The sequence below is a fragment of the Rhizobium sp. ZK1 genome (assembly GCF_047782645.1).
GTDB lineage: Bacteria > Pseudomonadota > Alphaproteobacteria > Rhizobiales > Rhizobiaceae > Rhizobium.
Genome location: NZ_CP180586.1, coordinates 3,914,872 through 3,972,542 on the forward strand (window position 1 = coordinate 3,914,872; position 57,671 = coordinate 3,972,542).

Below are 57,671 nucleotides of genomic sequence, written 5' to 3' on the forward strand. Positions count from 1 at the left end.
GGTTGATCCACCGGCTGACTTATCGGCGAACCAACCATAAAAACCTGCACGTTCGGGGCTATAAGGAAGAGGGAACGACCACGACGCCGTTCGACATGGTCGTCCTGAACGAGCTCGATCGCTTTCATCTCGTCGAAGACGTCATCGATCGGCTGCCGCAACTTGGCGCGCGCGCGGCCTATTTCAAGCAGGCAATCCGCGGGAAACTGATCGAGCACCGCCAATATATCGAGGCGCATGGTGATGACATGCCCGAGATCAGCGGCTGGACGTGGGGGGTCAAGAGCACGGAAAAAATGAAGGCGGGGACTTCCACAGAGGGAGACAATGCCTAGCCGACGCGTTGCGCCTAAACGATCATGCCGGCAGGCGTCCGACCAAGGCCGCCTCCGGTTGTCCGACGAAACCATCTGATCTCCTCGGTTACCCTATCATGTCGGAATTACTGTCAACCGATCCCGAACTGAACCGAATGCCAACGGATGAGGACCTCGGTCGTCTTCAGTTCACGACATTGCTCTACTATCTGCAATGCACGAATCCGGACAATGGATTGGTTCGCGACAAGACACAGGCGGGCGCACCGGCGAGTATCGCCGCCATCGGCATGGCTCTTGCGACCATTCCTGTCATCGTAGAACGCGGCGTCGTCATTCGTGAGTTTGCCGCCAAGATCGCGCGACGTCGGCTGGAATTCCTGATGTCCTGCCACCAGGGGCCGGAACCTGACGCATCCGGCTACAAGGGTTTCTTCTACCATTTCCTCGACATTGAGACGGGGCGACGGGTCTGGCAGTGCGAATTGTCAACGATCGACTCGGCTTTCCTGTTCGCCGGTGCCTTGACCGTGGCAGCCTATTTCGATGCAGACACCGAGGACGAAGCGAAGGTTCGCGCACTTGCCAAATCGCTGTATGAGCGCGTGGACTGGAATTGGGCTCGCGACCACGGGGCTACGCTCACCCATGGCTGGCGACCGGAAAGCGGATTCATTCCGTATCGGTGGCGCGGCTATGACGAAGGCCTGCTTCTTTACATTCTCGGACTCGGCTCACCGAGCCACCCTCTGCCGCCTGAAAGCTTCACCGCCTATACGGAGAGTTACGAATGGCGGAATATCTTCGGACGTGAATTGCTCTATTCCGGTCCGCTCTTCACGCATCAGCTTTCACATATGTGGATCGATTTTCGTGAAATTCGCGATAAATTCATGCGCGAGCACGACAGCGACTATTTCCAGAACAGCCGGCACGCCACTTTCGTTCAGCAGGAATACGCCATTCGCAACCCGCTGGACTTAAAAGGCTACGGCGAACATTGCTGGGGGTTCACGGCAAGCGATGGGCCTGGCTGGATCAAGCGAAACATAGACGGCGTCGATAGGGAATTCTTCGACTACGTCGCCCGGGGCGCACCCTATGGGCCGGATGATGGAACGGTATCCCCCTGGGTTGTGGTTGCCTCGCTGCCGTTTGCGCCGGAAATCGTCATCCCGACCGTGCGAAACTTTGCCCGCATGAAACTGGGCATGACGCGACTTTACGGGTTTAGGCCGTCGTTCAACCAGACATATACGACTGGCGACAACAACGACGGATGGTGGGTCAGCCCCTACCATTTCGGGATCGACCAAGGTCCCGTCGTCCTGATGATCGAAAACTACCGGACCGGCTTACTGTGGAACATCATGCGTCGATGCGAGCCGGTTGTAGTCGGACTAAGACGAGCAGGGTTTTCAGGCGGCTGGTTATGATGGTCTTGCCGAATCCGCCCGAATTTCCTGAACCGGCTTGTGAACGAACGACGGACAGTGAACGCCGCAGACGACTTGGGTTTTCAAAGAACCAAGCTGCATAACAGTCAGGCTTTCTGTTTTTGATCGATCCACCTCCAGGAACCGTCCGAAGCATATTCCAGAACGGCATCATAGGATGAGCGCGGGGCACCCGGCTCGGCGAAGTTGACGCACGCGATCCTTCTTTCGGCTAAGAGCCCGAGGATCGCGGTCAGAAGTTCGTGACCGAAGATGGCGTCGGCTTTTTCCAGAATAATGTATGACGGAGTGGCTAAGATCGCGCTTGCAAGTGTGACGAGCTGTTGTTCGCGCGGCGACAGCAACGTAGACCAGTCTTGCTCGCTGTCCAGATCGTTGGGTGTCAAATCGCGTGCGAGGCCGAGATTCCTCAACAAAGCGAGAATTTGGTCATCCGTTTCCCCGATCGAGCGCTCCGGCGGCGCCAGAATCTGGCGCAGAGTTCCCGGACCCGAATAGGCCCGCTGACCGAGAAATCGCACATATTGGCGGGGTGGGATGACGATGCGCCCAGTGCCTGACGTATTAAGTTCTGCCGTGGCCCGGAACAAAGCGGTGGCCACGGCCTCACTTTCTCCGGCAACGATCACTCGCGTATCTGTCGGTATGAGAACCGACAAATCCTTCACCAACGCCTCTCCTGTCGGCGACGTCAGCGTCAGATGTTCATAGCCAAGACTCCCCTCAGCCTCGACGTGTTCGAGATTGATGTCTGCTGGGCTGCTGGGCTCCTCGATCGCTTCCAAAAGGGAACTGAGACGCGCCACGACGGTCGCGAAGTTCGAGATCGAGTTGAATTGTGCGACGATGAATGAGAACGCACCGACAAGCATGGCAAAGGCCGCCGCCGACTGCGTGATGACACCAAATTCCATGTCACCGCGCATGAACGCGGGCGCGATGATGACGACCGGAATGATCTGTATCATCCAATTGTAACCGGTGGTGAAGAAACCAACGTTGCGATTGATGCCAATTATCCGCCTGAAGTTTGCGGCGAGGCTATCAAACTGCTTGAGGAGCCGATCTGTGTGGCGTTGCTCGGAGCCCCCGATGATGATCGATTCTGTATTGTCGCGAACACGGATCAGTTCGGACCGGAAGGCCGCTTCGCGGTCGAGCTGGTTATAGTTCAGATTGATCAAAGGTCGTCCCAACATGATCGTCATAAACGACCCGAAGGCCGCGTAGATAACCGCAGTAAAGAAGAGAAGCGGACTGATCAGCCACAACACGCTCGAAAAGGTGAAGACCGTCAATACGCTGCTGAGCAGCATAAGCAGAAAGGAGAGTGTCGTCGTCGTGAACGCTTTGACATCCTCGGCGATCCGCTGATCAGGATAGGAAACTTTACCCTGAATGCCGAGCCGGTAGAACGTACCGTCGGTCATATAAACGCCGATTGCACGACGGGTGAGGTATTCTCGCCAAAGCAAAGCCAGTCGTTCTTCGGCGAAGCGGGCAATCACCGATACGACCGTCGAAGCAGCAAAAGCGCCAGCGTAGAGGATCGCCTGGCGAACAAATTCGGCAGTCTGCCTTTCAGCGATCGCAGTCATGAAGTGCCGGCCGACGAAGCTGTTGACGACATTCAGAGCGCTGATGCCGGCAAAAAGAGCGATCAGCGACACGAGAAGGAACCCGGCTCGTCCACCGACATCGGATGTCATGAACAATTTGATCGCGTGGATGAACCGCGTTGCCGTCAACTTGAGCGGAATTTGCTGCTGGCCCATAGTCGTCCCCCCAACTTGTGTTTGGACGAACTATAGCGCGAAAAACGTGCGACAGAGAATGGCGCGCGAGCGGATGAGCGAGCCTTCTCCTGGGGCTCCCAAACGGGATATGGCTCGTGGACAATCGATCCCGCGCAACACACGACGCGTTGCATCTATCTGCTATTTTCGTGGATCGAGCAGATCGCGCAGGCCGTCGCCGAGAACGTTGAAGCCGAGTACGGTGACCATGATCGCGAGGCCGGGAAAGAGTGACATGTAGATGTTGAGGCCGAGATAGTTGCGGCCGTCGCTCATCATCGCACCCCATTCGGGAAGCGGTGGCTGTGCGCCAAGGCCGAGGAAGGAGAGGCTTGCAGCCGACAGTATGACGGTGCCTGCCGTCAGCGTCGACTGTACGATGATCGGGCCAATCGCGTTGCGCAGGATGTAATGCGTCATGATTCGGTGGCGCGACACGCCGAGCGAAATGGCCGCCTCCACATAATCCATTGCCTTGAGGCCGAGCGTCAGATTGCGGCTCAACCGCGCATAGACGGGCACCGAGAAGATCGCGATGGCGATGAGCAAGTTGACGAGGCTGGTGCCGAGCACGCTGACGATGAGAATGGCCAGAACGATCCCCGGGAAAGCGAAGAGGATATCCATACACCACATGATCGCCTGGTCGACATAACGCCCGGTCATGCCCGACAGAATGCCCAGCGGAACGCCGACGACGACAGCGAGCCCGACGCTGAGCACGACTTCAAGAAGCGAGATTCGTGCGCCATAGAGCACGCGGGCGAAAATATCCCGGCCGTTGTCGTCGGTGCCGAAAGGGTGCTCCCAGGAAGGCTCGAGCATGGTCGAGAGCAGGTCCTGCGAGTAGGGATCGGCCGAGGTGAAGAGCGGAGCAAAGACCGCCATCAGCACGATGATGCCGATCAGCCCACCACCTATGGTGATGCCCTTGTGCGTCGCAAGCCAGCGCAAAGTGCGGCGCAGGCCGCCGCTGCCGGTCGCAACCTTTTCCGCTTTGCTCATCGCCATCAGTCGAACCTTATCTTCGGATTGAGCGCCGCAATCGCCATTTCCGCCAGGAAGTTCATGACGACGACGCCGGTGACGGCAACAAGCGTCACGCCCTGGATGACCGGATAGTCACGGTAGCGAACCGAATCGACCAGCAGGCGGCCGATGCCTGGCCAGTTGAAGACCGATTCGGTGACGACGGCACCGCCGATCAGGCTGCCGAAATTCAGCCCGACGATAGTGACGATCGGGATCAGCGCATTGCGCAGCGCATGGCTCCAATAAATCGAGCCAGGCGCGACACCCTTAGCCCGCGCCGTGCGGATATAATCCTGTGCCAATACCTCGATCATGCTGGAACGCGTCATCCGGGCGATCACAGCCATCGGCAGCAGCGCAAGCGTGATCGACGGCAGAATGAAGCTTTTCCATGAGGTGGCGCCGAGAAGCGGCAGCCAGCCGAGACTGACGGAGAATGTGTTCATCGCCATCAGCGCCAACCAGAAATTGGCAATTGACGCGCCGGCGATCGCCAGCAGCATGACGGCCTGGTCCGGCCAGCCGTACCGGTAGATCGCCCCGATCATACCGGCCGGCACGCCGATCGCGATCGCCAGTAGATAGGCCGTGATCGCAAGACCGAGCGTAAACGGCATTCGCTCCGCAATCTCGTCGACGACGGGCAGCTTCGATTTGATGGACATGCCGAGATCGCCCCTGATCGCGCCATAGGCGAACTGCCCATATTGTTCGGCGATGCTACGGTCGAGCCCCAGACGGGTGCGCATATTGTCAACCGCTTCCTGCGTGGCTTCAGGGCCGGCCATCATGCGAGCCGGATCACCCGGAAGCGCGCGGATGGCGACAAAGATCAGCATCGATACGCCGATCAGGATCAGCGGCAAGGCGATAAGCTTCTTGAGAATATAGGCTTTCATCGGAGCGTCATCGTCAGTGAACCGGGCGAACGGCGCAATGCGCGGTCCGCCCGTTACGCATCAGTCCTTCGTGGCTTCCTTGACCACGACGAGGCCGCCGGGCACGATCCAGGTGCCCTTCACACTGTTACGGGCGGCATAGAGGTCCTGCGTCGTATAGAGGAGGACGTGCGGCGCCTGCTCGTTGACCTCCTTCTGGGCGTCGACATAGATCGCGTTGCGTGCCGTCTCGTCCAACGTCGAAGCTGCCTTGTCAATCAACTCGTCCAGCTTCGGATCGTTGAAGAAGCCGAGATTGGCGCTCGCCGGCGAAGCGCTGGCCGAATGGTAGAGCGGACGGAATTGCAGGTCGGCGCCATTGACGCCAGAGGACCAGGAGGCAATCACCGAACCCGTATTGGCAGTCGCCTTACCAGCCGGATCGGCAAAGGCCGCCTTCGACCAGACGCCACTTTCCATGCGCTGCACGTCGAGCTTCACGCCGGCCTTCGCCCACATGGCCTGCAGCAGTTCGCCGATACGCGCCTCCGGCTCCTGCACGATCGTCGTCATCGAGAACCCGTCGGGATAACCGGCATCGGCGAGCAGCTTCTTCGCCTTATCGATATCATAAGTGTAGGGCGCAAGCGTCTTGTCATAGCCGGGTGTCACGGGCGCAAGCGGCGAATTCGCCGGCGTGGCATTGCCCTGCATGATCGCCTTGACGAGGCCATCGCGGTCGGTGGCATAGTTCAGTGCCTGGCGCACGCGCAAATCGTCGAGCGGTTTCAGCTTGGTGTTGAGCGACACCCAGAACACGGCCGAGCCGTCTGATTTGTAGACCTTCATGTCCTGGTTGGCTTCGAGTTGCTTGGCAAAGGCGGCCGGCAACGGATTGACGATATCGGCATCCCCCGTCTGCAGCGCCATGTTCATGACCGAGGGTTCTGCCGTCCAGGTCCACTTGATCTCATCGGCCCCCTTCGCGGCACCGCCCCACCAGTCCGCGTTCTTCGTTTCCAGCACATATTCGCCGGACTTGTATTCCTGCAGCTTGTAGGGTCCGGTGCCGACAGCCTTGCTGCCGATCGTACCGGCGGCATCCGCAACAGGGCTGACCATCAGGCAAGGGCCGGTCGTCAGAAGCGCGAGAAAGGCCGGATAGGGTTTTTTGAGCTTGAACTGCACGGTGGAAGGATCGACGGCGCTGACGCTTTCGATAAAGGTGCGAAGACGGCCACTGGCGGCAAGGCCGCGCTTTGTATCGAGATGGCGAGTAAAGTTCTTCACCACGGCATCAGCGTCGAACGCCGTGCCGTCATGGAATTTTACGCCCTGACGCAGCTTGAAGGTCCAGACGATACCGGCATCGTCGCTCGACCATTGCGTAGCAAGCGCCGGCTGGAGAGTAAGGTCCTTTGCGCGGGCGAGAAGCCCCTCATACATCGGATCCAGAACGGCGGCCGTAAACGTCGCGGTCTGATCGCCCGGATCCATCGAGCGCGGCGCTTCGGTCTGCATGACCGTCAGCGTAGAAGCGAAGGCCGAAAGCGGCGCAAACAGCGCTCCGGTAACGGTACAACCGAGTGCGAATTGGCGAGCGCTAATAAATTTCTTGCGAATGATATCCATTGGTTCACCTTCTTGTTGATTCTTGAACCGCCCTTTCGGTCGGCCTTGATCAATTTTTGTAATTTATTTTGATTGATTGGTTCATTTTGTGAACTTATTGTCAAGGCGAAATCACAAGCAGCAGGATCAGGGATTTTAATGTTCAACTCATCGCAGCGCGAGCTTCTGCGGGTCATAAGCGAGTCCGGCCCCCTCAGCCGGACCGATCTTGCGGCCGCTATCGGGCTGAGCAAAGCAGCGATGAGCGGCATTGCCCGCGAGTTGATCGATCGCGGCGTTCTACATGAAACGGAAATGGTCTACGGCCAGGGCCGCCCCTCCGTCCTGCTCGACCTGAAGCCGGAATGCGCCTTCTTCATCGGCATCTCTCTTCTGGAAGATCCCGCGCCAATGATCCTCAGCGATCTCAACGGCAATATCGTCGCTCGTCAGCAGCTGCCCTATTCCCGCGATCCCAAGGTCATCGCCAATGCCATCGCCTATGGCCTGCCGGAAATCCTGAAGGGCCACCCGCAGGCAAGCTCGAAGCTTGCCGGCATCGGCGTGGCGCTGTCGGGCTTCGTCGATGAAAAGCAGGCGACCTGCGTACAATCCACCCTCCTTGGCTGGCAGGACGTGCCGCTCGCCGAAATCATCCGCCAGGCAAGCGGCGTCGATACTTTCATCGAAAACGATGCCAAGGCCGTGGCCGTCAGCGAGAAGCTCTTCGGCATTGCCCGCGACACGCCGAATTTCTCGGTCGTTTCACTGGGAGACGGTATCGGCTGCGCCCATTTCATCGACGGCAAACTCTATCGCGGCAATCACGGCGGCGCCGGTGAAATCGCCCATGCGACGATCGAGCCCGGCGGCGCGCCCTGCCGCTGCGGCAAGCGCGGCTGTCTCGATACGATCGCCTCCATGAAAGCGATCAAGGAGATGACGCGGGCCGCCGGGCTAAAATGCACCTCGCTGTCGGAACTGGAAGAAGAAGCCTCGCACGGCACCGCCGAAGCGATCGCCATCATCCACAAGGCGGGCGCCGCTCTCGGGCTGGCGATCTCGCATCTGATCCAGATGAACGATCCCGGCATGATCCTCATCACCCACATCGAGGGCTCCTTCGACGGCCTGTTCGGCACGGTCGTGCAACAGGCGATCGAAGCCAATGTTCTTCCACGTTACGCTGGCGCAACACCGATCCGCACCCGCCGCGTCGACAGCGACGTCTGGGCACGGGGCGCTGCCAGCATCGCTGCCCATAATTTTCTGATTGGTCCCAATATAAGCTGAGGTTTCCCATGCGTATCGCCGTTGGTGGCATTCACATCGAATGCAGCACGTACAATCCCGTCCTGAACGAGGAGAAGGATTTCCGGGTGGTACGCGGCGAAGGGCTGCTGACCGCTCCCTATTTTTCGTTTTTGAAGGACTACGACGCCGAATTCCTGCCGACGATCCATGCCCGCGCCATAGCCGGCGGCCCTGTCGCGCGCCACACCTACGAGGCCTTCAAGGCCGAGTTCCTGGAGCGCCTGAAGCCGCTTCTGCCGCTCGACGGCCTCTATCTCGCCATGCACGGCGCCATGTATGTCGAAGGCATGGAAGATGCGGAAGGCGACTGGATCACCGCTGCCCGCGCGCTCGTCGGCGACGATTGTACAGTTTCGGCAAGTTACGACCTGCACGGCAACGTCACCCAGCGCATTCTCGATGCGCTCGACATGTACTCCACCTACCGCACCGCGCCGCATATCGATGTCGAGGAAACGATGCGTCGTTCGGTTTCGATGCTGGTGAAGAGCCTGAAGAGTGGTGTGAAACCCACCTTGCTCTGGGCACCGATCCCTGTCGTCCTGCCGGGTGAACGCACCAGCACCGTGGATGAACCGGCAAAGAGCCTCTATGCCGAACTGCCCGGCATCGATGCACTCGATGGCGTCTGGGATGCCTCGCTGATGGTCGGTTATGTCTGGGCCGACGAGCCCCGCGCCACCGCCGCCGCCATCATGACCGGCACGGACCGTGCCGTGCTGGAGCGTGAGGCAAAGCGTATAGCAAAGGCGTATTGGGACGTACGCGAGGAATTCGTCTTCGGCTGCGAGACCGGCTCGATCAAGGAATGCGTCGCCCAGGCGATCGTTAGCCCGACCGGCCCCGTCGTGCTTGCCGAATCCGGCGACAACCCGACCGGCGGCGGTGTGGGCGATCGTGCCGACGTCCTTGCCGAACTGATCGCTAAGGGCGCCACCGGCGTTGTCTTCGCCGGCATTGCTGACAAGGCGGCAACGGAAGCCTGCTATGCGGCCAACGTCGGCGCTACGCTGGAACTGACCGTCGGCGCCTCGCTCGATACCAAGGGCAGCAAGCCGGTGACGGGACGCTTCGTGGTGAAGTTCCTGCACGAAACCGACGACGCAGCCGACCGGCAGGCCGTTGTTTCCATCGGCGGCATCGATCTGGTGCTCTCCGCCAAGCGCCGCCCCTATCACAACATCGTCGATTTTACTCGCCTCGGTCTTGATCCGCGCACGGCAAAGATCGTCGTCGTCAAGTCGGGTTATCTCTCGCCGGAACTCGCACCCATCGCCAATCCCAATCTCATGGCGCTCTCAGTCGGTGTCGTCGACCAGTTCGTCGAGCGCCTGCCGCGCCTGCGAAAACAGCACCCGACCTATCCTTTCGACAAGGATTTCGGCTTCGAGCCGCAAGCTTTCCTATCGGCACGCTCCGCGAACCGCTGAGGTTTGATAGGCGAACCAATTGACTTTTGGTACCGCACGATTGTCTAGCGTGCAGTTCTCATCAAAACGTGTGCGTACTTTTGGATCTGTCGCAAATCTAGGCCATACGATCAATAAACAGGCAGATATTTATTTGCACAAAAAAGTGCTTGACGATCCGTTGGATTTGGTTTGCATTGAACCAATATTAAATTGGTTCAGCCAATCATGGACGAAACGCAAGGCAATTCGAACTATGCGCTGGAGAAGCTGAGGGCTCTCCTGCAGTCGGATAGTCTCGATGCCGATGGCAAGCTGCCAACCGAACGTACGCTCTCCGAAATGCTCGGCGTCAGCCGCCGCTCGATCCGTCGCGCGCTGGAAGTGCTGGAGGCCGAAGGCCGCATCTGGCGCCGGCAGGGCTCCGGCACCTTTGCCGGCAAGCGCCCGGACGGCTGGAGCAACCATGTCGATTCCATCGTCGCCGATACCGATCTCATGGAGATCATGGAAGTGCGCCTGCGCATCGAACCGCAGCTTGCACAGCTTGCGGCCATGCGTGCCAAGGCGGGCGATGTCGAGCGCATGTATGATCTGGTGAAAAAGATCTACGAAAGCACGGATGCCGACGGTCGCGAACTCTGGGATGGCGCGCTGCATCGCCAGATCGCCCAATGCGCCGGCAACTCATTCTTTCTCACGATCTTCGACGTCATCAACCGCGTCCGCCAGGACGAAGCCTGGCAGGCGATCCGCGAGCGCGCCCGCAGCGTCAGCCGCACGCGCGAAGTCACCCATGGCCAGCACACAGCCATCGTCGATGCTATCGCCGCCCGCGATCCGGGAAAAGCCGGCGAAGCCATGCGCCAGCACCTGCTGACGCTGCAGGAAAGCCTCATCCGCATTACCTCTCTCGACCACAGCGAAACGGAGGTCGAGAAGGAGCCCACTTGAGCGGGGAAACGGCACGGCGGAGATAACCGACGGCTCGACACGACAAACGTGAAACAAAAACATAACAGAGGAGAATGATATGAAATTCGCCGGATTGCTGACCACCGCCGCAGCGGCAGCGCTTTTTGCGCTTCCCGCCGTCGCGACCGAACTGAAGATCGGCCTGCAGGACGATGCCGACGTGCTCGATCCCGCACAGTCGCGCACCTTCGTCGGCCGCATCGTCTATACCGCGATGTGCGACAAGCTCGTCGACGTCTCGCCGGACCTGAAGATCGTGCCGCAGCTTGCGACGGAATGGAACTGGTCGGCCGACGGCAAGGAGCTCACCATGAAGCTTCGCCAGGGTGTGAAGTTCCAGGACGAGACGCCCTTCAACGCGGAAGCTGTCGTCGCCACCATCGAGCGCAACATGACCCTGCCGGAATCGCGTCGCAAGAGCGAGCTGAGCTCCGTCCAGAAGGTCGAGGCGTCAGGCGAATATGAAGTCAAGTTCACGCTAAAGAGCCCAGATGTCACCCTGCTTGCCCAGCTTTCCGACCGCGCTGGCATGATCGTCTCACCGAAAGCCGCAAAGGAACTCGGCGCGAAGTTCGGCGACCATCCGGTCTGCGCCGGCCCCTTCAAGTTCGTCGAACGCGTCCAGCAGGACCGTATCGTGCTGGAGAAGTTCCAGGACTACTGGAACAAGGATAATGTCTTCATCGACAAGATCACCTACCTTCCGATCCCGGATTCGACCGTACGCCTGGCCAATCTGCGCTCCGGCGACCTCGACATGATCGAACGCTTGGCTGCCACCGACGCCGAGACGGTCAAGAGCGACCCGAACCTCGTTTACAAGGATGTCGTCAACACCGGTTGGCTCGGCATCTATGCCAATGTTGGCAATGGCGCGCGCGCCGACAACCCGATGGGCAAGGACAAGCGCCTGCGCCAGGCCTTCTCGTTGGCAATCGATCGCGATGCCGCCATGCAGATCGTCTTCGAAGGCACCGGCGTTGCTGGCAACCAGCCCTTCCCGCCGAGCAGCCCGTGGTTCGACAAGAATGTTCCGGTTCCGGCCCGCGACGTCGAAAAGGCCAAGGCCCTCGTCAAGGCGGCAGGCTTCGACCACATTCCGGTTGAAATGCAGGTTTCGAACAGCCCGGTGGTCATGCAGATGATGCAGATCATCCAGTCCATGGTCGCAGAAGCTGGCTTCGACCTGACCCTGAAGACAACGGAATTTGCCACCCTGCTCAACGAGCAGACCGCCGGCAACTATCAGCTCAGCCGCTCCGACTGGTCCGGCCGAGTCGACCCTGACGGCAATATCCAGCAGTTCGTCACCTGCGGTGCCGGCCTGAACGACAGCAAATATTGCAATGCCGATGTCGACAAGTTGCTGAACGAGGCTCGCCAGTCCCCTGACGATTCCGTGCGCAAGCAGAAATACGATGCAGCAACCGCAATCCTCAATGACGATTTGCCGATCATCTTCCTTGGCCACCAGTCCTGGATCTGGGCTCTGCACAAAAACATCACCGGCTTCGTTGCTTCACCCGATGGCATGATCCGCCTCGTCGGTGTGAAGAAGGAAGGCTGATAGCCACACGCTTCAGGAACGCGGCGACCCTCGCCGCGTTCCGCTGATGGTATCGGAGCGCCCATGTACAGGTTTATCGCCAAGCGGCTGCTGGTCGCCATTCCAACTCTGCTGATCATTTCGGTCTTCGTCTTCTCGCTGCAGAAACTTCTGCCGGGAGATCCAGTTCTGGCCATGGCCGGCGAAGAGCGCGATCCGCAGGTGCTGGAATTCCTGCGGGAGAAATATCACCTCAAGGACCCCGTTCCTTACCAGTATTTCTACTGGCTGGGCTCCGCACTGAAGGGTGATCTCGGCATTTCGCTGCGCACCAACCAGCCGGTTCTTGAACTGGTGGCCGAGAAACTGCCGGTTACCATCCAGCTCGCCATCATGTCGATGATCTTCGCCTTCGCCATCGGCGTGCCGATCGGCATCCTGGCGGCTGTCAAGAAGAATACGATCATCGATTATCTCGCCAACATCATCGCGTTATCCGGCCTGTCGATCCCGAATTTCTGGCTCGGCATCATGCTGATCCTGCTGATCTCGGTGAACCTCGGCTGGTTGCCAGCTTCAGGCTACGAGCCCTTCTTCTCCAATCCGCTACGCTCGATCCAAACCATGCTGATGCCCTCCTTCGTGCTCGGCAACGCGCTCGCCGCCACGTTGATGCGCCACACGCGTTCGGCAATGCTGAGCGTCTTGAGCGCCGACTACATCCGTACCGCCCGCGCCAAGGGGCTTTCGGAAAGTTCCGTCGTGCTCGAACACAGCTTCCGCAACGCGGTCCTGCCGATCGTCACACTGACCGCTCTGCTTTTTGGCGAACTTCTCGCCGGCGCGGTTCTCACGGAGCAGATTTTCACAATCCCAGGCTTTGGAAAGCTCATCGTCGATGCCGTCTTCAATCGCGATTACGCCGTCGTCCAGGGCGTCGTCATCTGCACGGCGATCGGCTTTATCCTGATGAACCTCGTGGCCGACGTTCTCTACGTTCTCCTCAATCCGCGCATGAGGGCTTCGCTATGACCGCAATCGATCAAGTTGTTGCCACACCCATCACCTCGACCGAGCAGCGTGCGCCGAGCCGCGCCTGGCGCAAGCTGAAAGCCAACAAGGGTGCGCTTGTCGGTCTCACCATCATTGCCTTCTTCGCAATCCTTGCCATCATCGCGCCGCTCCTGCCGCTCCCCGATCCGAACGCCACAAGCTGGTCGACGATCCGCAAGGCGCCGTCAGCGGCCCATTGGCTCGGCACCGACGACATCGGCCGCGATATTCTCTCCCGCATGATGTGGGGCGCGCAGGCCTCGCTGATGGCCGGCGTCTTTTCCGTGGCGATCGCCGTTCTCATCGGCGTGCCCTTCGGCCTGATCTCAGGCTATTTCGGCGGCTGGATCGACATGATCATCTCCCGCATCACCGAAGCCTTCCTGGCGATGCCTTTCCTGATCACCGCGATCGCACTTGCCGCCTTCCTTGGTCCTAGCCTCAGCAACGCGATGATCGCGATCGGTCTTTCGGCAATGCCTATCTTCGTGCGGCTGACGCGTGGCCAGGTACTGGCGGTCAAGACAGAGGAATATATCGAAGGCGCGCGATCCATCGGTCTTCGCCATTTCAGCATCATCACCCGCTACATCCTGCCGAATGTGTTCGCACCGATCCTCGTGCAGGCGACGCTGACGATCGCGACCGCCATCATCGCCGAAGCCAGCCTCTCCTTCCTCGGTCTCGGCCAACAACCGCCAGCGCCGAGCTGGGGCTCGATGCTGAACGTGGCCAAGAATTTTCTCAGCCAGGCGCCCTGGATGGCGATGTGGCCGGGCATTGCCATCTTCCTCGTCGTTATCGGTTTCAATCTCTTGGGCGACGGCCTGCGCGATGCGCTCGATCCGCGCGAAGCATGACTCTTCGAAAGGACATATGAAATGACCGCATTTACGACCCGCCCCGAAATTCTGGGTACGTTCGGCGTCGTCACCTCAACGCACTGGATCGCCTCGGCTGTCGGCATGAGCATTCTGGAAAAAGGCGGCAATGCCTTCGATGCAGCGGTTGCTGCCGGCTTCACCCTGCAGATCTTGGAGCCGCACCTCGTCGGCCCTGGCGGCGATATGCCCGCAATCATCTATTCGAAGAAGAAGGGCAAGGTCGAGGTCATCTGCGCGCAGGGTCCTGCTCCCGCAGCAGCCACCATCGAGCACTATACGTCTGAGGGCCTGAAACTGATCCCGGGCGACGGCCTGCTCGCAACCGTCATTCCCGGTTCCTTCGATGGCTGGATGCTGATGCTGCGCGACTACGGCAGGATGTGTGTGCGCGACGTGCTCGAGCCGGCGATCTACTACGCCGAAAACGGCCATCCGCTGCTGCCCCGCGTTTCGGCCACCATCAAGGGGCTTGCTGAATTCTTCGAAAAGGAATGGCCGACCTCCTACGAGACCTGGGTGCCGGGAGGCTCTGTTCCGGAGCCGAATTCCAGCTTCAAGAACCCGGTTCTGGCCGAGACCTGGAAGCGCATCATCTCCGAGGCGGAAGCAAAGCAAAACCGCGAGGCGCAGATCGAAGCCGCCCGTGACGCCTTCTATCGCGGCTTCGTCGCCGAGAAGATCGCAGACTATCTAAAAAACGCGGAAGTGATGGATGCAAGCGGCAGCCGTCACAAAGCGGTGCTGACGGCTGACGACATGGCGAACTGGTCGGCAACAATCGAGGAGCCGCAGACCTATGACTATCACGGCTGGACGGTCGCCAAGATCGGCCCCTGGGGCCAAGGTCCGGTCTTCCTGCAGACCCTGTCGATCCTCAAGGGCATGGATATCGCTGCAATGGCGCCTGACGGAGCCGACTTCGTCCATACCGTGACCGAAGCCATGAAACTCGCCTTCGCCGATCGCGAGATCTACTACGGTGATCCCAAATTCGCCGACGTTCCGCTCGACCAGCTCCTGTCAGATACCTACGCCGCCGCCCGCCGCAAACTCATTACGGACGAAGCCTCCTTCGACCTGCGTCCCGGAAAGCTGGCCGGCTTCGAGCATCAATATGACGTGACAATGGAGATGCTCGGCGCCGATTCCAAGACAGGCGCAGTCTACGAGCCGACCATGGCGCATCTGACGGAAAAGCGCGGCGACACCGTCCATATCGACGTCATCGACCGCGAAGGCAATATGGTCTCCGTCACGCCCTCAGGCGGCTGGCTGCAGTCCTCGCCGATCATTCCGGGCCTCGGCTTCTGCCTGAATTCACGTGCCCAGATGTTCTGGCTGAGGCCCGGCCTGCCGACGTCGCTCGCTCCCGGCAAGCGCCCGCGCACGACGCTGACACCTTCGCTCGCCCTTTACGAAGGCCGCCCGGCACTCGCCTTCGGCACGCCCGGCGGCGATCAGCAGGAACAGTGGCAGCTCTCTTTCTTCCTGCGTTATGTCCATCACAAGATGAACCTGCAGGCGGCGATCGACCAGCCGCTCTTCCACACCTCGCATTTCCCCGGCTCCTTCTATCCGCGCACGCGTGAGCCGGGCGGCCTGATGGTAGAAGGCAATTTCAGTGCCGATGTGCTCGACAATCTGCGCGCCCGCGGCCACGCGCTCACCGTTTCCGAGCCCTGGACCATTGGTCGCCTGACGGCAGCCCGCCGCGATGCCGATGGGCTGTTGCGTGCCGCTGCCACGCCGCGCCTCATGCAGGCCTATGCGATCGGGAGATAGTCATGACTTGGTCCATCGTCGCCCGCGATCCCAAGACTGGTTATCTCGGCAGCGCCGTCGCTACTCGCTTCTTTGCGGTCGGCGGTCTGGTCCCGCATGTCCGCGGGGGCATTGGCGCGGTCGCCACGCAGGCCTTCGTCAACCCGCTCTACGGCACGGACGGCGTTGCCCTGATTGCAGAAGGCAAGGCGCCGGATGAGATCATCGCGGAACTGACCGCCCGCGATGCCGGCCGTGACCAGCGCCAGCTTCACCTGATCGATGCCGCCGGCCGCAACGCTGCTTTCACCGGCACCAAATGCATCGACTGGGCCGGTCATCTGGTGGACGACAACGTCTCCGTCGCCGGCAACATGCTGGCTGGTCCCGAGGTCGTCGCTCAGACGCTTGCAGCCTACAAGAAGACGATGGACAAGCCCTTCATCGAGCGCCTGCTCGAAGCCATGCAGGCCGGCGAGGATGCCGGCGGCGACAAGCGTGGCAAGCAGTCTGCCGCTCTCCTCGTCCATCGCGATCAGGATTATCCCTGGCTCAGCATCCGCGCGGACGATCATCCCGATCCCCTCGCCGAACTGCGCCGGCTCTATGCGGTGGCGCAGGAGCGCTACATGCATGTCGCCGAAACGATGGCGACCAAAGCAAACCCGAACGGAATGATTGACAGGCGCGAGATCGATGAAAAGATCGCAGCGCTGGAAGCCGCGCGCATTGCGGAAGGGCGGCCGTCGGCCTCTTTCGCTACGCCTTTGAAGACCTGAAAGCCCGACCATCCGGCACAAAAGAGAATAAGGGAACGAAATGAGTGATCAGCCTGCAGCATCCGTCTCTCCGGTTCTTTCCGTCCGGAACCTGACGACATCCTTCCTCGCCGATGGTGAATGGAAATCCGTCGTCCGCAATGTCTCCTTCGATGTCATGCCGGGGGAAACGGTCGCCATCGTCGGCGAGAGCGGTTCGGGCAAGAGTGTTACCTCGCTCTCCATAATGCGCCTGCTCGCCAAAGGCTCAAGCCGTGTCGAAGGCAGCATCACGCTCAACGGCCGTGACATGCTTTCGCTCTCCGACAGGGATATGCGCGCCGTCCGCGGCAAGGATGCAGCCATGATCTTCCAGGAGCCGATGACCAGCCTGAACCCGATCTTCACCATCGGCAGGCAGATTTCCGAAGCGCTCACTTGCCACGGTGATATCACCAAGGCTGACGCGCGGGCTGAAACCATCCGCCTTCTGGAGAAGGTGCGCATTCCCAATGCCGCCTCCCGCTTCGACGAATATCCGCACCAGTTTTCCGGCGGCATGCGCCAGCGCGTGATGATCGCCATGGCGCTCGCATCGCGGCCGAAGCTTTTGATCGCCGACGAGCCGACCACCGCGCTCGACGTGACCATCCAGGGTCAGATCCTCGATCTCATCAAGGTGCTGCAGGAAGAGGATGGCATGTCCGTTCTCTTCATCACCCATGACATGGGCGTGGTCGCCGAGATCGCCGATCGCACCATCGTCATGTATCGCGGCGAGGCGGTCGAAACCGGCATGACGGATGATATCTTCAACCGCGGTATGCACCCCTATACGCGTGCTCTGCTTTCCGCCGTGCCGCGTCTCGGCTCGATGGACGGGCAAAAATGGCCTTTGCGCTTTCCCGTTATAGATACGGCGACCGGCGAGCGCAGTGAACCAGTGGAGGTGGCCGACACCGTCGACCGTCGCAAAACGCCGATCCTTGAGGTGAAGAACCTCGTCACCCGCTTCGATATTCGCGGTGGCCTCCTGGGCCGCAGGACCGGCGCCATTCATGCCGTCGAGGATGTCTCCTTCAACCTCTTCCAAGGCGAGACACTGGCGCTCGTTGGCGAATCCGGCTGCGGCAAGTCCACGACCGGCCGTTCGATCACCCGCCTGGTGCATCCGAATGGCGGCTCCGTCAACCTTGACGGCTATGACGTGCTGAACCTCGATGCGACCAGACTGCGCAACATGCGCCGCAGCATCCAGATGATCTTCCAGGATCCTTTCGCGAGCCTCAATCCGCGGATGACGGTGGGAGCAGCCGTTGCCGAGCCTTTCATCGAACACGGGCTTGGCACCCGCGCCCAGGCCCGCGACAAGGCTGCGGACCTGCTCGAACGCGTCGGCTTGAAGTCGGATATGATGAAGCGTTACCCGCATGAGTTTTCCGGCGGCCAGCGTCAGCGCATCTGCATCGCCCGCGCTCTTGCGCTCGACCCGAAAGTAATCGTTGCGGATGAAAGCGTCTCGGCTCTCGATGTCTCGATCAAGGCGCAGGTCTGCAATCTCCTTATGGACCTGCAGCAGAGCCTCAACCTCGCCTTCCTCTTCATCTCCCACGATATGGCCGTCGTCGAACGCGTCAGTCACCGCGTCGCGGTTATGTATCTGGGTGAAATCGTCGAAATCGGCCCGCGGGAAGAGCTCTTCCGCAACCCGCAGCATCCCTACACCAAGAAACTCATGGCGGCGGTTCCGGTACCGGATCCCGCCCGCCGCGGCATCCGCCGCAACCTCGGCACCGACGAACTGAAAAGCCCTGTCCGTCCCGTGGGTTACGTGCCTCCGAAGCGTCAGTTCCGCGAGGTGGTGACGGGCCATATGGTGCGGATGGAGGAAGCCGCCTGAGCCAGTCCAGCAGGTTCAACCGACAGCTTGAGAATGGTAGGTATTGCGCGAGACGGACCGCATCCGGGGAGGTGCGGTTTAATCCCTTTTGCTGCATCGCTTATATCATTTATTCCAGATATTATTTCACTGGGAATTATTAACGCCAATTGCCGGCGTTTGTGTTCTCTTATCCTTGCGAATCAAAAAGGTTTGATTTGCCTGGGGGCAGCCACCATGTTGAAGCATGGGGCGATATAACAGTTGGGCAGGAGCACATGCTGCAACGGATTGAAGACATTGATGCCGCGCTAGTCGACAGGCTGCAGCACTCAGCGTTCAAATATTTCCTGAAATATTCCAATCCAGAAAACGGGCTTGTGCCGGATACGTCGATCCCTGGCGTGCCGGCAAGCATTGCCGCGGTCGGCTTCGGACTTTCCTCCTATCCTGTTGGCGTCGAGCGCGGCTGGATCAGCCGCGCGGAAGCTGCCGAGCGCGTCTTCAACACGCTGCACTTTTTCGCCAACGCCAAACAGGGTACGGAACGCCACGCAACCGGACATCGCGGCTTCTTCTACCACTTCCTGCACGTCAATACCGGCAACCGCGCCTGGAACAGCGAGCTTTCGACCATAGATACCGCTCTGCTCGTCGCCGGCATTCTGACCGCCGCGCAATATTTCGACGGCGAGGATGAAACCGAGACCGAGATCCGCGCGCTCGCAAAATTCATCTACGAGCGCGTCGACTGGCGCTGGGCGCTGAACAAGGGCGACACTATCTCGATGGGCTGGAAACCTTCTTCCGGTTTCCTGCGCTGGCGCTACCATGGCTTCGATGAAGCGATCCTCCTCTACACGCTGGCGCTTGCGTCACCGACCTACCCGATCCCGCAATCGAGCTATGACGCCTTCACGGCAAGCTATTCGTGGATGATCTTCAACGAGCAGCCTTATCTCTATGCCGGCCCGCTCTTCATCCATCTCTTCTCCCATGCCTGGATCGATTTCCGCGGCATCAAGGACAAGCCGATGGCTGAGCGGAACTGGGATTATTTCCGTAACACACAGGTCGTCATCGACGTCCAGCGCGATTATGCGGAACGCAATCCCGGCCAGTTCGTTGGCTATAGCAAGGATATCTGGGGATTTACCGCTTGCGATGGCCCGCCGCCGACGCGGCGCATGCGCGGCGGCCGTAACCCGAAAGTGCTGGGTTATGCTGCCCGTGGCGCCCCGCTCGGTCCCGATGACGGCACGATCGCGCCCTGGGCAGCGCTCGCCTGCCTACCTTATGACCGGCAGGCCGCCATCGACGGCACCAAGGCACTGCTGACCACCTATCCGAACCTACTTCTGGAAGGTGGCTTCCCTGGCGGCTTCAACCCGACCGTCCAGACCAAGCGGCCGGAAGGTTGGGTCGATGACCGCACCGTAGCCATCGACCAGGGTCTCGTCGTCATGACGGTCGAGAACGAACGCTCCGACTTCATCTGGAAACTGATGCGCGAGAACCCGGTGATCCGCCTCGGCCTCGAGCGCGCCGGCTTCACCGGCGGCTGGCTGGATGGCGAGGAAACGGAAGAGCTCGCTTTGAAAGCAGGCTAACTTAGCGCACGAAAACATGGGCCTTGCCGGCGATATCGAGGCGAACGAGATCGCCCCGCGCCGGCAATGCTACACTTGAGGTCTTGATCAGGATCGGCGGCAGGGCGACAGCAGCAAGCGACACCGCCACCGTGCAGGTCGCACCGCCGAATTCCACATCCACGACACGCCCGCCATATTTCGCATTCGCCTCATCGACGACGACGCGAATCTGCTCCGGCCGCAGCATGATTTCCGCTTTACCCTGGTGGGCTCCCTCAACCGGCACATTGCCGAGCGCACAATCGGCAAAACCATTCTTGATGATCGCCGGCAGCATCACCGCATCACCAAGGAATAGCGCCGTCTCTCGGTCACGCGGCTTGAGATAGAGCGTCTGCGGCGTGCCGGCCTGTACAAGCCTCCCCTCGCGCAAGACCGCAACCTGATCGGCAAATGAAAGGGCCTCGCCCTGATCGTGCGTCACGAGGATCGCGGTAATGCCTGCCGTCTGCAGCACGCGGGCGACAGCCTTGCGCATATTTTCCCTGAGGCCCGTATCGAGCGCCGAAAACGGTTCGTCGAGCAGCATGAGGCGCGGCCGGCGGCCAAGCGCACGAGCAAGCGCCACGCGCTGCTGCTGACCACCCGAAAGCTGGTGCGGACGACGCTCCAGCATGCCGCGGTCGAGCTCCACCATTTCGAGAAGGTCGAAGATGCGCTTTTCGCGATCCGGTGCACCGCGCTCGAATCCGAAACCGATATTCTCCGCCACGCTGAGATGAGGAAAGAGCGCGCCATCCTGCGAGACGATACCGATACCGCGCTTGTGGGCAGGCACGCAGGCCGGCCCGTCAGCCAGAACCTCGCCATCGAGTATCACCCGGCCGATTTCCGGCTGTTCGAAGCCGGCGATGATCCGCAGCAACGTCGTCTTGCCGGAGCCGGAGGGACCGACGACCGCCGTGCGGCTGCCCGCCTGCACTTCAAGCGAGATATCCTTCAAGGCCTGAACCGGTCCGTACCGCTTGCTGATAGTGTCGATCGTAAGCAGCGTCATTGGCCGGCAGTCCGTTTCGATTGGGCATAGAGCATGAGGGTAAGCGGCAGCGACAGCACGACCATCATGAAGGCATAGGGCGCCGCCGAGACATAATCGATCTCGCTGGTCAGCGACCAGAATTTCGTCGCCAGCGTGTCAACGCCGTTCGGCGAGAGCATCAGCGTCGCCGTCAGCTCGTTGGTGATGCCGAGCGCTGCAAGCGCCACACTGGCGGCGGCCCCTGGCGCAGCAAGACGCATGGTGATCTGCCGCGCTGCTTGTCCCGGCGTGCGGCCAAGGCCCATCGCCGCACGCTCCAGCTCGACAGGCGCCTGCGCGATGCTGGCGCGCAGGCCGACCATGGCACGCGGCAGGAAGAGCAGCACATAGGCGACAAGCAGCGTCGCAAACGTCTGGTAGAGCGGCAGTACGAGACGGACGGTAATGGAAATAAGCGCCAAGGCCACGACGACGCCCGGCAGCGAGCCGACATAATAGTGGCAGGCTTCGAGAATACGCTGGAAGCGGCCCGGCGCGCGCACCGAGAGCCAGGCCATGGGCGCTGCGGCGACCGTCGCCAGCACACCGCCTGCGATGGCGAGAACGATCGTCTGCGCAAAGGCGCTCACCACCTCGATACGCCAGATGCCGAGCCCACCGAGATAGAGCCAACGGCCGAGCGTGATCAGCGGCACGCCGAGCGCCAGCACTGCAAGGATGATCGGCAGAGTCACGGCCGGTACCACGAACCAGCCGAGCCGGCGTCGATCAGCCGGTCGCGCGGAGCCGGAGCCGACGCGCGCATAGCGCTCGTTGCCGCGCAGCAGAATCTCGAGACCGAGCAGGAACAGGCAGCAGCCGACGAGCACGCCGCCGAGCATGTTGGAAGCCGGGCTGTTATAGGAAGACTGGAACTGATCGACGATCGCAGTCGCGAACGTGTCGAAGCGGATCATCACGAACAGCCCGTATTCCGAAAGCAGATGCAGCGCGATCAGCAGCGAGCCGCCGCAGATCGCAAGGCGGAGCTGCGGCAGGATCGTCCGGAAGAAGACGCGCCACGGATCGAGGCCGAGAGAGGCAGCAGCATCCTCAATCGCCGGATCGAGCCGACGCAGTGCCGCCGCGACCGGCAGATACAGAAACGGATAATAGGCAAGCACCGAAACGAAGGCGCCGCTTTGCAACCCGCGCATGCCCGGAAGCAGGCTCACCCAGGCATAGGAATGCACGAAGGCCGGCACAGCGAGCGGGGCAATGGCGAGCCACGCCCAGAGCCGCGCAAGCGGGATATCCGTCCGCTCTGTCAGCCAGGCGAGCGTGACGGCAAGGACGATCGACAGCGGAATGGTGATCGATTCCAGCAGAACCGTATTGACGAGAAGCTCGCCGACGCGCGGGCGGAAGACCAGCGTCTTCACCGTTTCCCAGCCGACGTCATAGGTCACCCAGGCGATGAAGCCGAGCGGCACGAGGCTGAAGATCGCCACGATGGATGCAAGGAGGACTACGGAAGCGTGCGGCATGCGTCCGCGCGGCAAAACCATTGGCCCGGCCCCCGACGCCACCGGCGTCTTATTGCCGGATGCGAGCAATCTGTTGTCCTGCAGCAAGGCCTATGCCTTCACACGCTGAAAAAGGAAGGCAACCGCCTTTGAAGAGCGGTTGCCGGATTTTGTCATGCCCTAAGGTTTTCTTGAGCCAAAAGCAATAGTTTTGACCGGAAGTAGACTGCGGCAGAAAGGCTTAGATCAGCCCTGCGGCCGTCATCAGCTCCACGACCTTCTTGCTGTCGAGGGTCGAAGCTTCGACCTTTGGTGCGTTGAGGTCGGCAAGCGGCACCAGCTTGTCGTTGGAAGCTGCATCCTTGCCGACGGCATATTCAAAGGAATCGCCATCCTTGAGCACCGCTTGACCGGCCTTGCTGGTGAGGTACTTGATGAAAGCCTGGGCTTCCTTCATGTGCTGCGTGGACTTCAGGATACCGCCGCCCGAAACGCTGATGAAAGCGCCTGGATCCTGGTTCTTGAAATAGTGCAGGCCGACATTCTTGCTGTTCTCGCCGGTCTTCGCCTGATCGCCGAACCAGTAATAGTGATAGATGATCGCGCCTTCGACTTCACCGGCATTGACGGCCTTCATGGCGACGCTGTTGCCCTTGTAGGGGGTGGCGTTGTCCTTGAGACCCTTCAGCCAAGCCTTGGTGGCGTCTTCGCCCTTCAGCTGCAGGAAGGCCGCAACGATCGCCTGGAAGTCTGCGCCGGCAGGAGCTGCACCCCAACGTCCCTTCCAGGCCGGATCCTGGAGATCGAGCATCGACTTCGGCAGCTTGTCTTCCGTCAGCTTCGTCTTGTCATAGGCAAAAACGGTGGTGCGGGCGGCAATGCCGGTCCACATGCCATCAGCCGGGCGGTACTGTTCCGGAACCTGATCCAGCGTATCCTTCTCGATCGGCGCGAACAGGCCGGCGCCGTCGACAAGCGACATCGCCGGCGAGTTTTCGGTCAGGAATACGTCGGCAGGCGATGCATCGCCTTCCTGGATGATCTGGTTGGCGAACTGCATGTCGCTGCCCTGGCGCATGGTGACCTTGATGCCGGTTTCCTTGGTGAAGGCATCGATCCACTCACGGCCGAGGCTTTCGTGCTGGGCGTTGTAAACGACGATACCTTCGGACTCCTGCGCATTGGCGCTGCCGGCGAGTGCAGTGGCGGCTAGAAGCGAAGCGGTAAGCGCGAGCGCGCCGGAAAGACGGTTAAGAGCAGTTTTCATGATGGCCTCCGTGGCGATGTCACCCGAGCTCCCCAAGGGCGATGGCAGGCGTATATTTTTGTTGACTGATGATTTCAAGTTTCGGGGTCAAAAATAACATCACGATATCTTGACTCAATCTTTCATCTTCGCGGGAATAAACTCGGATTCTGTCAAAAAAAACGACGCCGGTGAGGCGTCGCCTGTTGTATTCCAATGCGTTAGCCTATTCGACGTCGAATTTGACGCCCTGTGCCAGCGGTAGGGTCTTCCCGTAGTTGACGGTATTTGTAGAGCGCCGCATGTAAGCCTTCCAGGCGTCGGAACCCGATTCACGGCCGCCGCCCGTTTCCTTCTCGCCACCGAAGGCGCCGCCGATTTCCGCACCTGACGGTCCGATATTGACGTTGGCGATGCCGCAATCCGAGCCACGCGAAGACAAGAACGTCTCGGCTTCACGCATATTGTTGGTGAAGATCGAGGATGACAGACCCTGCGGCACGGCATTGTGCAAGTCCAGCACCGCGTCGAAGTCGCTATATTTGATGACATAGAGGATCGGGGCGAAGGTTTCGTGCTCGACAGGGCCGGTCTGTTCCGGCATTTCCACGAGCGCAGGGCGAACATAAAAGGCTTCAGCCGAACCGTTCTCAACGCGCTCACCACCGACGACAGCGCCGCCGGCAGCCTTTGCCTGGCCGAGGGCCGACTGCATCTTTTCGAAGGCCTGACCATCAATAAGCGGGCCAACGAGCGTACCGGTTTCCAGCGGGTTGCCGATCGTTACCGAACCGTAGGCCTTTTTCAGACGCGGCACGAGTTGGTCGTAGACGCTCTCATGCACGAAGAGGCGGCGCAGGCTGGTGCAGCGCTGGCCGGCTGTACCCATGGCGGCGAAGGCGACGCCGCGGAGCGTCAGGTCGAGATCGGCCGTCGGGCAAACGATCGCAGCGTTGTTGCCGCCGAGTTCGAGGATCGCGCGGGCAAAACGCTGCGACAGGCGCGGACCGACCGCACGGCCCATGGCCGTTGAGCCGGTTGCCGAAACCAGCGGAATTTTCGGATGGTCGACCAGCACTTCGCCGATTTCGCGGCCGCCGATCAGCAGCGTGGAGAGATTTGCGGGAGCCTTGCCGCCTTCAGCGACGAAACGCTTCAGCGCCTTCTCGAACAGGGCCTGCACCGCAAGTCCCGTCAGCGGCGTCTTTTCCGAGGGCTTCCAGACGGTAGCATTGCCGCAGACGATGGCAAGCGCCGCATTCCACGACCAGACTGCAACCGGGAAGTTGAAAGCCGAGATGATGCCGATGGCGCCGAGCGGATGCCAGCTTTCCATCATGCGGTGCTCGGCACGTTCGGTGGCGATCGTCAGGCCATAGAGTTGGCGGGAAAGACCGACCGCGAAATCGCAGATATCGATCATCTCCTGCACTTCGCCGAGGCCTTCGGAAGTGATCTTGCCCACTTCGATCGAAACGAGCCGGCCGAGTGCTGCCTTGGAAGAGCGCAATTCTTCGCCGAGCAGACGGATCAGCTCACCGCGCTTCGGCGCCGGAACGGCCCGCCATTCGAGGAAGGCCTTGTGGGCCGCGTCGATCGCCGCCTTGGCATCCGCGACGGAATGCTCCTTCAGCTTGCCGATTTCCTTGCCTGTTATCGGCGAGGAAACGGAAAGTGTCCCGCCCGTATAGCTTTTGGCATCGACGCCGAGATCGGCGAGCAGCTTGGCGGTTTCGGTGGCGAGATCGAGGACGGCGATGTTCATTGTCTTGGTTCCAGTCTTGTTGTTCTCAGAAGCGGGCATCCGCGAAATGGGCGACCTGAGCGCCGGCTTCGTACCATAGTTCCCTGAGCGCGCGGAAGCTCGGCTCACGCGGATCGGTCAGCGGCAGCGGCAGGTCCGCCTCGCCGACCCGGCCAAGGATATGTTCCGCCAACGTGCGGCCGAATACCGTGCCGGGCGCGATCCCACGGCCATTGTAGCCCGAAAAACCAATAACGTTGGGGGCGAATTTGTGGAAGCGCGGCAGCGCATTGTCGGTCATGCCGATCTGACCATACCACTCGCATTCGAACTCGACATCGCCGATTTCAGGGAAGAGCCGCTTCAACGAGCGTTTGGCCCAGCCCTTGTGAACGGAAAGGCCGGTATTGCGCAGCGCCCCGACACTGCCGAAGACCAGTCGCCCTGCCTGATCCATCCGGAAGGACGAGAGGATCTCCTTCGTATCCCAAACGCCTTCGCGATTGGGCAGGATCGACTGGCGCAAATTATGGCCGAGCGGCACGGTGGCGAAATTGAAATAGGGCAGAAACACTTGCTCGTTACGAACCTGCTCCCAGGGGCCGGTGCTATAGGCGTCGGTCGCGACGATGATCCAGTCGGCAGTGACCTGCCCCTGCGCCGTCTTCACCACCCAGCGGCTGCCCCGACGCTCCGTTGCGATGACCGGGCTCGCCGTGTGCAGCACGCCCCCCACCTTCTGCGCGGCATGGGCAAGCCCGCGCGCATAGGCAAGCGGCTGCAGTGTGCCGGCGCGCATGTCCAGAAGCGATCCGGCATAAGCATTCGTGCCGATACGTTTTGCCGTCTCGTCCGCGTCAAGCAGCATAACCGGCGCCCCGCGCGCCGACCATTGTCTGTAGCGGTCTTCGATTTCCTTCAAGCCGTCGGCACCGACGGCGCAATGCAGCGTGCCCTGCTTTTCGAGCTCGCAGGCGATCCCGTGCTTTTCGATCAACTCCATTACCAGTCGCGGCGCATTGCCGAGCAGATCGAGCAGCCGTTCGCCGTAGACAGGGCCGAGCACGCCGGGAAGATCATCCGGCATGACCCACATTCCCGCATTGATCAGGCCGACATTGCGTCCTGCCCCACCGAAGCCGATCTCCTTCGCTTCGAGCAGCACGACCCGCAACCCCGCCTCGGCCAGATGCAGACCGGAGGAAAGGCCGGTATAACCGCCGCCGACAATGACGACATCAGCCTCCACAGCACCCGACAGTGCAGACGTGACAGGTGGCTGAGGAGCAGTCTTTTCCCATAGGCCGTGGGAGCGCGGATCATTGAGCATCGGACAGTCCAATCAGGATCGAAATCAGCACTCTAGCGCCGCCTCAGCTCTCGCGGAAGCGGCCAAATATCAGACGACCGTCTTCAGCTTCAGACCGGAAAGGCCGAGCTTTTCCATAGCCATGTCCAGCGAAGCAGTCTGCCGCTCGGCATAAAGCGCGAGCTCATCCTGCACATCAGCGCCGAGCGCTTCCTCGAAGGCTGCCCGGTTCGAGCGCATCGCATAATTCTGCTGCTGATCGGTACCGAGATTCGACTGGAATATACCGGCCGCACTCACGGGCAGGAAATCCTCGTAGATGATAGGATCAAAGCGAAGATAGCCCTTGGCGATGAGAATTTCCGGATCGGAGGGGAGTTTCCCCCTCGCCGCAATGCCTTCAGGGGACGCCGAATAGTGGAAGAAGGCTAGCCCTTCGCGCCGCAGTTCGTCCCAGCTGTCCGGCAGCGCTTCGAAGCGCTCGGTGAGCTCGGTATCGTAGTCCCCGGCCTTGGCGCCGGATGCCCCGACCTGCACTTCACTGCGCACCGAAGCAAGCAGCCGATCATAGAGCGCCCGGCCCTTGGCCGTCAGCGCCACGCCGCGCTGTTCGATCTCGCCGAAGCGAGCCGTATGCGTGCCTGATGTCGTCCCGGCCGCTCCGGTAAAGGCGATCGGTTCTTCCAGCGCCTTGAAGCTCGTCTGCCGCAGCAGGATATCGCAATTGCGCCGCGGCGGCCCCTCGATGACGGCCTTGGGCGTGATGCCACGTTCCGGCATGCGCCGCTGCACTTCGTCAATATCGAGCGTGCGCGGCGTCAGATGGTTGATATGCGGCCCTTTGAAGCTGACGACATCGGCAATCAGACGGTGCGCGTCATGCAGACGCTTGTAGGTCTCAGCGCCGACCGTCGCCTCGCCATGCCAGCGGAAGGTCTCCAGCGCCTCGGCGACGAATTCCGTCGCTTCCGCTTCCGTCAGCCCGCCAGCCCTCTCGTGCTGCTCGATAAGCGCGATGGCGCGTGGGGTATAAATTCGCCGTTTTGCGAGAATGGCCTCGGCTTCGACACGTAACTGCTCGTCCTCGATGAGCTCAAGTCGCAGAAGCGAGGTGAAAACACGGAACGGATTGACGTTCAGCGCTGCTTCTTCGACCGGCCTGAAACAGGTGGAATGCACGGGAACGCCGGCGACCGAAAGATCGTAGTAGCCAACCGACCGCATGCCCATGACCGCAAAGAGCCGGCGGATCGTGAAGAGCTCCCCGGCAGTTCCGAGACGGATCGCACCGTGGCGCTCGACATCGATGCGCTCAAGTTCGCCTGCACGCCGAAGCCGCGCGCTCAATTCCCCGTCTTTTGCGAGAACTTCGGCGTTGACCTCCCCCACAAGCTCGATCAGCGTGCCGTATTGCGGAACCTCCGTCCGGTACATCTGCGACATGGCTTCGGTAAAAAGCGAACGGATACGGTCCGTGGAGACGAAAGCGCCGGGCATGAAGAACTCCGCGTTCATTCCGATTTTGCAGGATGAAGTTCTTTACAAGCCGGTCGGAGCAATGAATATCGACGTTTCGGAAACAGTTCATTCTGAAATGGAATGATTATGCTCACACCTAGGCGCTTTTTGCCGTCAACGTCCCACCTCGCCGCCTTCGAAGCGGTCGCCCGTACCGGCAGTGTGACGGCAGCGGCCCGCGAGCTCGACTTGACGCAGAGCGCCGTCAGCCGTCAGATCAAGGCGCTGGAGGAACAGCTTGGCGTCGAACTCTTCCTGCGCGAGCGCCAGACGGTGCGCCTTACCCTTGCCGGCGATGCCTATGCGCGGGAAATCCGCGAGGCACTGCGGCGTATCTCCAGCGCTTCGCTGAATCTGCGCGCCAATCCGCACGGCGGCACGCTGAACCTCGCCATCCTGCCAACCTTCGGCACACGCTGGCTGGCGCCACGCCTTGGTCGATTCCTTTCTGCCAATCCGGGTGTCACGATCAACCTGGTCACCCGGCTTTCCTCTTTCGATTTCCGTCTCGATTCCATCGATGCCGCCATCCACTTCGGCCATCCGCACTGGCCGGGTGCGGAACTCGCCTTCCTCATGTCGGAACGCACGCTGCCCGCCTGTAGCCCGGACTTCCTCAAACGCAACGCAATTTCCCATCCGGAAGATCTGCTGACAGTACCCCTCCTGCATCTGACGACGCGACCCGATGCGTGGGAGCGTTGGTTCGCGGACAACGGTGTCGCCTTTGAAAGCGTGCACGGCATGCTGTTCGACCAGTTTGCGACGGCTGCACAAGCCGCAATCGCCGGCCTCGGCGTCGCTCTTCTGCCGACGTTCCTCATCCAGGAAGACCTGAAGCGCGGCGATCTCATCGCCGCCGTCAACCGCGAAATGGAAAGCCGCGAGCGCTATTATCTCGCTTCCCCCCCGGAGCGCGCCGACTACGCGCCGCTTGCTGCCTTTCGCGACTGGATTGTCTCTGAGGCCCGTTCGGATCAACAGGCATAAGGAACGGCTTGCATCGCGGCGGCGGTTTCGACCATTATGCGCGCCATCAGAATTCGATGCAGGAAATTCCCATGAAGCCGATCTTCGTCCAGCTCCAGTGCGCGCCCGGCAAGACCTATGAGGTCGCCGATGCCATCTACAAGACCGAACTGGTCTCGGAGCTCTACTCGACATCAGGCAATTACGATCTGTTGCTCAAGATCTATATCGAGGAAGGCCAGGATATCGGCAAGTTCATCAACGACAACATCGCCAATATCCCCGGCATCATTCGTTCGTTGACGACATTGACCTTCAAGGCGTTCTGAAGCGATTAACCCTTTTGCTAATAAAGGCTGCAGCGGCGCGCCTTCATAAACCACCCCTTAAGCACGGACATGGCTGATAATACCCACAAAAAACAGGTGGGAAATGTCCGTCTCCATGAAAGAGACTTTTGAGAACAGGGCGCAGCCGCAGGCCGCACCCCTTGTCGTACACGTCGTTCGACAATTCCTGCCCAACCGTGGCGGGATGGAGGATGTGGTCGCCAATCTGGCTCGCCAGACGTTGAAACGCGGATATCGCGTTCGCGTCGTCACACTCGATTCGCTCTTCACCGCGCCCCAAGACAAGCTTCCGATATACGAAACCATCGACGGCATCGAGGTCGTCCGGATCCCCTGGTCCGGCACCAGCCGCTATCCGGTCGCGCCACAAGTCTTTCGCCATATCGGCGATGCCGACCTCATCCATGTCCATGCCATAGACTTCTTCTATGACGCGCTCGCATGGGGCAGGTTCTTGCACCGCAAACCCATGGTCGTAACGACCCATGGCGGCTTCTTCCACACAAAGAAATACCTGATCATCAAGAAGATCTGGTTCGGTACGCTGACACGGCTTTCTGCAATGGCCTATCGACAGGTCGTTTGCTGCAGCGCGTCCGACCTCAGCCAGTTCATCCGCATCGTTCCTGACGGCATCACCATCGAAAACGGCGCCGATATCGGCAAATTTGCCGATATCGCCTCGCGCGCACCTGAACGGCGCATCGTCACGATCGGCCGTTTTTCTGTAAACAAACGGCTCGATCACCTGCTGGATGCCGTGGCCGCGCTCACCAGCCGCAATCCGGAGTGGCATCTCGATATTGTCGGTGCCGTATCTGATCTCAATGCCGCCGATCTCCGACGGGAGATCGCCGCAAGGTCGCTGGAGAAGTCCGTCACGCTCGCTATCTCGCCTGACAACCAGGAGATCCGCGGCATCATCGCCAAGGCTTCGCTCTTCGCTTCCGCTTCGGAATACGAAGGCTTCGGCCTCGTCGCACTGGAAGCGATGAGTGCCGGCCTGCTGCCGGTTCTGAACGCCAATGAGGCTTATCGTGCGCTTGCAGGGAGGCATGAGGCAATCGTGCTCGCTGACTTCACGAGACCGGAAGCGGCCGCAGATGCGATCGAAAATGCTTACCTGAAAGTCGCTGCCGGAGGTACGATCCTGCGGAGGAACCTCATCGATGCCGCCCACGCCTATTCGTGGGACGCCGTGGCGGAGCGCTACATCGACCTTTACCGGTCGATCGGCATTATCGCTTAGAGAAATTCGAGCAAAAGCGCGCAGCGGCTTGTGTCCGCAACTGTGGGAACACAGGGCGACAACGCATTTCCGCCATTCGAGGGAAACCGGAAATGCTCCAGAAAACCAGGAAATTCTCAGACCTTCGCCAGCCGGACAATCTCGTCCAGCACCAGCTTGCGTGATTCCGGCGGTGTCAGGTTGTGGTCGGCATCCTGCAGCATCACCAGACGCACATTCGGGTGCCGGGCGAACTTGTGCCCGCGCGGACCGAAGTGGAAATACATATGGTCGAGGCCGACATCGCCTTCGCTGTAGATCAGCGTCAGCGGCACCTTGCGTTTGCCGAGCGTAGCAAAGGAGTGACGCACCTGCCGAGCGACATGGCGTCGTCCCGGGATAAGTTCGACAAGCGGCGCAACGCGCGGCGAAAGCCTGCGGCCGACCGCAATGAAGATATTCTGCAGGGCCGCGAAGACATCGACCTCGCCGCGGAACAGTCGCTTGAGCGTGTCGAGCCGCATCATCCGCTGGCCATAATCATCGACACTGCGCGGAACCGAGACGACATGCTCACGCCGCACCGGCATCTCGGGATCCCAGTAGTAGACGAAGGGATTGATGGAAACGATCGCCTTCAGCCGCTCATCCTCAATACCTGCCCGCAGCGCCACATAACCGCCGCTGCAGCGCCCGGCAACCATGATCGGACCGGAGACGAAGCTTTCCAGCAGATCGAGCGAGGCGAGCGCATCGTCCGTCTGCGTCGCCGAATAGAGAACCTGCTCCGGCGCATCCGGACGCGGAACGCTGTCGCCGACATTGGCAGAATCGAAGCGCAGCGAAACCACGCCCTGACGCGCCAGCGCGCGCGCCATATCGACCGTCGTACGGCCCCAACCGGCATGCCGGTCATAGGCCGTCGACATGAAAAGAACAGCATTGCCCTTGATCTCGCCCTGCGGCCGGCTGACGACACCGATGAGATGCTGGAAGGCGCCGAAACGTACCGGAACTTCCTCAAAGCCGTCGCCCACGAGCGCCTGATTTTCGATCACTTGCAATGAGTGCTCGGCTGATCTTGAGGGCGTAGTCGTTTCGCCGAGCCATTCGGAAAGCAGCTCGATGACCGCCATCGGCGTCTTGGCAAAGAGCGGGTTCGTGACCAGTTCGTCATAACCCTCGAAACCGCGTTGCTCGACATTGCCGCCGAGCGCCTTCAACGCGTCAGCGAAGGCCGTATCGTCGACGCGAACCGGGCGTTCTAGTATGAGATAATTTGGCGCCGCCAGGCCCTGTGGTGAACTGATGTTGAGCTTGCCGATTTCCGCGGCAATCGCGTCCGGTAGGGTCAATCCGGCGATCTGGACCTGGGTGCTCGGCGCATGTTCCTTTCCGAGACCGAGGTCGGCATGGATGATCCGCGACCACATATTGATCTCGCGCAAATGCCCCCTGCCGCTCAGAACAGGTGCAAGCAGCACGACGTTGTCGACGCCCTCGATCGTATGGCCGGTCAGATGGACAAGCGTGCCGCCGAGACCCTGACCGACAAGAACGATCTGCGAGCAACCACTGAGTGCCTTCAGCTTCGCAGCAGCCGCGCGGATGGAATTCTTCCAGATTTCGAGGCTCGGTGTGTGATCACCGAAATCCAGCGCGTCGCCCGTGCCTGTATAGTCGAAACGCAAGCTCGGAACGCCGATATCGGAGAAGTGCTCTGCAGCCACGCGGTAGAATTTCCGTGTGCACATTTCCTCGAAACCCCAGGGACTGACGAAGAGAACGGCAGCCGAGCGTTTTACGACATCGGGCTTTTCCGGCATGAAGAGACCGATCGTCCCATCGAAGACAACAGGAAGGGCGGCGGCGCGGCCGGCGCCTTCTGCCGGCTCACGCGAAAATTCCTCGTTGACCGGCCTTTTCTCTTTCCCTTCGGGGGTGGGCGCGGTGATGAAATTGACCGCGCGCCTTGCCGTTCCCTGTAGCAGCGCCGGCATCTTATCGAGGATCGAACGCAGGACATGAATATCCTCGGCCGGAACGGCGCGGAAGACCTTTAGCGCAGCAAAATAGGTAAACGTGCCGGCGATGATCGCAACGATAAGACCAATCGGCCCCTGGAAGATCTCAAGCGCGGTAATGGCGCCGCAAGCGCAAAATACCGCCGCAAGAGTAATCTTCGCAAGGCTTAGATAAAGGCTCGAAAGCTGAGTTCCGAATCCCGTTTGTCTGACCATCATTACCGACATCGCAACAAATACGGTGATGCGCACAAGCGCGGCACCCTCAGCGGCCAGCGTAGGTACGATGAGTAAACAACCCACTACCATCAGGAGGCCACCTATCACACTGATTTTCAACCGTACGTTAGCTTTATCGATGGAAAGCAGGTATAGGCTGAGAACCTGCATGAAAGTGTAGGCCGGCGCGACAAGCGCAAGCAGGGCGACAACCCCACCGCTTCGATCGAAGGCTTCGCCGAAGACGACATGCACGAGTTCGCTGGAGATCGCGGCAAGCCCGAGGCTCATGGGCAGCACGATATAGGCCATGCTGCGGATGACAGCGGCAAAGGCCTCAACCGGGAATTTCGAATCGGCACTGGTATGCCGCCGTTCCGAATAATAGGGCAGAAGACTGCCGCTCATCTGGATGGGAAGCTGCAGCGCGATATTGGCGATCGATAGGCCGGCAGCATAGAAGCCGACCATTTCCACTGACCAGAACTGCTGCAGGAAAAGCAGCTCGATACGATTAAGAAAAATCGAATCGATAATGAACTGCATCGACAGGATGACCGAAGACGAAGCCAGATATTTCAGGGAGATGCCGCAGCGGTCACGGCGGGTAAAGAGGATCGGTAAGGTAGCGACGAAAAGCACGAACTGGCCGAGCGCATAACCGACGAGCACACCTTCCACCCCATAAAAGACGGCGCCGATCGCGACGCCTGCGAGTTGGAAGACCGAGACGATCAGCGTCAGCTGGAAGAAGGTGTCGAGCCGCTTTTCGCCGATGAGGTAGAATTTGACGAAGGAACCGATTGCCTGGATGAAGAAAAGGATACCGGTGACCAACGCCACCGACGGCGCGGTATCGGCCCAGTGCATCTCCTCCGACGTCAGGAAGAACATGGCGTAGAGCCCCAGCAGCACGAGCGTGGAGCAGACCATGAAAGTGACGAGGATCGAAGCAAATCCCTTGCGTTGCTCAAGGCCGTAGCCCTGCGCCGAGAGTTGCGGCAGCGTCTTCAGAAGCGTAATGCTGGAGCCGAGTTCGGCAATCGAGGCACCGGTGACGACGAGCCAGAGCGAGAAGGCGACGATGCCGTTGGCCTCGGGCCCGAGCAGGCGCGCGGTTATGATCGAGGACACGAACCCCGTCACCAGAAGCAGCATGCCCGCCGCCGCATTCATCATCGAATTTGCGATAATGCCCTTCGACATCTGTCCATCCGTTGCGCGCCGCATCGCGGCCGAAAAACAAGCCATCTCTAAATTGGAAATGTTAAAATAAAGAGGAGTACGCCCTCAGCTCAGCTTGCCTGCATTGCCGAAAGCCTTGAAAGCGCCTTGTCGTAGCTGTGCTCGGCAAGGTGGCGCATCAGATAGTCTCGAGCCCCCTCCGACTTCCGCCTCGCACCATCAGGATCGTAATAGATGCTCTTCAGATGCGCTGCCGCCGCCAGCGGCGACGGATCGGCCCAGACGGCATCCTTGAGATCGGCAAATTCCGGATGATCATCGATGACGGGAATGAGTGAGGGCGCGACCAGCCAGGTATTATCAGGGTCGCAAAAGTCTGCAGTACCCGACCATCCTGTCGAGACAACGGGCGTGCGGTGCATGATCGCTTCAGCCACCGTCAGACCGAACCCTTCCGAACGATGCAGCGAAAGATAGGCGTTGGAATCACGGATAATGCCGTTGATCTCTGAACTCGCCAGATTGTCGGTAACGATCCTGATGTTAGGGTCGCCCTCGACGGACTGCATGAGCATTCGAAGCGCTTCGTCCCTGCCCGGATTGCCGCTCGCCTTCATCAGCAGGAAGGCATTGGGGCACTCGGTGCTGAACAGCCTGAAGGCCTCGATGGCAGCCTGCGGATTCTTGCGGTTGATCGAGGAACCGGCACTGAAAATGAAGGATACGAGGAAGGCATCCTCGGCAATCCCGAATTTCCGCCTGATACCGTCAGCCGCTGGCCGCTCGGTCACCGGATGCGGCACGACGATGACAGGTGCGGTCGTATGCGGCGCGATCGCCCGCCTGGTGAATTCAGAGGGAACGAGGACAGCGTTCATGTAATGCATGGCATTGCGCCATTCCGCCGGCACCACTTCGAGCTCCCAGGCCCAGTAGCCGATGTTGAAGGCGCGGGTGAAATTGCCAAGCCCTTTCTTCAGGATCGCGCGCGGCAGCATGGGCGGATTGAGATGCCATATACGGCTTCCTGGCTGACCCTGGGAAACCTGGGTAGATGCCCACTCCACCAGCTTGCCTTCATCCGGATGCGTGCTGACATCAGCAAGCATGATCTCACGGCCCGCCTGTGAGAGCGCGGCGGCGCAAAGCCGTGCGGATTCGCCGACACCTGCCGCCATCGACAGATAACCGACGACTTCCACTGGCCGGCGCGAGTTGAAAGCAAACCGCGATTTGACGATTAACCGCTGCAGAACATGTCCGCGCACGCTCCGATAGACGCCCCGCAAACCCTCTTCCGCCTGCACTCTGATCGTCATTGCCACTCCCAGCCCTTAAAGCGCGAAACGGCGCGAGGCGCCGACGCTCCTGATTTCGCCCGCCGGCAATGCATCGCCATCTGTACCCGCAGCGGCGATGAGCTTGACCCGCTTGGCAGGACCCGGCGCCAGATGGAACCAGTCTTCTTCCGCTCGATAACCTTCGACATCGATATGGACCGATTGGGCAAGCCTGTCGGTCGCAAGCGTGACGAACCAATCATCGCCCTCACGCATGAAGGATGCCTCGATCGTTGCGTCGTGGAACGCTTTGGTTCGCCCGCGCGGAAAATGGAACGCCTGCGCCAGCAACGCACCGTCCATGGTCGATCGCAACCATGCGACGCTCACATCATGCGACGGCGCACCGAAACGGAAGGCATAGGCAGCATCGAAGAAGCCGCCGAAGAGATCGGTGCAGGCGATGCGCTCCACGCTTCTGGGATCGAGATTGAAAGCCTTGCTGCCACTCGCTACCTGCTGGCGCCCATCGCGCAGGCAGGCGACATCGAGTTCGACAGCGACCACCTTGTCCGTTTCATTGATAACATGAGCGTAGAGGCCGTTCGTCCCCTCATCGGTGAAGACGAGTTGGACAGGACGGAAGGCGCGGCGCATTGCGTGCCAGACGGGCTTCGGCTCGCCGGTGGAATCGATCACGCCCCAGCCAGCTCCCGGCAACAGATCCTGCAGGGTCCAGACGAGCGCGCCATTGCAAGAAGATCCCTTACGCCTCCATTCGGCAAAGGTCTCCTCCAGCACCTCGCCCGTCACGGCGCGCGAAAGATCGAGATAGCGCTCGGGGTCTTCACGGCGGAGCTTAGCCGGGTCGAGATCGTAGAGAAGCCCGAGATAGAAATCCCTGATATCCTCGAAATCCCAGGAAGCGCCACGGTCGCGCGGCACCCGCTCTTTCCAGAGCGGACTGTGAACCGAGGGCACGTCGAGATGCCGCTGCAAGGTCTTTTGCTGCGGCACATGGGCGAAGGCCAGGCTTTCGGCCGCAAAACGGACCTCGGCACGGCGCGCATCCTCGAGCGGCCGCATATAGGCACCGACGCCGTAATAATGCGTGACGCCGGCATTGGACGAAAAGGGCATGGTCCCGCTATAGGGCGAATTTGGCACATAAGGCACATCCGGCCGCATGCGCTGGCAGATCGCCGGGATGATCTCGTCGGCGATCGGCCCGCTCCAGAAATCCGCTGGCAGACCGAACATCGCCGCCTGCTGGTGGATTTCGCTGCCGCCACAGAGCACGGCAAGCGAGGGCGAGAGCTGCACGCCATGCAGGAACTCCTCCACCTCGGCATGCACATGACCGATAAAAGCCTTGTCGTTCTTCGGATAGTCGAAATTGGCGAACATGAAGTCCTGCCAGACCATCAGCCCGAGCGCATCGCAGAGCGCGAAAAAGTCGGGCGTTTCATAGGCCATGGTACCGCCGATGCGGATCATGTTCATGCCGGCCTCGGCCGCAAGTCGCAGGAAGGGCTCGTAATCGGCTCGCTCGCCAGGCAGCCGTACGATATCGGCCGTTGTCCAGACCGCGCCGCGACAGAAGACCCGCTCGCCGTTGACGACAAGCGCGAAATCATTGCCATCAGCACCGCGGTCTGCCTCGATACGGCGAAAACCGGCTTTGCCCAGCGAATGTTCTTCGCCATCGATAACCAGCGTCACGTCATAGAGATGCGGTAAACCATGCGTATGCGGCCACCAGGCCTCGATGTCGGAGAGCTTGAGAATTGCCGAATAATGCCGATCGCCGATCTTCTCAAAACCTTGTTCGGCACCAGCGCAACGCAACAGCATCACCGGCTCCTCGCCAGCGGTATAAAGCGAAACGCTAAGCCGCCCCGCGCCATTTTCCTCCAACACCGCGCGCACCGAAACATTATCGACCGAGGCCGCACCCCGGCGCACAAGCGAGATCGGCCGCCACGGCCCGACCGCATGGATTTCCGGGCACCAGCCGGGCATATGCCCGAGCAGCGTCGTGCGGATGTTCTTCAGCCCTTGCGGTGTGATCATCTGCGGGCGCCAGCGGGCTCGCGGTCCGGGTTCGCCAAGGCGGGGGGCGAGCGCCCGGAAGCATAGGGCCAGTTCATCGCCACCTGCGAGCGTCACCGGTATCTCATGGGCGGTGAACATACTCTCGGAGAAAAGGATCTCCACGCCGTTCAGAAAAACATGGCAGACCGTCGCCAGCCCCAGAAAACGCAGGAGCGCCTCTCCCGGCTCCACATCGAAGAGGCGAGTCAGATACCAGGCATCCCTGGTGTTGAGCGCTTGGGCATTTTCCCGGTCGAAAAGCCCGGCTCTTTCCAGCGCAGCCGCGACAGTGCCCGGAACGGGTGCCGGAATGAACTGCGCCGACAGATGGATATCGTGCGGCGTCGCACAAGCGTCAGGCTCGGTCAGAACCAGATTCCATCCTTCGGAAAGCAAGCTTTCCTCAGCCCCGATGCTTGCTAACCGCCCCCGCATGGTCAGATCTCCGGCTTCAGAATCGCTCCGCGAGCGATGCCATCATCGAATCCCATGCATCGGCGGCCGGATCAAGTGCCGCCTTCAACGGCTCGAACTTGCGACGGGTAACAGCACGGGCAAGCTGGAACTGAACCGACTTCGCTACTTCCGAGATCCGGCGCGCCTCTTCGGCCGCAACACCAAACTCGCCGGCCGAAAGCCAGGTCAGATGATCGGCAGCAAGCTCGAAATTCGCACCAACCTGCCGCAGCGTGTTGAAGGCATATTTATGAAAGAAGCCGAAGGGCCGGTCGGCCACGGCTTCGACCTGCAGCGGGAAAACCTCTGCAAAGGCGCGTATCGGATTGGCGCTCGGACGACGTTTGAAATGGAAGCCGAGAAGCCCCCGCGACGCCTCGCGCAGATGTACCTCGCCGACCGGGCGTTCGGGGAACTTGACGAACTCCGTATACGGGAGGAACGGCGCATCCTCATCCGTCAGATGGGACTGGAAAAGCCCGTCGAAATCCTCTCCCTCGATACGGAAAAAGCCGGCATTGTGGAAGTAATCGACGCGCTTGCCGGCAAAATCCAGGCGGTTGATCGCGACCGTAGTCTTGCCGTGCTCCTGCCGGTAGGCGGTGCCGCGCGTGTCCGGCATGTAGAAGGAATCCATCTCGATGTAGCAAAGGCGCCCGCGGGCGATCTGCACCTCGACATGTCGCTCGACGCGGTCATAGATCGCAAGCTCGGTGGCGCGGATACCATAGAGCGCTTCGAGATCTTCCAGCGGCACCTTGAAGAAGGTGAACTGGTCGCCCTCGAAATCCTGCGTCAGCGTGAAGCCGAGCATGGCCTCCGGCGCAACGCCGAACGTCGATAGAACCTCGATCCAGAGATCGATGTAACAATTGGTCTCCGGCCACATGCGCTCGCCGGAATGCAGCGCATGTGGCTTGTAGGTATCGGGATCGATACCCGCAAAGACCGATATCATTGAGCCGCTCAGCCCCACAGGACTTTCCGTACGCTGGCCGGCCATTCCTTGACGTCAAGGCCGTGGTGATGGAAGAGCGCCAGCGCAATGCGTTCCAAGCCGAAGCCGACGCAGGCGGTGTGGGCGACACTGCCGTCTTCGAGGTTCAGGCCCCACTTCAGGCCGAACGAATCCTGGTGGTAGTTGAAGCTCATGCAGGCGGTTGGGTTCGCCGCCGAGGTGATCGGGATCAGCAGCTCGAACTTCAGGTTCTGGTCGCGCTGGTTGTTGACCATCATCTTGCCGGCGCGGCCGAAGAACGGGTCGTTGGCAACGTCGATGGTCACGTCGAGACCGACCTGCTTCATCATTTCGACGCCGCGGTCCATCCAGCTCTGGCGGAAATCAGTCACATGCTGCTCGGTGCCCATGCAGACATATTCGCGCATGCGGAACAGCTGCTGGCGAGCCGGGTCCTTCGAGGGCTCATGGCGGAAGCAATAGGACTGCAGATCGAAAAGGCCGCCCTTGGCAGGCAGATTGCCGCGCTTGGCGACCGTCGGATAGAGCGGATAGCAGGCGGCGGGCGTCAGCACGATATCAGTTGCTTTCTGGTCCTTGGTCCAGTCTTCGCCGACTTCCATGCATTGCAGCAGGCTCATGTGATCGAGCTCGCTGCCGCAGAAGCTGTGCACCGTGCCGGCAAGCTGCGGGAAGCTCTTCATATAGCCGCTTTTTTCGAAGAGCGCGCGGTTCATGCCGGGCGGAAAACGCATCGCCTCGGCGCCGTCGGCACCGCCGAACGTGTCGATCAACCGTTCGAAGGCGGCAATGACGTCTTCAAACTGGCCGCTGCGGCCATAAAGGCCGTCAACGCCGGTATCGATCAGCAGGCCGGACTCGAAGAGCCGGTCCAGAAACGATGTCTGCATATCCATGGCTTTACCCCAGTAGGCTAGTGTCCTGCTTGTGGACGAGGAGCATGCTCGACGTATTGCCGAGGATGCGGTCGTTCGAGATCATGAGCTGTGCGGAATGGGCATCGCGCAGATGACGCCCGAGGCTGAAGGGCGTACCGTTCTTGTAGCCCATGATGCCGCAGATGAGCATGGTATGATTGACGATTTCCAGGATCGTTTCCGAGGAAGCGATCTTGACGTTGTTCATCGCTACCGCAAAGCCCATCGATGAGAGCTTGTCGCCGTCAGCCTTGGCATCTTCATAGGCCTTGAGGCCGGCAACGACGTTCGACTTCACCATCTGCAGGAGGTTGGAGACCTCCGCGAGGCGAAGTGCGCCGGGCGGCGTCGCATCTGGAGACTTGCGGGCAGCGGCACGTACGAAGGCCTGCGCGCGGGAAACGGCATCGACGGCAATGCCGTACCAGACACCGCTCCAGAGCAGGTGCGAGGAAGCGAGCATCGACTGCGCAGCGATTTCAGCAAAAGGCTTCGGCAGGATCTGTACAGCCGGCGCCTCGCCCTTGAACAGGAAGCCGTCGGAGCAGGTGCCACGCATGCCGAGCGTATTCCAAACATGCGTCTTTTCGATCGTGTACTGATCTTTCAAGAAAGCTGTCAGCACCTGATCGGAAGAGGCGGCCTGCGGATGGCTACGCGAGGTGATGAGAATGGCATCGGCATGCGAGCCGTAGGAAATGACGGTCGCATCTTTTTCCAGCCGGCAGATATCGCCATCGATTTCGATGGCGCAGATGCTGTTGCGCAGATTGCCGCCGATTCCGCCCTCGGTGGTCGCGGAGGCGATCAGAAGCTGTTCAGCGACGATGCGGCGCATGAAGGCGCAATGCCATTCGCTGTCGGCGCCATGTTCGACGAGGCTGGAAAGCTTGATCTGGTGCATGGCAAAGACCATAGCGCTTGCCGCGCAGGCCTGGCCGAGCATCGAGCACAATTCGGCAATATCGGTGGTGGAAGCAGCCTCGCCACCAAGATGGCGGGGAATCTGGATACCGAGCAGTCGCTCGGCTTTCATCGCATTGACGGCTTCCTGCGGAAACCGGCCTTCGATATCGACGGCATCCGCGTGTCTTGCCGCAATTTCGGCGACGCGGGCAGCCCTTGCGACCAGGCTGTCTTCCGTGATCTTGACCGGGAAGTTCATCAGGCGACCTTTCGGCTATCCCGGATGAGATCGACCGTTTTGGCGATCGCCGAGATGCTCGCGAAGGACTTGCGGTTCAGGAGATTATCGGGGAATTCGATGTCGAATGCCTCTTCGATGCCGAGCATGAGCTGCACCGAGGCGAAGGACGTCAGACCTGCAGAGTAAAGATCCGCATCGTCGGCAACCTGATCAACCGGAACAGGAAGCTTGCCGAACTTGGCTACGAGGTCGCGTATTGTCTTGTTCATCCCATCCACTCCAGATTTTCATGATCCTGAGCCGGCATTCATCGCCTTTTCATGGGAGTGCTTTTAGTACGGAAAACAGAACATTCCGCTAATATAATTAGTTAAATATGACTGTCACTCATACTTTGCATTTTACAAATCATGCCCGCCTCAGGCCTAATACTTAACTTCTATCAATAACTTGATGTAGTCCAAGCAGAGCGACGGCAAATGACACCGGCTATGTGGAGTGCAGAAATGGCACGCCGGGTGCGCGTTTTTGCGTTAACCGGCGGGCGGATAGCAATGCTCGTCGCCGCGATAATCCGAAACCGAATAGCAACCCTCACCGGTCGTCTGCACGGCGCCTTCTCCGATCACAGCCTTGCCGTAACCGCCGGGAATATCGAGAATATAGGTGGGCTGGCAGAGGCCGGAGATACGGCCGCGAAGCGAGGCGACGATCTTCTGCCCCTCCTCTATCGACAGCCGGAAATGACTGGTGCCGGGCGCAAGATCCGGATGGTGGAGATAATAGGGCTTCACGCGCGTCTCGACGAAGGCCCGCATCAGCTCCGCCAGGATATCGGGATTATCGTTGACGCCCCTCAAGAGCACGGACTGGCTGACCATGACGATGCCAGCATCGACGAGACGAGCGCAGGCAGAGCGTGCTTCCGCCGTCAGCTCACGCGGATGGTTGGCGTGAAGCGCGACATAGGTGGTCTTGCCGCTCGCTTTCAGCGCCGCGATCAGCGCCGCATCGATCTTCTGCGGTTCGACGACAGGTACGCGCGTATGGAAGCGCACGATTTTCACATGCTCGATCTCAGCAAGCTCGCTCAGAATCTCACCAAGCCGCCGCGGTGAAAGCACCAGCGGATCCCCACCGGTCAGGATGACCTCCCAGATTTCGCCATGCCCGCGGATATAGTCGAAGGCGGCCGCCAGCGCCGCCGGATCGAGCGTGCCAAGCCCCTGCGGCCCGACCATCTCGCGCCGGAAACAGAAGCGGCAATAGACGGGGCAAACATGTACCGCCTTCAGCAACACGCGGTCCGGATAGCGATGCACGATGCCTTCGACCGGACTGTGCGCCTGATCGCCGATGGGATCGGCCCGCTCTTCGGGCGTGGTGACGAGTTCGGCGGCATCAGGCACGAATTGCCGGGCAATCGGATCGACCGGATCGCCATGATCGATCAGCCTCGCCATGGCGGGCGTCAGCGCGATGGCGTAACGCATGGCGACCTCATCGAGCGCCGGCCGTTCGGCTGCCTCAAGCAGTCCAGCGCCGACGAGATCGTCGACGCTCTTGATCGGACGCATGACGTTCATCGGCCATACTCCGCCACCGGTGCCCAGAGGACCTGATCGATCCGCGACGCACCCGTCGCCAGCATGACCAGCCGGTCGAAGCCGAGCGCGATGCCGCTTGCTTCCGGCATGATGGCAAGCGCCGCCAGAAAATCCTCGTCGATCGGATAGGTCTCGCCATAGACCCGCATCTTCTCCGCCATTTCGATCTCGAAACGGCGCCTCTGCTCGGCAACATTGGTCAGTTCGCCAAAACCATTGGCAAGCTCGACACCGCAGGCATAGAGCTCGAACCGCTCTGCCACGCGCGGATCGCGTGCCGACGGCCGCGCAAGAGCGGCTTCAGAAACAGGATATTCATCGAGAATGGTGACGTGGCCGAAACCGAGATGCGGCTCAATCTTTTCCACCAGCACGCGGCTGAAAAGATCAGCCCAGTGATCGTCGTCGGCAACGCGCAAGCCGACCCGCTGCATTTCGGTGGCGAGATGCTCGCGATCCGTCGAGCCGTCGGCGGAAACAGACGCCAGAAGATCGATACCGGCATGGCGGCTGAACGCTTCTGCGACGCTCACCCGCTCCGGTCCTGCGAAAGGATCGCACTCGGTGCCGCGATAGGTGAGCTTTGCCGCCTTGACCGTTTCGGCGGCAAGCGCCAGCAGACGCACGCAGTCCATCATCAGGCTCTCATAGCTTTCGCCCACCCGATACCATTCCAGCATGGTGAATTCCGGATGATGCAGCGGCCCGCGCTCGCGATTGCGATAGACATGGGCAAAACAGGCGATGCGCTGCTCCCCGGCGGCAAGCAGCTTCTTGCAGGCAAATTCCGGCGACGTGTGCAGATAGAAGGGCGCCGCTTGACCGTCCGTCGTCAGCGCCTGTGTGGCAAAGGCATGCAGATGCGCCTCGTTGCCCGGTGACACCTGCAGCGTGGCGGTATCGACCTCTATGAAGTCCTCACGGGCGAAATAACCGCGCAGGGCTGCCTGAACCGCATTGCGCCTGACAAGAAACGGGCGGCGATCGGCATGCACTGATGGTGTCCACCAGGGAGACGCTTTGGCGCTCGTGGGGTTCATTCAACGTTTTCCTCGCCGGATTCGGCCGGGATGGGGTGGCTATTTCCGCGATTTTAGGTTAGTGCGCCCCCGAAGAAAAACATTTTGCGTCTTCGGGGCCACTCCGACAGTCCTCTACGACGCCGAAAGCCGACTTACAAGGAAGTCTTATGGTCAAGGTCATCGCCTCCTCGGTCCGCAAGGGCAACGTTCTCGATGTCGACGGCAAGCTCTACGTCGTTCTCACGGCTCAGAATTTCCATCCGGGCAAGGGCACGCCGGTCACTCAGGTCGACATGCGCCGCATCGTCGACGGCGTGAAGGTTTCCGAGCGCTGGCGCACCACCGAACAGGTCGAGCGCGCTTTTGTGGAAGACGTCAACTTCCAGTACCTGTACGAAGATGGCGAAGGCTTCCACTTCATGAACCCGGCGACGTACGACCAGGTCGTCGTCAGCGCGGAAACCATGGGTGACCAGAAGGCCTACCTGCAAGAAGGCATGACCTGCATCCTGTCGATCCACGAAGGTATCCCGCTGGCACTGGAGCTGCCGCGCCACGTCACGCTTGAGATCGTCGAGACCGAACCGGTCGTCAAGGGTCAGACGGCATCTTCTTCCTACAAGCCGGCCATGCTCTCCAACGGCATCCGCACCTCGGTTCCGCCGCATATCGATGCCGGTACCCGCGTCGTCATCGCGACGGAAGACAATTCCTACGTCGAGCGCGCCAAGGACTGATCGCGCCCCGGTTTCCAGACATTCGAACGGCCTGAAGCACCCACTTCGGGCCGTTTTCGTTTGGCACGTTGATTTTGAGACGACGCGGTTGGATGGAGAAGGCCAGCAAAATCGGACCTCTCTTCCCCTAAAGATGCGGATTGCGCGGCCGGTACTTTTTCACCAGTTTCTGGTTGATCTCGGCAGCACCCGGCATGTTGGCACTGAGATAGACCGGTGCATCCCCGGATTTGGAAAGCTCGGAAGCGACCTCTGCGAAAATAGCGTTGATGACAGTCACGCCGACCGCCGTCGAAACCGGCCCGACCCGAAGGCCCGTGCCGTCGAGATCGAGAACGGCGTCACCCGGCGGCAGCCCGTTGTCAAGCACGACATCGGCGACATCGGCAAGCCGTCGCCGGCCATTGGCGATTGCCGCCGAATAGGCGATCGAGGTGATGGCGATCACCTTGACGCCGATCTCGCGCGCATAATCGGCTGCTTCGATCGGCGCGGCATTCACGCCGGAATTGGAAGCGATGATGATGACGTCACCCGGCTGCATGCCGTAGCGTTCCAGCATCGGTCGCACCAGGCCCTGCGTCCGCTCATAGACGGAGCTGATGACCGCGCCCTCATGCAGCATGGCCGAGCCGACGAGAACTGGCACCGTGAAGGCAAGCCCGCCGGCGCGGTAATGCACCTCTTCCGCCAACATATGCGAATGGCCGGTGCCGAAGACATAGACGCGCTTGTCGTCACGGGCGGCCTCGATGATCGCGGCCGCTGCCTGCGCCATCGGCTCGGCAAGCGCCTGCTTCAGTTCTTGCAGCCGGCCGATCAGATCGGAGAAATAGGCATCGGTGATGTCAGTCATCGGCCATTCTCCTTACGCTGCTTCGCCGCTGAGCCAGGTCGCCTTCACTTCGATCGTATCGGTGAAATGCACGAGATCGGCGAGTGCGCCCGGCGAAAGGTGGCCTCGATCGGCAAGCCGCAGGAAGCGCGCCGGATAGAGCGTCGCCATCCTGAGTGCCTCGGCAAGCGTCAGGTCCAGATAGGTGACGCCGTAGCGGATCGTTGAAGCCATATCGACATCCGAGCCTGCCAGCGTGCCGTCCGAAAGCACGAGTTTGGAACAGAAGCCGCCCCTTTCGCGCCGCACGGTGCGGCCATTCAGCGTGAAGGTGTCCATCTGCGAGCCGACGAGCGACATGGCGTCAGTCACGAAGAACAGCTTGCCCTCGCCGCGCTTGGCGCGCAGCGCCGTGCGCAGCGCCTTCGGATCGACGTGGTGGCCATCGGCGATGATGCCGCACCAGACAGCCGGATGGTCGATCGCCGCGCCGACGAGCCCCGGCGCGCGGTGCGCCAGTTGGCTCATGGCATTGAAGAGATGCGTGACACCCCGCGCGCCAGCGTCGAAACGGGCTTCCGCCGCCTCGCTGGTGCTATCGGAATGGCCGATACTGACGATGACGCCAGCTTCGCTGAGTTCGCGCACCTGCGCAACCGTCACCTGCTCCGCCGCTATCGTGACGAGCAGCGTGCCGATTGCCTCGCGCGCAGCGATGAAGGCCTTGATGTCCTTGTCCTCGACGGGGCGCATCAATTCGGCGAGATGCGCGCCTTTGCGCGCCGGCGCCAGATGCGGGCCTTCCAGGTGCAGGCCGGCAACACCGCGATTGGTTTTCACCGCGACTTTCGCCGCTTCGATCGCAGCGGCCGTTGCTTCGGCCGTATCAGTGATCAGCGTCGGCAAAAGCGCCGTCGTGCCATAGGGGCGATGCCCATCGGCGATCATGTACATGGAGTCAGACGACGGCTCATCGTTCAGCATGCGGCCGCCACCGCCGTTGACCTGCGCATCGATGAAGCCGGCAGACAGCACGCCGCCATCAAGCGTCACGACTTCGCCTTCGGGCAGATCATTGCGGCCGACGATCGCCTCGACGCGTCCGTCCTTGACGATCAGCGCCCGCTCATCGTGGAAGCGTTCGCCGTCGAAGATACGGGCACCGGTGAAGATCTTGCGGGTCATCAGACAGTCTCCGTCACCTTGAGCAGGTTTGCCGGCTTGTCCGGATCGAAACCCTTGCGGCGGGTGACGGACTCGATCAGGCGATAATAGACGAGCAGCGAAACCAGGGGATCGATGAGGCCGTTGCCGGTCGTCGGAACCTGCAGATTGACGCCGGCGAGCGGTTTTGTCGAGAAGGGCACGGTGGTGGCGCCGAGCGTCTGCAGCCGCTCCAGTGCCTTCACATTGTTGTCGAAGGCGGCATCTTCCGGCACGAAACCGACAATCGGGAAGCCCGGCTGCACGAGGCGCATCGGCCCATGCATCAATTCGGCGAGCGAGAACGCCTCGGCGTGAAGGCCGGCCGTCTCCTTGGCCTTGAGCGCCGCTTCGAGAGCGATCGCGAAGGCAGTACCGCGGCCGCCTGTATAAAGCGATGCGGCGTCGAACAGAACACTCTCGGCAGCAGCCGTATCGATGCCCGATGTCGCAGACAAAGCGGCCGGCAGCTTCTCGATCGCGGCTTGCAGATCGGCCTTGCCGCCGATCGCAGCGGTGACGCCGGCAAGGGCGGCAACGGCTGCAATGAAGGACTTGGTCGCGGCAACGCTCTTTTCCGCACCGGCATTGAGGCCGAGAACGATATCGGCCTGCTTGGCGAGCGGGCTGTCGGTGACGTTGACGACGGCGATCGTCGTCGCTCCACCCTTCTTGGCCGCTTCCTGCAGCGCCACGATATCGGGGCTGGCGCCAGACTGGGAAACGGTGAAATGGATGCCACCCTTCAGATGCAGGAGCGCATTATAGACGGAAGCGATGGACGGACCGATCGAAGCGACTGGCACACCGCAGGTGATTTCGAAGAGATATTTGAAGAAGGTCGCGGCATGGTCGGAAGAGCCGCGCGCCGCTGTCGTCACGACACTTGGGCGGGTGGACGAGAATAGCCGGGCGATTTCGGCGAAGACCGGCTTTTCCTTTTCGAGCAGGGTAGCAACCACTTCGGGCGACTGGCCCGCCTCCTGCAGCATCAGCGACTGGTTCTCACTCATAGGTCATCTCCAATTCTCAGTTCGGCGACGAAATCATAGGCATCGCCACGATAATGCGAGCGGGTGTATTCGACGACGCGCTGGTCTTCCAGGCGTGAAACGCGTTCGATCAGAAGGGCCGGCGCGCCGGCCTTGACATCGAGAATAGCCGCCGATGACGGATCAAGCGTGACGGCCGTCAATCGCTGTATGGCGCGTACCGGCTTGTGGCCACTCTGGGCGAGCGCATCGTAGAGCGAGCCTTCACCGCCGGCGTCCTCGCCAAGAAACTTGACGGGTACGACGGCGCGCTCGATTGCGAGCGGCAGCCCGTCGGCCAGACGAAGGCGGTCGAGCCGCAGCACCGGTTCGTCGACGCCGAGGCCGAGCAGAAAGGATTCTTCCGGGGATGGATTGTTGACGGTGCGCGACAGGATCTTCGCCGCTGGCGAGCGCCCGCGCGAACGCATGTCCGCAGAGAAGGAGGAAAGCCGCCAGAGCGACTGTTCCATGCGCTCTACCTTGCTGGAAACGAAAGTGCCGCTGCCGTGACGCGATTCCAGCGCACCCGATGTCATGAGATCGCGATAGGCCGTCCGCACTGTGACACGGCCGAGCTTCAGCGCTTCCGCCAGATCGCGCTCGCCGGGCAATGCCGTGCCGGGTTTCAAGAGGCCTTCCTGGATAAGGCCGGTCAACGCCTGCGCCAGCCGCTTGTAAAGCGGGCCTGTCGCCGCCTCGTCGCGCAGCGCGCGGCCCCTCAGTTCTGCGATCAGACTGGTTCTATCCATGGGCACACAATAGAACCTATTTAGAACCAATCGGCAAGCGGATTCGTTCCGTCACAGAAAAACCCTCGCAGGGCGCCGCGAGGGTTCATTGATCCAGATGAGACGACGAACTCAGTTCTTCGCGAAGATGTAATCCGTTTCCTGACGCAGCACTTCGCCTGGGCGCAGCACCGCATTGGGGAAGCCCTGGTGATTGATCGCGTCAGGCCAGATCTGTGTTTCCAGGCAGAAGCCGGCGAAGGGACCATATTTACGGCCGCCGAGACCCGGCACGGGCACGTTGAGCTTGAAACCGGCATAGAACTGCACGCCCGGCTCTGTCGTGCGCACTTCCAGCGAAACACCGGAATGCAGGCTGCGGGCAAGCACGACGGAGCGCTTGGCCGTGCGCTCGCTCGATAAGCAGAAATTATGGTCGTAGAGGGCCTGCTCCTGCCTGACGAAGCGCTTCATTGGCGCCATCTCGAGGAAATCGAACTCGCTCCCCGCAACAGGGCGGATCTCGCCGGTCGGTATCTGCTTCTCATTGGTCGGCAGATAGTGGTCGGCGGCGATCATGATGTCATGCGCCAAGGCATCTTCGCGGCCATCGAGATTGAAATAGGAATGCTGGCAGACGTTGGCGATCGTCGGCTGGTCCGTCGTCGTCTCGTAATTGACAGAAAGCTCGCCATTGCCGTGCACGCGATAGGTCGCCTGGATCGTGCAGTTGCCGGGATAACCGGCACGGCCATCGCGGTCGACGATCTTCAGCACCACGCGGTCGGCCTCATGTTCAACGATCGTCCAGACGAGCGTACCAATATTGTTGCTGCCGCCATGAAGATGCGTGACACCCTTCTCGTTGAGTTCGAGTTGGTAAGCCTTGCCGTCGAGCGTGAACTTGCCATCGCCGACGCGGTTGGCGCAGCGGCCCGGCGTTGCCCCGAAGAAGGGCGAATGGGCGAGGTAGCTGCTGAAATCCTCGAAGCCGAGCACCAGCGGCGCATCATGGCCCTCCAGCCGCGCGTCCTGGATAACCGCGCCCCAGCTCAACACCTTGACCGTCAGTCCGCCACCGCGGATGACGACGCGATGGACGGTCTCCCCCTCCTTGGTCTGTCCGAAAACTTCCCGTTCCAATTTGTCCAGCATGATCGACGCTCACTCCATCCCTACGATTCAGGAACCGGAACCTGCCCCCATTCGCTGCAAATCGCAACCGGGCGGACCCGGAAAACAAAACGCCGTCTCAGAAGTGCGACGGCGCCATTTCTAAACCCACCCTGTAACGCTCAGATGTCCGAGCTAATCTCTTCGATATCGTAGGGCGTCGTCTGGTAGATCTCATTGATCCAGTTGCCGAAAAGCAGATGCGCATGGCTGCGCCAGCGGTTCTGCGGCGCAAGTGCCGGATCGTTATGCGGGAAGTAATTGTGCGGCATCTTGATCGGCACGCCGGCATTCACGTCGCGGAAGTATTCGTCCGAGAGAGACGTGGAATCATATTCGACGTGATTGAAGATATAGAGCCGCCGACCCTTCGGCTCGTGGACGAGACAGACGCCCATCTCGCTCGATTCCATCAGGATCTCGAGGCCGTCGACCTTCTCGATGTCGGCCCGGCGCACCTCGGTCCAGCGCGACACCGGAACCTCGAAATTGTCGGAGAAACCGGTGAGATAGACGGAGGAGGGCTTGAGGTTGCTGTGGCGGTAGACGCCGAAGGCCTTTTCCTTCAGCTCATACTTCGGCACGCCGTGGAAATGGTAGATCCCTGCCATCGCGCCCCAGCAGACATTCATGGTCGAATGGACGTTTGTCTGGGTCCAGTCGAAAATCTGCTGCATTTCCTTCCAATAGGTAACATCCTCGTAGGGCAGCGTCTCGATCGGCGCGCCCGTGATGATGAAGCCGTCGAACTTGCGGTGCTTCACTTCCTCCCAGGTCTGGTAGAAGGCAAGCAGATGTTCTTCAGAGGTATTCTTGGCCTTGTGATTGCCGACGCGGATCAGCGAGAATTCCACCTGAAGCGGCGAAGCGCCCACAAGGCGCGCCATCTGCACCTCGGTCTTGATCTTGTTCGGCATGAGGTTCAGCAGCCCGATCTGCAGCGGGCGGATATCCTGACGGATGGCCACCGTTTCGGTCATCACCCGCACGCCCTCATTCACGAGGGTTTCGAAGGCGGGCAGCGTATCGGGGATCTTGATGGGCATTGCGGTCAACTCGATCAAAATAAAAAACCGGCGGCGAAAGAATCGCTACCGGCCCGCACGCGGCCCTTTAGCGACTTATTTAACGTGGCTGCAAGCCGGCCGGCCAAATCACCACAGGGCATTCTAGATAGCGCCAGTCCGGCTTCGAATCAACTGTCAATGCAGATAGCTGCAAAAGCCATCACGCTTTCTTTATGGGTGGCGGAATCTGTTGATGGACCAGTGACGCCCCCATGTTATTAATATAAGGATGGCGGATTTGGAAACTTGTAATGGCAAATAACATCGAAAGGGGGAGGGGCATCCAGAGTCAGGACCGGGTAGGGTATGATCTCAGCCTGACATATCGGCTTGGAGTGATGTTCTCCGCATTCTGGAATTCGCAGGTCCGCGGCAAGGTGGTGGGGCTTGCGGTCCTGCTTGTCGTCATCATCCTGGCGACAGCCTACGGACAGGTGATCCTCAACGAATGGAACGCCCCCTTCTACGATTCACTCGAACGCCGTGATCTTGGAGAGTTCTTCCACCAGCTCGAAATCTTCGCGATGATCGCCGGCGCGCTACTGCTGCTCAACGTGCTGCAGGCCTGGCTGAACCAGATGACTGCGCTCTATATGCGCGAAGGGCTTTCGCGCGATCTCGTCGATCAATGGCTGAAGCGCAAGCGCGCCCTCAAACTCTCCACCATCGGCATTCTCGGCGTCAATCCGGACCAGCGGCTGCATGAGGACTCCCGTAACCTGGCCGAAAGCACCACCGGTCTCGTGCTCGGCCTCCTGCAGTCGACCATCCTGCTCGTCAGCTTCATCGGCGTGTTGTGGGAGCTTTCGAGCGGCTTCATCTTCCATATCAGCGGCTACAGTTTTTCCATTCCCGGCTACATGGTCTGGGCGGCAATCTTCTATGCTGCATCGGCCTCAGTACTGAGCCAGGTCGTCGGCCGCAAGCTTGTCAAGCTCAATGCAGACCGCTTCTCCAAGGAAGCCGAATTGCGCTTCGCGCTGATGCACGCCAACGAGAACATGCCGGCGATTACAGTGGCGCACGGCGAGGAAAACGAGCGCAAGCGCATCAATATCGACATCAGCAACGTTCTCGCGGTTATCAAGCGTCTCGCCATGGCCAATACCAACCTCACCTGGGTTTCGGCAGGTTATGGCTGGCTGGTCATCGTCATTCCGATCATCGTTGCAGCACCTGCCTATTTCTCCGGTGGCCTCACCTTCGGCCAGCTGATGATGTCGGTCGGGGCCTTCAACCAGGTCAACACGGCACTGCGCTGGTATGTCGCCAACTTCGGCCCGATCGCCGAATGGCGCGCCACGCTGATGCGCGTCACCGATTTCCGCCAGGCACTGCAGGAGATGGACGACGACTTCGATCTGAAGGATGCCATCGTATATGAGGAAACCGCAGCGGATACGCTGACGCTGAAGGATGTCGTCATCGTCGCCAAGCTTGGCGAGGACATCGAGGATTGCGGCGGTTTCCGGATACGCGAAACGGATGTTACGATCAAGGCCGGCGAGAAGGTCATGATCAACGGCGATCACAGTGTGAATCGCCGCCTGCTCTTCCAAGCCATGGCCGGCCTCTGGCCGTGCGGCAAAGGTACGATTGGTCTGCCGCCGATTGCCGACATCCTGTTCATCCCGCAGGTCGCCTACGTCCCCGGCGGAACGCTGCGTGAGGCAATCTCCTTCCCCGAAAAACCCGAGGCCTATGACACCGCGACCATCGAAGCCGCGCTTGAGGCTGCCGGTCTGCATGCGCTGGTTGCCCGACTCGACAGCCGTGCGCGCTGGGACAAGCTTCTCGACGCCGACGAGCAAAAGGCAATCGGCTTTGCCCGCCTGCTTCTCGTCAAGCCTCGTTGGGTCGTTTTCGACGAAGTGCTCGAGGGCATGGAACCGGAATGGCAGCATACGATGACGAAGCTGCTCGCCACTATGCCGGACACCGGCATGATCTATATCGGCCGCTCGGAGACCTATCTGGAAGCGCTGCAGCCGCGCACATTGCATCTGCTGGCGCTGCCCTCGAAATCCGAGGAAGAACCGGTAGTTTCGGTTCTCGGGTCGAGCGCCGCGGCGGCTCGCGCCCCGGCGCTTTAAGGCAATTCCCGTAAAATTGTGTAGCGGTTTTGCGTCCGGAACTGTGTGTCTTACATTGGCGGCATCACGCCGTGGACGCCAACGGTGACCTGCGCGGCCGAGATGCTGCCGTCGGCGGCCTTTTCCGCCATGACGATTACGCCTGCACCCGGCTTCAGGTCGTCCTTCGTCGCCGGCGCAAAGGTGACGATCGGCGTGCCATCGGCAATCGAGATGATCTTTTCCTTGCCTTGATAGGTGAGCGTGATCATGTGGCCGTCGACGGCCTTGACCGCATTGCTGACGGTCGCATTCGTCATCGAGCTGTTCGGCTGCACGTCCCACGGACGGTTGCCTTCGCCGGTACCCTTCATCGCTGCCGGGAAAATCAGCACCTCGATGGCACCATCGGGACCTGAGCCTTTCGGCAGGGAGGCGACGCCGACGAAATCGCCGACCTTGATGTCGTCAACCGACGCATTCCTGATGCCGGCGACCTTCCAGCCCGATTTGAGTGCCACCGTCGTCTCATTGCCCTGGCGGGTCTTGACGGTCAGTGTATCGCCGCTCAGGCTCTCGATCGTGCCACGCACGCGCATGTGCTGCGTTTCCTGCGCGCTCGCCGCCTGCGAAAGGCCGAGCACGACACAACTGCTGGCAGCAAGCGCCATGAATAGTCCGGTATAGGATTTGCGAGACATGTGACTCTTCCTTCTTGCCTCTGATCGGCACGGTCCCGGCTGCCGGGGCGGCACTCTATACCGCATGACGCAACACTGACGAATCAAGGAAAAGTGAGAGAAAATGGACTCCGGCAACTCGATCCCGGATACCGGAAGTCCACACCAGATCTTTGGAAATACCGGCTCAGCCGGCAGCAGACATATCCATATACATGATTTCCCAGACATGACCGTCGGGATCCTGGAAGCTGCATCCGTACATCGGACCCATGTCGAGGATCGGCTTCCAGGGCTTGCCGCCGGATGCCAGTGCCTTCTTCAGGTAGTCATCTACCTCGGCGCGGCTGCCGGCCGAAAGGCAGGTCAGTACTTCCTTGCCCTTGGACGTATCGGCGATATCGCCTTCGATGAACTGTTGGAAGTGACCATGGGTCAGCAGCATCACGTAGATATTTTCCTCGACGATCATGCAGGCAGCGTCGTCGGTGGTAAAATTCGGATTGTAGGAAAAGCCGAGTGCCGAGAAGAACTCCTTCGACTTGACGAGGTCCTTAACCGGCAGGTTCACGAAAATCATGCGCATGAAAATCTCCCTTATGACGTGGCGGCACCATGCCGTCGATCACGCTCGGCCCAAGGACGGCGAATAACCACCCGATCCGACATTCAGGAAATTTTTATTCCGATCAACCTTCCAGCTCTTCCCGCAACATTTCGAGCTCCAGCCATTCCTCTTCCATCTTGGTCAGGTTTTCGCGTAGCTTCTCCATCTCCGATGCCAGTCGGTTGAACGTCGCCGGGTCCTTGGTGAAGAGGTTCGGATCAGCCATTTTCTCCTCGCGCTTGGCGATCTCGGCCTCCGCCTTCGCCATTTCCTTCGGCAGGTTTTCGAGCGCGAATTTCTGCTTGTACGAGAGCTTGCCCTTCGAGATGGAAGGAGCGGCAGCCGCAGCCTCCTGCGACTTCGGCTTCTCCGCCGCTTTCTCGGCCTTGCGGCGCTCTTCGGCGGCACCCTTGCGCTGGGCCAGCATATCGGAATAGCCGCCGGCATATTCGATCCAGCGTCCGTCCGGCGCTTCCGGATTGGCAGGCGCGATCGTCGAGGTCACCGTCCGGTCGAGAAAGTCACGATCATGGCTGACGAGGATGACGGTGCCGGGAAAACCTGTGACAATTTCCTGCAGCAGATCCAGAGTCTCGATGTCGAGGTCGTTGGTCGGTTCGTCCAGGATCAGCAGGTTGGTCGGCCGCGATAGTATGCGTGCTAACATCAACCGGGCACGCTCGCCGCCGGAGAGGTTCTTGATCGGTGTGCGCGCCTGCTCCGGCTGGAACAGGAATTCCTTCATGTAGCCGGTCACATGCCGCTGCTCGCCATTGACCAGTAGGTTTTCGCCACGCCCATCCGTCAAATAGTTGGCAAGCGTATCCTCGGGGTTCAGGTCTTCGCGCTTCTGGTCGAGAGTGGCAATTTCGAGATTGGTGCCAAGCTTCACCGTGCCGCTGTCAGGCGCAAGCTGGCCGGTCAGCATCTTCAGAAGCGTCGTCTTGCCGGCACCGTTGGGACCGACCAGACCGATGCAATCGCCTCGATGCACGCGGATCGAGAACGGCGTGACGATCGGCCTGTCGTCATAGCTCTTGGTGATCTTGTCGGCCTCGATCACCAGCTTGCCGGATTCCTGTGCGTCGGATGTGGTCGCCTGCACGGTTCCCTGCGGCCCCTTATGGCCACGATATTGTGAGCGCATGGTCTGCAACTCGCCGAGCCGTCGCATGTTGCGCTTGCGCCGTGCCGTCACGCCATAACGCAGCCAGTGCTCTTCGCGCTCGATCGCCTTGCCGAGCTTGTGCTGTTCCAGCTCTTCCGCCTCCAGCACCTGGTCGCGCCAGGCCTCGAAAAACGCAAAGCCCCTGTCGAGCCGACGCGACGTGCCGCGATCGAGCCAGACGGTCGCTGTCGAGACCTTCTCGAGGAAGCGGCGGTCGTGCGAGATCAGCACCAGAGCGCTGCGCGTCTTCTGCAATTCGCCTTCCAGCCATTCGATGGTCGGCAGGTCGAGATGGTTGGTCGGCTCGTCGAGCAGCAGGATATCGGGCTCCGGCGCCAGCACACGGGCAAGTGCTGCGCGGCGCGCCTCGCCGCCGGAAAGGTTCTTCGGGTCCTCTTCGCCGGTCAGCCCTAAGTGCGACAGCAGGTATGTGACCCGGTAAGGATCGTCGCCCGGCCCGAGCCCCGCCTCGGCATAGGCCTGCACGGTCTTGAAGTCGGCAAAATCCGGTGCCTGTTCCAGATAACGCACCGTTGATGCCGGATGCCGGAAGACCTCACCAGACTGCGCATCGACGAGACCGGCAGCAATCTTCAGAAGCGTCGATTTACCCGAGCCGTTGCGGCCGACGAGGCAGATCTTGTCGCCGGCTTCCACCTGCAGGGCAGCCCCGGCCAAGAGCGGCGTGCCGCCGAAGCTCAGGAAAATATCGTCGAGTTTCAGAATGGGAGGCGCCAAGAATCAGACTCCGGAAAGATCATAGGGCCGCGCGAGCACGACGGCCCTGCCGCTGGCAAGCGAGAAGCGCACGGGGCCTTCCGCCACATTGGAAATGGTGCGCGACGACCCGAATGGCAAATGGAAGTCGGCAAGCGGATAGCGGGCATTTTCGATGAAGAGCCCGGTCAGTTCGCTGAACCCCGGCACGGAAAACAGGCTACCCGGCGGCAGATCGATCTCCAACGAGCCGGGAAGCAAAGGCACTGCCTCCTCGCTGCCCGAGGTCAAGAGCACGTCGAAGCCTTTTTGCGCCAATTCGACGCCATAGAGCAGATGTTGAAGCGCATGGTCGGAGCGTTCGCCACCCAATGCGCCGGCAAGGATCAGGCGTTTCGCGCCACGCTCGATTGCCTCGGAAACGGCGATCTCGCCGTCGGTCGCTGCCTTCGCGGCCGGATAGGGCTGGCGCGGCACATTGGGAAAGGCGCCGTCGAGATCGGGCGGCGTCGAATCGAAATCGCCAACCCACAATTCCGGCACCACGCCCAGCGCCGCTGCGTGGCGCATGCCGCCGTCGGCCGCGATGAACCGGCTGTCCCGCACGGCATCGCGCAGACGATCCGTCAGGCTGAGTACCCCGCCGAGCAGGATGGTGAAGGTGGATTGGCTCATGGGCATTGCCCATAGCGCAAACCGGGGGTGAAGGGGAAGAGGCGCCGAAGATCCGGCGCCTTTCTCTTAGAAGCGGTAGGTCACACCGGCGCCGATCAGCCAGGGATCGAGTTTTGCCTTGCCGCTGACATCGGCACCGCCGACGGTGGCATCGAAATCCGGGCGCAGGAAGATCTTCTTCACATCCAGGTTCGCACCCCAATGCTCATCGAACATGTAATCGAAACCCGCCTGCAGCGCGACGCCGAATGTATTCTTCACATCGAGGCTGTCGGCGCTCTTACCCGACTGATTGTAGAAGACCGTGTAATTCACGCCTGCACCGAGATACGGCTGGAAGGCACCAAAATCGGTGAAGTGATATTGCAATGTCAGCGTTGGCGGCAGCAGCCACGTCTTGCCTAAATCGCCGAGGCCGGCAATCGAGCCTTCGCCATGCACATTGGCATAGGTCGTGCCGAGGATGAGCTCCGCGGAAATATTGTCGGTGAAGAAATAGGAAATATCCGCTTCCGGAACCACTGTGTCCGAATAGGAAAGACCGGATCCGGGAATGCCATCAACCGAGCCGTTATCGCGCGTCACTACGCCTAGCGCGCGCAGACGCACCTGCCACGGACTTTGCGTGGCGACGGGTGAGCCCGCCGAAGGCGCCAGGTCGGCGGAAAGCGCCGCATGCCCGAAGGATGCGAAAACGATTGCGGCAAAAATACCCCTCAACCGAAGCGGATGAAGTTTCATGTGAATCTCTCCTGATGTCGTCGAACGGGGAGAGACTTAGGCCTGCCTTAGGCGGGTCGGCTTGAGCGAGATCAAACGCTCAGACTATTTTCTTCAGCCTGGCGTATCCTTGTCGCGGGACAGGAAGATCGCCT

48 protein-coding genes and 1 riboswitch (2 of these 49 only partly in view) are annotated in these 57,671 nt (G+C 60.4%); of the genes, 17 read left to right on the forward strand and 31 right to left on the reverse strand.

The window, feature by feature from the left end; translation table 11 throughout:
- Together ACK9YZ_RS19845 and ACK9YZ_RS19850 are read left to right on the forward strand one after the other, a co-directional pair.
- Positions 1-335, forward strand: the 3' end of a protein-coding gene (locus ACK9YZ_RS19845; RefSeq protein ID WP_416064909.1) for a phosphoketolase. Its footprint begins 2,128 nt before the window's first position; the window shows 335 of its 2,463 coding nt (coding positions 2,129-2,463); its start codon lies off the left edge, out of view; the stop codon is at positions 333-335.
- Between the two features lie 98 nt (positions 336-433).
- On the forward strand, positions 434-1,753 hold the full coding sequence (locus ACK9YZ_RS19850; RefSeq protein ID WP_216756251.1) for a glucoamylase family protein: 1,320 nt from the start codon (positions 434-436) through the stop codon (positions 1,751-1,753).
- Positions 1,754-1,860: 107 nt separating this feature from the next.
- Here the strand turns inward: ACK9YZ_RS19850 and ACK9YZ_RS19855 are convergent, their stop codons facing one another.
- The 4 genes from ACK9YZ_RS19855 to ACK9YZ_RS19870 all read right to left on the reverse strand — a co-directional run bounded on the left by ACK9YZ_RS19855 (position 1,861) and on the right by ACK9YZ_RS19870 (position 7,112).
- Positions 1,861-3,549 carry an ABC transporter ATP-binding protein/permease gene (locus ACK9YZ_RS19855; protein WP_216756252.1) on the reverse strand — a complete coding sequence of 563 codons (1,689 nt, stop codon included), beginning with the start codon at positions 3,547-3,549 and terminating at the stop codon, positions 1,861-1,863.
- Positions 3,550-3,711: 162 nt separating this feature from the next.
- Positions 3,712-4,581, reverse strand: coding sequence for an ABC transporter permease (locus ACK9YZ_RS19860; protein WP_416064910.1), 870 nt, complete (start codon positions 4,579-4,581; stop codon positions 3,712-3,714).
- Positions 4,581-5,501, reverse strand: coding sequence for an ABC transporter permease (locus ACK9YZ_RS19865; RefSeq protein ID WP_416064911.1), 921 nt, complete (start codon positions 5,499-5,501; stop codon positions 4,581-4,583). Before ACK9YZ_RS19865 ends, ACK9YZ_RS19860 begins: the two co-directional genes overlap by 1 nt.
- 60 nt (positions 5,502-5,561) lie before the next feature.
- Positions 5,562-7,112: an ABC transporter substrate-binding protein gene (locus tag ACK9YZ_RS19870; RefSeq protein WP_216756255.1), complete on the reverse strand. Its 1,551-nt coding sequence runs from the start codon at positions 7,110-7,112 to the stop codon at positions 5,562-5,564.
- A gap of 138 nt (positions 7,113-7,250) precedes the next feature.
- On the opposite strand from ACK9YZ_RS19870, the gene ACK9YZ_RS19875 reads away from it, so the two are divergent.
- From ACK9YZ_RS19875 to ACK9YZ_RS19920, 10 genes are all read left to right on the forward strand, one after another.
- Positions 7,251-8,384 (forward strand): ROK family transcriptional regulator, encoded by a 1,134-nt coding sequence (locus tag ACK9YZ_RS19875; RefSeq protein WP_416064912.1) that lies wholly within the window; start codon positions 7,251-7,253, stop codon positions 8,382-8,384.
- 8 nt (positions 8,385-8,392) lie between these two features.
- A complete protein-coding gene (locus ACK9YZ_RS19880) occupies positions 8,393-9,835 on the forward strand; it encodes a M81 family metallopeptidase (RefSeq protein WP_416064913.1) in 1,443 nt (480 codons plus the stop codon).
- Between the two features lie 207 nt (positions 9,836-10,042).
- Positions 10,043-10,768 carry a FadR/GntR family transcriptional regulator gene (locus ACK9YZ_RS19885; protein ID WP_416064914.1) on the forward strand — a complete coding sequence of 242 codons (726 nt, stop codon included), beginning with the start codon at positions 10,043-10,045 and terminating at the stop codon, positions 10,766-10,768.
- 79 nt (positions 10,769-10,847) lie between these two features.
- Positions 10,848-12,356, forward strand: a complete 1,509-nt coding sequence (locus ACK9YZ_RS19890) for an ABC transporter substrate-binding protein (protein WP_416064915.1) — start codon at positions 10,848-10,850, stop codon at positions 12,354-12,356.
- Positions 12,357-12,419: 63 nt separating this feature from the next.
- Positions 12,420-13,367 (forward strand): ABC transporter permease, encoded by a 948-nt coding sequence (locus tag ACK9YZ_RS19895; protein WP_416064916.1) that lies wholly within the window; start codon positions 12,420-12,422, stop codon positions 13,365-13,367.
- Positions 13,364-14,248, forward strand: a complete 885-nt coding sequence (locus ACK9YZ_RS19900) for an ABC transporter permease (RefSeq protein ID WP_416064917.1) — start codon at positions 13,364-13,366, stop codon at positions 14,246-14,248. The genes ACK9YZ_RS19895 and ACK9YZ_RS19900 overlap by 4 nt, the downstream gene beginning before the upstream one ends.
- A 21-nt stretch (positions 14,249-14,269) precedes the next feature.
- Complete coding sequence (locus tag ACK9YZ_RS19905) at positions 14,270-16,054, forward strand: gamma-glutamyltransferase family protein (protein ID WP_416064918.1); 1,785 nt, start codon at positions 14,270-14,272, stop codon at positions 16,052-16,054.
- 2 nt (positions 16,055-16,056) lie between these two features.
- Positions 16,057-16,812 (forward strand): DUF1028 domain-containing protein, encoded by a 756-nt coding sequence (locus ACK9YZ_RS19910; protein ID WP_416064919.1) that lies wholly within the window; start codon positions 16,057-16,059, stop codon positions 16,810-16,812.
- Positions 16,813-16,852: 40 nt separating this feature from the next.
- Complete coding sequence (locus tag ACK9YZ_RS19915; protein WP_416064920.1) at positions 16,853-18,691, forward strand: ABC transporter ATP-binding protein; 1,839 nt, start codon at positions 16,853-16,855, stop codon at positions 18,689-18,691.
- Positions 18,692-18,948: 257 nt separating this feature from the next.
- Positions 18,949-20,280, forward strand: coding sequence for a glucoamylase family protein (locus ACK9YZ_RS19920; RefSeq protein WP_416064921.1), 1,332 nt, complete (start codon positions 18,949-18,951; stop codon positions 20,278-20,280).
- 1 nt (position 20,281) lies between these two features.
- On the opposite strand, the gene ACK9YZ_RS19925 is transcribed toward ACK9YZ_RS19920, so the two are convergent.
- The 6 genes from ACK9YZ_RS19925 to ACK9YZ_RS19950 form a co-directional block, all read right to left on the reverse strand.
- Entirely contained in the window at positions 20,282-21,319 is a 1,038-nt protein-coding gene (locus tag ACK9YZ_RS19925) for an ABC transporter ATP-binding protein (protein ID WP_416064922.1), read from the reverse strand.
- The gene (locus tag ACK9YZ_RS19930) at positions 21,316-22,914 is read right to left on the reverse strand and encodes an ABC transporter permease (protein WP_416064923.1); all 1,599 of its coding nucleotides are present in this window, start codon (positions 22,912-22,914) and stop codon (positions 21,316-21,318) included. Before ACK9YZ_RS19930 ends, ACK9YZ_RS19925 begins: the two co-directional genes overlap by 4 nt.
- A gap of 133 nt (positions 22,915-23,047) precedes the next feature.
- Positions 23,048-24,073 (reverse strand): iron ABC transporter substrate-binding protein, encoded by a 1,026-nt coding sequence (locus tag ACK9YZ_RS19935; RefSeq protein WP_416064924.1) that lies wholly within the window; start codon positions 24,071-24,073, stop codon positions 23,048-23,050.
- A 205-nt stretch (positions 24,074-24,278) separates the two neighbouring features.
- The gene (locus ACK9YZ_RS19940) at positions 24,279-25,817 is read right to left on the reverse strand and encodes an aldehyde dehydrogenase family protein (protein WP_416064925.1); all 1,539 of its coding nucleotides are present in this window, start codon (positions 25,815-25,817) and stop codon (positions 24,279-24,281) included.
- Positions 25,818-25,842: 25 nt separating this feature from the next.
- Positions 25,843-27,126: an NAD(P)/FAD-dependent oxidoreductase gene (locus ACK9YZ_RS19945; protein WP_416064926.1), complete on the reverse strand. Its 1,284-nt coding sequence runs from the start codon at positions 27,124-27,126 to the stop codon at positions 25,843-25,845.
- 69 nt (positions 27,127-27,195) lie between these two features.
- Positions 27,196-28,620 (reverse strand): VOC family protein, encoded by a 1,425-nt coding sequence (locus ACK9YZ_RS19950; protein WP_416064927.1) that lies wholly within the window; start codon positions 28,618-28,620, stop codon positions 27,196-27,198.
- A gap of 84 nt (positions 28,621-28,704) precedes the next feature.
- Here ACK9YZ_RS19950 and ACK9YZ_RS19955 point away from each other — a divergent pair, with 84 nt between their 5' ends.
- The 3 genes from ACK9YZ_RS19955 (at position 28,705) to ACK9YZ_RS19965 (ending at position 31,191) form a co-directional block, all read left to right on the forward strand.
- Positions 28,705-29,613: a LysR family transcriptional regulator gene (locus ACK9YZ_RS19955; protein WP_416064928.1), complete on the forward strand. Its 909-nt coding sequence runs from the start codon at positions 28,705-28,707 to the stop codon at positions 29,611-29,613.
- Between the two features lie 71 nt (positions 29,614-29,684).
- Positions 29,685-29,921, forward strand: coding sequence for an Lrp/AsnC ligand binding domain-containing protein (locus ACK9YZ_RS19960; protein WP_216756273.1), 237 nt, complete (start codon positions 29,685-29,687; stop codon positions 29,919-29,921).
- Between the two features lie 115 nt (positions 29,922-30,036).
- Positions 30,037-31,191, forward strand: coding sequence for a glycosyltransferase family 4 protein (locus ACK9YZ_RS19965; RefSeq protein ID WP_416064929.1), 1,155 nt, complete (start codon positions 30,037-30,039; stop codon positions 31,189-31,191).
- A gap of 116 nt (positions 31,192-31,307) precedes the next feature.
- On the opposite strand, the gene ACK9YZ_RS19970 is transcribed toward ACK9YZ_RS19965, so the two are convergent.
- The 9 genes from ACK9YZ_RS19970 to epmA form a co-directional block, all read right to left on the reverse strand.
- Positions 31,308-34,619 carry an oligosaccharide flippase family protein gene (locus tag ACK9YZ_RS19970; protein ID WP_416064930.1) on the reverse strand — a complete coding sequence of 1,104 codons (3,312 nt, stop codon included), beginning with the start codon at positions 34,617-34,619 and terminating at the stop codon, positions 31,308-31,310.
- A gap of 89 nt (positions 34,620-34,708) precedes the next feature.
- Positions 34,709-35,887 (reverse strand): glycosyltransferase family 4 protein, encoded by a 1,179-nt coding sequence (locus ACK9YZ_RS19975; RefSeq protein WP_416066778.1) that lies wholly within the window; start codon positions 35,885-35,887, stop codon positions 34,709-34,711.
- Positions 35,888-35,932: 45 nt separating this feature from the next.
- The gene (locus ACK9YZ_RS19980; protein ID WP_416064931.1) at positions 35,933-38,407 is read right to left on the reverse strand and encodes a glycosyl hydrolase 2 galactose-binding domain-containing protein; all 2,475 of its coding nucleotides are present in this window, start codon (positions 38,405-38,407) and stop codon (positions 35,933-35,935) included.
- 16 nt (positions 38,408-38,423) lie between these two features.
- Complete coding sequence (locus tag ACK9YZ_RS19985) at positions 38,424-39,386, reverse strand: DUF1839 family protein (protein ID WP_416064932.1); 963 nt, start codon at positions 39,384-39,386, stop codon at positions 38,424-38,426.
- Between the two features lie 8 nt (positions 39,387-39,394).
- Positions 39,395-40,303, reverse strand: coding sequence for an amino acid--[acyl-carrier-protein] ligase (locus tag ACK9YZ_RS19990; protein WP_216756278.1), 909 nt, complete (start codon positions 40,301-40,303; stop codon positions 39,395-39,397).
- Positions 40,304-40,307: 4 nt separating this feature from the next.
- Positions 40,308-41,489 (reverse strand): acyl-CoA dehydrogenase family protein, encoded by a 1,182-nt coding sequence (locus ACK9YZ_RS19995; RefSeq protein WP_416064933.1) that lies wholly within the window; start codon positions 41,487-41,489, stop codon positions 40,308-40,310.
- Positions 41,489-41,740, reverse strand: a complete 252-nt coding sequence (locus ACK9YZ_RS20000) for an acyl carrier protein (protein WP_216756280.1) — start codon at positions 41,738-41,740, stop codon at positions 41,489-41,491. Before ACK9YZ_RS20000 ends, ACK9YZ_RS19995 begins: the two co-directional genes overlap by 1 nt.
- A 264-nt stretch (positions 41,741-42,004) precedes the next feature.
- Positions 42,005-43,057 (reverse strand): lysine-2,3-aminomutase-like protein, encoded by a 1,053-nt coding sequence (locus ACK9YZ_RS20005; protein ID WP_416064934.1) that lies wholly within the window; start codon positions 43,055-43,057, stop codon positions 42,005-42,007.
- A complete protein-coding gene (gene epmA, locus ACK9YZ_RS20010) occupies positions 43,054-44,118 on the reverse strand; it encodes an EF-P lysine aminoacylase EpmA (RefSeq protein WP_416064935.1) in 1,065 nt (354 codons plus the stop codon). Before epmA ends, ACK9YZ_RS20005 begins: the two co-directional genes overlap by 4 nt.
- Positions 44,119-44,267: 149 nt before the next feature.
- Here epmA and efp point away from each other — a divergent pair, with 149 nt between their 5' ends.
- Complete coding sequence (efp, locus tag ACK9YZ_RS20015; RefSeq protein ID WP_064696465.1) at positions 44,268-44,837, forward strand: elongation factor P; 570 nt, start codon at positions 44,268-44,270, stop codon at positions 44,835-44,837.
- Positions 44,838-44,964: 127 nt separating this feature from the next.
- Here the strand turns inward: efp and ACK9YZ_RS20020 are convergent, their stop codons facing one another.
- From ACK9YZ_RS20020 to metA, 6 genes are all read right to left on the reverse strand, one after another.
- Positions 44,965-45,693, reverse strand: a complete 729-nt coding sequence (locus ACK9YZ_RS20020) for an SIS domain-containing protein (protein ID WP_216756283.1) — start codon at positions 45,691-45,693, stop codon at positions 44,965-44,967.
- Between the two features lie 12 nt (positions 45,694-45,705).
- Positions 45,706-46,857 (reverse strand): N-acetylglucosamine-6-phosphate deacetylase, encoded by a 1,152-nt coding sequence (nagA, locus tag ACK9YZ_RS20025; protein WP_416064936.1) that lies wholly within the window; start codon positions 46,855-46,857, stop codon positions 45,706-45,708.
- Complete coding sequence (locus ACK9YZ_RS20030) at positions 46,857-47,888, reverse strand: SIS domain-containing protein (protein ID WP_416064937.1); 1,032 nt, start codon at positions 47,886-47,888, stop codon at positions 46,857-46,859. Before ACK9YZ_RS20030 ends, nagA begins: the two co-directional genes overlap by 1 nt.
- A complete protein-coding gene (locus tag ACK9YZ_RS20035; RefSeq protein ID WP_416064938.1) occupies positions 47,885-48,658 on the reverse strand; it encodes a GntR family transcriptional regulator in 774 nt (257 codons plus the stop codon). Before ACK9YZ_RS20035 ends, ACK9YZ_RS20030 begins: the two co-directional genes overlap by 4 nt.
- Positions 48,659-48,769: 111 nt before the next feature.
- On the reverse strand, positions 48,770-49,792 hold the full coding sequence (locus ACK9YZ_RS20040) for an aldose epimerase family protein (RefSeq protein WP_416064939.1): 1,023 nt from the start codon (positions 49,790-49,792) through the stop codon (positions 48,770-48,772).
- Between the two features lie 140 nt (positions 49,793-49,932).
- Positions 49,933-50,856, reverse strand: a complete 924-nt coding sequence (gene metA, locus ACK9YZ_RS20045) for a homoserine O-acetyltransferase MetA (protein WP_416064940.1) — start codon at positions 50,854-50,856, stop codon at positions 49,933-49,935.
- A 47-nt stretch (positions 50,857-50,903) separates the two neighbouring features.
- Positions 50,904-50,981: riboswitch (SAM riboswitch) on the reverse strand.
- 147 nt (positions 50,982-51,128) lie between these two features.
- On the opposite strand from metA, the gene ACK9YZ_RS20050 reads away from it, so the two are divergent.
- Positions 51,129-52,970 carry an ABC transporter ATP-binding protein/permease gene (locus ACK9YZ_RS20050; RefSeq protein WP_216756289.1) on the forward strand — a complete coding sequence of 614 codons (1,842 nt, stop codon included), beginning with the start codon at positions 51,129-51,131 and terminating at the stop codon, positions 52,968-52,970.
- Between the two features lie 50 nt (positions 52,971-53,020).
- Here ACK9YZ_RS20050 and ACK9YZ_RS20055 read toward each other — a convergent pair whose 3' ends face one another.
- From ACK9YZ_RS20055 to ACK9YZ_RS20080, 6 genes are all read right to left on the reverse strand, one after another.
- Positions 53,021-53,650: a hypothetical protein gene (locus tag ACK9YZ_RS20055; protein ID WP_416064941.1), complete on the reverse strand. Its 630-nt coding sequence runs from the start codon at positions 53,648-53,650 to the stop codon at positions 53,021-53,023.
- A gap of 166 nt (positions 53,651-53,816) precedes the next feature.
- Entirely contained in the window at positions 53,817-54,215 is a 399-nt protein-coding gene (locus tag ACK9YZ_RS20060) for a VOC family protein (RefSeq protein WP_416064942.1), read from the reverse strand.
- A 103-nt stretch (positions 54,216-54,318) separates the two neighbouring features.
- Positions 54,319-56,142, reverse strand: coding sequence for an ABC-F family ATP-binding cassette domain-containing protein (locus ACK9YZ_RS20065; RefSeq protein WP_416064943.1), 1,824 nt, complete (start codon positions 56,140-56,142; stop codon positions 54,319-54,321).
- Positions 56,143-56,145: 3 nt separating this feature from the next.
- Positions 56,146-56,802 carry a thiamine diphosphokinase gene (locus tag ACK9YZ_RS20070; RefSeq protein WP_416064944.1) on the reverse strand — a complete coding sequence of 219 codons (657 nt, stop codon included), beginning with the start codon at positions 56,800-56,802 and terminating at the stop codon, positions 56,146-56,148.
- 60 nt (positions 56,803-56,862) lie between these two features.
- Complete coding sequence (locus ACK9YZ_RS20075; protein WP_216756294.1) at positions 56,863-57,537, reverse strand: OmpW/AlkL family protein; 675 nt, start codon at positions 57,535-57,537, stop codon at positions 56,863-56,865.
- Between the two features lie 93 nt (positions 57,538-57,630).
- On the reverse strand, positions 57,631-57,671 hold the final stretch of the coding sequence (locus ACK9YZ_RS20080; RefSeq protein ID WP_216756295.1) for a MarR family winged helix-turn-helix transcriptional regulator. The gene runs 487 nt beyond the window's last position; the window shows 41 of its 528 coding nt (coding positions 488-528); its start codon lies beyond the right edge, outside the window; it ends in the stop codon at positions 57,631-57,633.

Coding starts and splice junctions, on each gene's coding strand:
- ACK9YZ_RS19850 (WP_216756251.1), top strand. CDS start 434: ATGTCGGAATTACTGTCAACCGATCCCGAACTGAACCGAATGCCAACG.
- ACK9YZ_RS19855 (WP_216756252.1), bottom strand. CDS start 3,549: ATGGGCCAGCAGCAAATTCCGCTCAAGTTGACGGCAACGCGGTTCATC.
- ACK9YZ_RS19860 (WP_416064910.1), bottom strand. CDS start 4,581: ATGGCGATGAGCAAAGCGGAAAAGGTTGCGACCGGCAGCGGCGGCCTG.
- ACK9YZ_RS19865 (WP_416064911.1), bottom strand. CDS start 5,501: ATGAAAGCCTATATTCTCAAGAAGCTTATCGCCTTGCCGCTGATCCTG.
- ACK9YZ_RS19870 (WP_216756255.1), bottom strand. CDS start 7,112: ATGGATATCATTCGCAAGAAATTTATTAGCGCTCGCCAATTCGCACTC.
- ACK9YZ_RS19875 (WP_416064912.1), top strand. CDS start 7,251: ATGTTCAACTCATCGCAGCGCGAGCTTCTGCGGGTCATAAGCGAGTCC.
- ACK9YZ_RS19880 (WP_416064913.1), top strand. CDS start 8,393: ATGCGTATCGCCGTTGGTGGCATTCACATCGAATGCAGCACGTACAAT.
- ACK9YZ_RS19885 (WP_416064914.1), top strand. CDS start 10,043: ATGGACGAAACGCAAGGCAATTCGAACTATGCGCTGGAGAAGCTGAGG.
- ACK9YZ_RS19890 (WP_416064915.1), top strand. CDS start 10,848: ATGAAATTCGCCGGATTGCTGACCACCGCCGCAGCGGCAGCGCTTTTT.
- ACK9YZ_RS19895 (WP_416064916.1), top strand. CDS start 12,420: ATGTACAGGTTTATCGCCAAGCGGCTGCTGGTCGCCATTCCAACTCTG.
- ACK9YZ_RS19900 (WP_416064917.1), top strand. CDS start 13,364: ATGACCGCAATCGATCAAGTTGTTGCCACACCCATCACCTCGACCGAG.
- ACK9YZ_RS19905 (WP_416064918.1), top strand. CDS start 14,270: ATGACCGCATTTACGACCCGCCCCGAAATTCTGGGTACGTTCGGCGTC.
- ACK9YZ_RS19910 (WP_416064919.1), top strand. CDS start 16,057: ATGACTTGGTCCATCGTCGCCCGCGATCCCAAGACTGGTTATCTCGGC.
- ACK9YZ_RS19915 (WP_416064920.1), top strand. CDS start 16,853: ATGAGTGATCAGCCTGCAGCATCCGTCTCTCCGGTTCTTTCCGTCCGG.
- ACK9YZ_RS19920 (WP_416064921.1), top strand. CDS start 18,949: ATGCTGCAACGGATTGAAGACATTGATGCCGCGCTAGTCGACAGGCTG.
- ACK9YZ_RS19925 (WP_416064922.1), bottom strand. CDS start 21,319: ATGACGCTGCTTACGATCGACACTATCAGCAAGCGGTACGGACCGGTT.
- ACK9YZ_RS19935 (WP_416064924.1), bottom strand. CDS start 24,073: ATGAAAACTGCTCTTAACCGTCTTTCCGGCGCGCTCGCGCTTACCGCT.
- ACK9YZ_RS19940 (WP_416064925.1), bottom strand. CDS start 25,817: ATGAACATCGCCGTCCTCGATCTCGCCACCGAAACCGCCAAGCTGCTC.
- ACK9YZ_RS19945 (WP_416064926.1), bottom strand. CDS start 27,126: ATGCTCAATGATCCGCGCTCCCACGGCCTATGGGAAAAGACTGCTCCT.
- ACK9YZ_RS19950 (WP_416064927.1), bottom strand. CDS start 28,620: ATGAACGCGGAGTTCTTCATGCCCGGCGCTTTCGTCTCCACGGACCGT.
- ACK9YZ_RS19955 (WP_416064928.1), top strand. CDS start 28,705: ATGATTATGCTCACACCTAGGCGCTTTTTGCCGTCAACGTCCCACCTC.
- ACK9YZ_RS19960 (WP_216756273.1), top strand. CDS start 29,685: ATGAAGCCGATCTTCGTCCAGCTCCAGTGCGCGCCCGGCAAGACCTAT.
- ACK9YZ_RS19965 (WP_416064929.1), top strand. CDS start 30,037: ATGAAAGAGACTTTTGAGAACAGGGCGCAGCCGCAGGCCGCACCCCTT.
- ACK9YZ_RS19970 (WP_416064930.1), bottom strand. CDS start 34,619: ATGTCGAAGGGCATTATCGCAAATTCGATGATGAATGCGGCGGCGGGC.
- ACK9YZ_RS19980 (WP_416064931.1), bottom strand. CDS start 38,407: ATGCGGGGGCGGTTAGCAAGCATCGGGGCTGAGGAAAGCTTGCTTTCC.
- ACK9YZ_RS19985 (WP_416064932.1), bottom strand. CDS start 39,386: ATGATATCGGTCTTTGCGGGTATCGATCCCGATACCTACAAGCCACAT.
- ACK9YZ_RS19990 (WP_216756278.1), bottom strand. CDS start 40,303: ATGGATATGCAGACATCGTTTCTGGACCGGCTCTTCGAGTCCGGCCTG.
- ACK9YZ_RS19995 (WP_416064933.1), bottom strand. CDS start 41,489: ATGAACTTCCCGGTCAAGATCACGGAAGACAGCCTGGTCGCAAGGGCT.
- ACK9YZ_RS20000 (WP_216756280.1), bottom strand. CDS start 41,740: ATGAACAAGACAATACGCGACCTCGTAGCCAAGTTCGGCAAGCTTCCT.
- ACK9YZ_RS20005 (WP_416064934.1), bottom strand. CDS start 43,057: ATGAACGTCATGCGTCCGATCAAGAGCGTCGACGATCTCGTCGGCGCT.
- epmA (WP_416064935.1), bottom strand. CDS start 44,118: ATGAACCCCACGAGCGCCAAAGCGTCTCCCTGGTGGACACCATCAGTG.
- efp (WP_064696465.1), top strand. CDS start 44,268: ATGGTCAAGGTCATCGCCTCCTCGGTCCGCAAGGGCAACGTTCTCGAT.
- ACK9YZ_RS20020 (WP_216756283.1), bottom strand. CDS start 45,693: ATGACTGACATCACCGATGCCTATTTCTCCGATCTGATCGGCCGGCTG.
- nagA (WP_416064936.1), bottom strand. CDS start 46,857: ATGACCCGCAAGATCTTCACCGGTGCCCGTATCTTCGACGGCGAACGC.
- ACK9YZ_RS20030 (WP_416064937.1), bottom strand. CDS start 47,888: ATGAGTGAGAACCAGTCGCTGATGCTGCAGGAGGCGGGCCAGTCGCCC.
- ACK9YZ_RS20035 (WP_416064938.1), bottom strand. CDS start 48,658: ATGGATAGAACCAGTCTGATCGCAGAACTGAGGGGCCGCGCGCTGCGC.
- ACK9YZ_RS20040 (WP_416064939.1), bottom strand. CDS start 49,792: ATGCTGGACAAATTGGAACGGGAAGTTTTCGGACAGACCAAGGAGGGG.
- metA (WP_416064940.1), bottom strand. CDS start 50,856: ATGCCCATCAAGATCCCCGATACGCTGCCCGCCTTCGAAACCCTCGTG.
- ACK9YZ_RS20050 (WP_216756289.1), top strand. CDS start 51,129: ATGGCAAATAACATCGAAAGGGGGAGGGGCATCCAGAGTCAGGACCGG.
- ACK9YZ_RS20055 (WP_416064941.1), bottom strand. CDS start 53,650: ATGTCTCGCAAATCCTATACCGGACTATTCATGGCGCTTGCTGCCAGC.
- ACK9YZ_RS20060 (WP_416064942.1), bottom strand. CDS start 54,215: ATGCGCATGATTTTCGTGAACCTGCCGGTTAAGGACCTCGTCAAGTCG.
- ACK9YZ_RS20070 (WP_416064944.1), bottom strand. CDS start 56,802: ATGCCCATGAGCCAATCCACCTTCACCATCCTGCTCGGCGGGGTACTC.
- ACK9YZ_RS20075 (WP_216756294.1), bottom strand. CDS start 57,537: ATGAAACTTCATCCGCTTCGGTTGAGGGGTATTTTTGCCGCAATCGTT.